We start from the raw sequence: 57671 nt of genomic DNA on the forward strand, positions 1-57671 counted from the left end.
CGCTTCTGCTGGGGTCGGTGAAGTCGAACATCGGTCATACGCAGGCTGCTGCGGGTGTGGCGGGTGTGATCAAGATGGTGCTGGCGATGCGGCACGGTGTGCTGCCCCGCACCTTGCATGTGGACGAGCCCACGTCCCGGGTGGACTGGACGGCCGGCGCCGTCCGGCTGCTCCAGGAGAACACCGACTGGCCGCAGACGGCGGACCGTCCGCGTCGGGCGGGCGTCTCCGCGTTCGGCGTCTCGGGCACCAACGCGCATGTCGTACTGGAACATGCCCCCCAGGAGCCCGCGGCGGGCCCGGACGCTCCCGTTCCCGTCCCGTCGGCCCTGGTCCTGCCGTCCGCGGCGGTGCCGTGGCTGGTCGCCGGCCGCACTCCGGCCGCCCTGCGCGAGCAGGCCCGTCGGCTCGCCGACCTCGTGCGGTCCCGCCCGGCCACCGATCCGGCGCGCACCGCCGCAGCGCTGCTGACCAGCCGGTCCGTCTTCGAAGAACGTGCCGTGGTGCTCGGCGCCGACCGCGAAGACCTGCTGCGCGGCCTGGACGCCCTGGCCGCCGGCCATGCCCGGCCCGGACTCGTCACCGGCTCCGCCGCGGGAAGCGGCCGGACCGCCTTCCTCTTCGCCGGACAGGGCTCCCAGCGGCCGGGCATGGGACGTGAACTCCACCAGACGTACGAGGTGTTCGCGGACGCCTTCGACGAGGTGTGCGCCCAGGCCGACGCCGGCCTCGAACGGCCTCTGCAGGAGGTGGTGTTCGGCGATGACGCGGACCTGCTGAACCGTACCGAGTACGCGCAGCCCGCCCTGTTCGCCCTGCAGGTCGCCCTGTTCCGGCTCGCCGAGTCCTTCGGCGTACGTCCCGACGTCGTCCTCGGCCACTCCATCGGCGAACTCGCCGCCGCTCACGTCGCCGGGGTGTGGTCCCTCGCCGACGCCTGCCGCCTGGTGGCGGCCCGCGGGCGGCTGATGCAGGCGCTCCCCGAGGGCGGCGCCATGCTCTCCCTCCGGCTTCCCGAAACCGAGGTGCTGCCCCTGCTGGAGGGACGCACCGACCGCGTCGGCATCGCCGCCGTCAACGGCCCCCGCGCCACGGTGATCGCCGGCGCCGCCGACGACGTCGGGGAGATCGCGGAGCGGGCGAGGGCGAACGGCCATCGCGCCACCGCGCTCCGCGTGAGCCACGCCTTCCACTCGCCGCTGATGGAACCGATGCTGCGCGACTTCCGGCGGGTCGCCGAGTCGGTGGAGTTCCACACGCCGCGCCTGACCGTCGTCTCCGACCTCACCGGCCGCCCCGCCGACCCCGACGACCTGACCTCCCCCGAGTACTGGGTGCGGCACGTCCGGCACACCGTCCGCTTCGCCGACGGCGTACGCACCCTGGCCGGCCTCGGTGTCACCCGCTGCCTGGAACTGGGTCCCGACGGCACCCTGTCCGCCCTGGCGGCGGAGAACCTGCCGACCGAGCACGAGGTGCTCGCCGTTCCGGCCCAGCACAAGGACCAGCCCGGACCCCGTGCCTTCGAGACCGCCCTCGCCGCCCTGCACACCCGGGGCGCCGACCTCGACTGGAGCGGCCTCATCACGGGCTCGGGCACGGGGACGGACACGGGAACCCCCGCCCCGCCGGAACCGCTGCCGACGTACGCCTTCCAGCGGCGCCGCGCCTGGCTGCCCGCCGCGCCGTCCGGCGCCGCCGGGATGCGGGCCGCGGGCCTCGGCGCCGCGCGCCACCCGCTGCTCGGCGCCACCGTCGAACTCGCCGACGCGGGCGGCGTCCTGCTCACCGGCCGGTTGTCCGTGCGCTCCCACACCTGGCTCGCCGACCGGGACGTGGCGGGCGGCACGCTGCTGCCCGGGTCCGTCCTCGTCGAACTGGCCGTGCGCGCGGGCGACGAGGCCGGCTGCACCGTCCTGGAGACGCTGACCCTGCGGGAACCGCTGCCGCTGCCCGCACAGGGCGGGGTCCGGATGCAGATCCTCGTCGGGACCGCCGACGACACGGGGCGACGCACGGTGACGGTCCACTCCCGGCCGGACGACGAGGGCGACCGGCCCTGGCGTTGCCACGCCGAGGGCGTCCTGACCACCGTCGCCCAGCCCGCCGCGAGCATGTCCGGGACGGACGTCTGGCCGCCCGATCAGGCCGAATCCGTCGACGTGGAGGAGCTGTACGAGCTGCTGTCGCTGCGCGGCCACTCCTGCGGTCCGGCCTTCCGCGCGGTGCGGGCCCTGTGGCGCCGCGGCAGCGAGCTCTTCGCCGAACTCGCCGTGCCGGACGGGGCGCGGGAGGCGGGCGCCGCCGCCTTCGGTCTCCATCCCGTGCTGCTCGACGCCGCGGCGCAGACCGCCCTGTGGGCCGCGCCCGAGGCGGGTGAGGGCCACGTCGCGCTGGCGCAGGGCTGGCAGGGCGTCACCGTGCACGCGACCGGTGCGGTCGCCGCCCGGCTGCGGGTCACGGGCGCGGGCACCGACCGCGTGTCCCTCACCCTGGCCGACGCTCACGGAACGGCGCTGGCCACCGCCGACTCCGTCACCCTGGCCTTCCCCGCCGTGTCCGCGTTGGTCGCCGATCCGCAGGTCGAGGGACTGTACGCGCTGGAGTGGGCGCCTGTGTCCGGGCAGGCCGCCCGCCCGGGGTCCGCCGCGGGCGGCGACGGCGACTGGGCCGTGCTCGCCCCGAGCGGCGCGGCGCTCGCCGCCCACCTCGCCGAGCGCGGTGTCACCGCCGGCGTCCACCACGACCTCGCCGCGCTGCGGACCGCCCTGGACGAGGGCGCCGCGGCGCCCACGACGGTGCTGCTGCCGGTCGCCTCCGCCGACCGCTCCGACGACGACGGCATGAGCCCCGCAGCCGCGGCTCAGGAGGCCACCGCGGCCGTCCTGGCCACCCTCCAGGAATGGCTGGCCGACGAACGCCTCGACGGATCCCGGCTCGCGGTGCTCACCCGGCACGCGGTGGCCGCCGCACCCGAGGACCGCGTACCCGACCTCGTCCACGCTCCCGTCTGGGGACTGGTGCGCACCGCCCAGTCGGAGCACCCCGGCCGCTTCCTGCTCGTCGACCGTGACACACCCGACTCCTTCCCGTTGTCCGCCCTGCAGGGCGAGGAGCCCCAACTCGCCGTTCGCGGCGAAGCGTTGCTGGCGCCCAGGGTCGTGCGCGCGCCCCGCTCCGCCGAAGCGGCGCCCTCCGGATTCGGACCCGAGGGCACGGTGCTGATCACCGGCGGCACCGGCGGCCTGGGCGCCCTGACCGCCAGGCATCTGGTGGCCGGGCACGGCGTACGGCGGTTGCTGCTGGTCAGCAGGTCCGGGCCCGAGGCGCAGGGAGCGGCCGCGCTGCGCGACGCGCTGACCGGGCTCGGCGCCCATGTGACGGTCGAGGCGTGCGACGTCTCGGACCGCCGCGCGCTGACCGCCCTGCTCGCCGCCGTGCCGGACGAGCACCCGGTCACCGCGGTGGTGCACACCGCCGGCGTCCTCGACGACGGTCTGCTCACGTCCCTCACGCCCGAGCGCCTGGCCACGGTCTTCGCCGCGAAGGCCACCGCCGCCGCCCACCTGCACGAGCTGACCCGGGACGCGAACCTGTCCGCCTTCGTGGTGTTCTCCTCGGCGGCGGGCCTGCTCGGCAATCCCGGCCAGGCCAACTACGCGGCCGCCAACACCTTCCTCGACGCCCTCGCCGGGCACCGCCGCGCGGCCGGACTGCCCGCGACCTCACTGGCATGGGGGCCGTGGGAGCAGTCCGCGGGCATGACGGCCGCTCTCGACGTCGCCCACACCGCGAGAACGGCCGCCCAGGGAGTCGTTCCCCTCTCCGCCGAGCGGGGACTGTCCCTGTTCGACGCAGGCACGGCCGCCGGGCGGGCGCTGCTGCTCGCCACGCGTCTCGACACGCGCGCCCTGCGGGCCCGCGCCGAGGCCGGTGAGCTTCCCCCGCTGCTGCGCGGACTGCTGCGCGTCACCGTCCGGCGTGGCGCCTCCGGCACGGCCGGCGAGGGCGGCGGATTCGCCCGGCGGCTCGCCTCACTGCCCCGGGCCCGGCGGCGCCGCGCGGTGGCCGACCTCGTCACCGGCCAGGTCGCCGCGATCCTCGGCTACGACAACACCGAACTCCTCGGCTCCGACAAGCCGTTCAAGGAACTGGGGTTCGACTCGCTCGCCGCCGTGAACCTGCGCAACCGGCTCGGTCAGGAGACCGGACTGCGCCTGCCCACCACCCTCGTCTACGACCACCCCACCTCCGGCGCCCTGATCCGGCACCTGGCCGCGGAACTGGGCCTGGACACCGAACCGGGCCCGGGCGGTGAACTCACCGACGCCGACGACGCCCCCGGCCGCGCGGACCACGCCGTAACCGACGACGACCCGGTGGTGGTCGTCGGGATGGGCTGCCGCTACCCCGGCGGAGTGGACTCGCCCGAAGCACTGTGGCGCCTGGTCGCCGCGGGCGCCGAGGGACTGGGCCCGTTCCCGACCGACCGCGGCTGGGACCTCGACGCGCTGTACGACCCGGACTCCGACCGCCCCGGCACCACCTATGTCCGCGAAGCCGGATTCCTCTACGGATCCGGCGAGTTCGACGCCGAGCTCTTCGGTGTCTCGCCGCGCGAGGCGCTCACCATGGACCCGCAGCAGAGGCTGCTGCTGGAGACTTCCTGGGAGGTCTTCGAGCGGGCCCGGATCGCACCCGCCTCCCTCAGGGGCAGCCGTACCGGCGTGTTCGCCGGCGTGACGTATCACGACTACGCCTCCGGGATGCAGATGGGCACGGCCGGCAACGTGGCCGCGGGCCGGGTGTCGTACGCCTTCGGTCTCGAGGGCCCCTCGGTGGCCGTGGACACGGCCTGCTCGTCCTCCCTGGTCGCCCTGCACCTGGCGGCTCAGGCGCTGCGCGCCGGGGAGTGCGACCTGGCGCTGGCGGGCGGAGTGGCCGTCATGTCGCAGCCGGACCCCTACGTGGCCTTCAGCCGGGAGCGCACCCTCGCCGCCGACGGCCGGTGCAAGCCGTTCTCGGCTCACGCCGACGGCACCAACTGGGCCGAAGGCGTGGGCCTGTTGCTTCTGGAACGGCTCTCCGACGCCCGGCGGCGCGGTCATCCGGTGCTCGCCCGGATCGCCGCCAGCGGCGTCAACCAGGACGGTGCCTCCAACGGTCTCACCGCTCCCAGCGGACCGGCCCAGCAGCGGCTGATCCGTCAAGTGCTGCGCTCCGCCGGACTCCGGGCCGCCGACGTGGACGCCGTCGAGGCCCACGGCACGGGCACCCCGCTCGGCGACCCGATCGAGGCCCAGGCGGTCCTGGCCACCTACGGGCAGGACCGTCAGCGTCCGCTGTGGCTGGGCTCGATGAAGGCCAACATCGGTCACACCCAGGCGGCCTCCGGTGCGGGCGGCGTCATCAAGATGATCATGGCGATGCGCCACGGCGTCCTGCCCCGCACCCTGCACACCGACCCGCCCACCCCGCACGTCGACTGGTCCGCGGGCGCTGTGGAACTGCTGCGCGAGGACGCGCCCTGGCCCCCCGGCGACCGCCCGCGCCGGGCCGGTGTGTCCTCCTTCGGCATCAGCGGCACCAACGCCCACGTCATCATCGAAGAGCCGCCCCGGGACGGGGAAGACGCGTTCGACGGCGCCGACGCCCCCGTCGACGCACAGACCGCCGACGGCGCCCGGGCCGGGGCGCCCCGGCCCCCCGGCGGAACCCCGCTGCCGCTGCCGCTGTCCGCGCGCAGCGCCGAGGCCCTGCGCGGCCAGGCGGTTCGCCTGCACGCCTTCCTGACGGAGGAACCGGCGCCGAGGCTGGCGGACGTGGCCCTGTCGCTCGCCACCACCCGCTCCGCCCTGGAACACCGAGCGGTCCTCACCGTCCCCGACCGTGACACTGCGCTGCGCGTCCTGAAGGCCCTGGCGGACGGAACCGAGCCCGGGACCTCCGTCGTCAGCGGCACCGCCCCGGCCGGCTCCGCCGAACCCGCCGTCGTCCTCGCCTTCGAGCCCGCCGACACCCGGTGGACGGCGGACGCCGCACCGCTGGCCGACACCGCCCCGGTGTTCGCCGGGACACTCGCGGCCTGCGGACGCGCCCTGGCCGGACTGGTCGACTGGACCCCCGCCGACGTCCTGGCCGGACGCACCGCCCCCGACTGGAAGGAACGGCCGGAGATCGCCGCACCGCTCGGCTGGGCGGTGGCCGTCGCCGTGACCGCGCTGCTGCGCTCGTACGGCATCGAACCCGCGGCGGTGACCGGTCGAGGACTCGGCGAGATCGCGGCGGCGTGCGCCGCCGGGCTCCTCCCGCTGGAGACCGGCGCCCGGCTCGTGGCGCACCACAGCCGGACCACGCAGGGGGACCTGCCCCCGGTGCGCTTCGGGTCCGCCGACACGCCGTTCTGCTCGTCCGCGACCGGTGGCTGGCTCGACGGCGACGAGACCGGCGCCGCCCGGTGGGCCGCACTCCTCGCACACGATCCCGGAAGGCCCGGGCAGGCGCTGCGGACGCTCCTGGACAGCGGTCACCGCACGCTGGTCGTCCTCGGGTCACCGGAGAAGGGCGCGGAACCGGCCCCGGACGGCGCCGGACCCGGCGCGCGCGCCGAACTGCCGGCGCTCACCCGCCCGGACGGGCCCGGCCTCGTGACCCTCCTCGCCCAGCTGCACGTCCGGGGCGTCGACGTCCACTGGAACGCCGTGCTCGCACCCACCGGGGCACACCGGATCCCGCTGCCGACGTACGCCTTCCACCGCCGCCACTACTGGATGGCCCCCGCCCGGACCCCCGGCGCCCCCGCCACGACCCCGGCGGACCGGCACCCGCTGCTGGACTCGGTCGTCGAACTGCCCGAGCCGGACGGGCTGGTGCTGACCGGCGCGCTGTCGCGCACGGCACAGCCGTGGCTTGCGGCCCACGCCGACCCCGGCACGGCGGCCGTGCCCGGATCGGTGCTGGTCGAACTCGCCGCCCAGGCCGGTGAGCGGGTCGGTTGCGACCAGATCGTCGAACTGACGTCGCAGGCTCCGCTGGTCCTGCCCGAGCGGGACGAGGTCGCGCTGCGGGTCGCGGTCGGCGAGCCGGATTCCGCGGGGGAACGCGTCCTGCGCGTCCACTCCCGCCGCACGGGCGCGCTGCCCGGCACACCCTGGACGTCGCACGCCCGGGCGGTGCTGCGCCCCGGCGCCGCGCCGGCCTCCTTCGACCTCGAACTCTGGCCGCCCGCCGACGCCGAGCCCGCCGACCTCACCGACCTGCCCGTGACGCCCGACGGAGGTCTGCGGGGGCTGTGGCGGCGCGGCGACGACCTGTTCGCCGAGGTCGCCCTCACCGCCGGACACCAGCCGCAGGGAGCCTCCTGCTCCCTGCACCCGGCGCTGCTCGACACCGCCCTGCGCACCCTCGTCCTCACGGGGGACGCCCCCGGCACGGACGGACCGGCGCTGCCCGACTCGTGGCGCCGGATGGCGCTGTACGCCGTCGGCGCCTCGTCGTTGCGCGTCCGCCTGACCCGTACCGGGAGCGACACCGTCGCCGTGGAGGCCGCCGACGACACCGGGCTGGCCGTCCTGTCGATCGGCGAGATACGGCTCAGGGCCGCCGACCCGGCACGGCTCACCGCCGCCCGCACCGCACAGCACGGTCCGCTGTTCCGGCTGGAATGGCCCGAGACCCCGTCCCCGGCCGCCGCGGAGAAACCCCGCTGGGCGCTCGTCGGCCCCGATCCGCTCGGGGCCCGCGCGGCCCTGATGAAGGCGGGCGTCTACACCGAGGCGTACGACGGCCTGGCCGCGCTCGCCGAGGCGCTGGACTCCGGAGTGGCCGCGCCCGAGGCGGTCCTGGCCGGCTGCGTGCCCGAGCCCGGGGACGCCACCGGCGCCGCCGCGGTGCGGCACACGGCCGCACTGGCGGCGGCGTGGCTCTCCGACGACCGCTTCGCCGACGCGCGGCTCATCCTCCTGACCAGCGGCTCGCTCACGGGCGACGGCACCCGGGCGCCGGACCCGGCGGTCGCCGCGGTGTGGGGCCTGATCCGTTCCGCCCAACTGGCCGAGCCGGGCCGGCTGGTGCTCGCCGACCTGGACGGCAAGCGCGCCTCCTGGCGCGCCCTGCCGGCGGCGCTGACCCTCCCGGAGCCGCAACTCGCCCTTGTCCAGGGAACGGCGCGCGTTCCACGGCTCGCCGCGGCGACCGCCGTCGCCGACGGAGCGGGCCTGCCGGCCGACCCGGAAGGGACCGTCCTCGTCACCGGCGCCGACCGGCCGGCCGGCGCCGAGATCGCCCGGCACCTGGCGGAGCGCCGGAACGTGCGCCGCCTGCTGCTCGCCGCCCCGGCGCCCGGCGAGGAGCAGCACCTGCTCAGGGACGAACTGGCCGACCGGGGCGCCGAGGTGACCGTCGCCGCCTGCGACCCGGCCGACGGCGAGGCACTGGCCGCCCTCCTGGCGTCGGTGCCGGCCGCGCACCCGCTGACGGCTGTCGTGCACGCGGCCGGGGTGCCGAGCACTCCGGAGCCGGACGACGCGGCGGCCCCGCAGGCGGATCCGCTGGAGGGGGAACTGCTGGCCGCCCTCCGTCTCGACGAGCTGACGGCGCCCGGCCGGCCCGGTTCCGCCGCGGTGCCCCTGGTCCTCCTCTCGTCGGCCGCCGGCACGCTGGGAGCCGCCGGACACGGCGACGAGGCCGCCCTGGGCGCCTTCCTCGACGCCCTGGCGCGGCGTCGCGGTGCCGCGGGGCTGCCCGGGCTGTCCGTGGCGTGGGGCCCCTGGGACGGCCAGGACAGCGCCGCGGGCGCCGCGCCCGCGGGAGTCGGACGGCTGCCCCGGACGGCGTGCCGCGACCTCTTCGACGCCGCCTGCGCACAAGGCGCCCCCAGCGCCGTCCTGCTGCGCCCGGACACCGGTGCGCTCCGCGCCCGCGCGGGCGACGCGAGCCTGCCGGCGCCGCTGCGGAGCCTGGCCGGACCGCCCGCCCGGCGCCGGGCGGGGCGGCCGGGATCCGCGGGTGCGCTCAGCCTGCTCCGGCGCCGCCTCGCGGGGCTGGCCGACGCCGAACGCGACGCCGTTCTCATCGACCTCGTGCGCACCGACGTGGCGGCGGTGCTCGACTATCCCTCGTCCGAAGCCGTCGAGGACACCCGCGCCTTCCGGGACATCGGCCTCAACTCGCTCACCGCCTTCGCCCTGCGCAACCGGCTGCGCGAGACCACGGGGCTGCGGCTGCCCGCCGCCCTGCTGTTCGAGGCCGACACCCCCGTACTGCTGGTGAAGCGTCTCAAGGAAGAGCTGCTGCGCCGGTGACACGGGCGTCCCCGCCCGTCAGCCGCCCGGAGCATGCGCCGGCACGTCCCGCACGACCCTCACGACCCTCAAGGAGAACACGCAGATGAAGACGAACGGCGTCTACGTCGACACCGTCGGGGTGTACATCCCGGAGCGGCGGGTGACCGTCGAGGAGGCCGTCGAGCAAGGGCTCTACGACGAGTTCTCCGTCCAGTACGCGACCGGGCTCACCGCCGCCTACATCGCGGGCGACCTGCCCGCGCTCGACATGGCCGTGAGCGCCGCCCGCCAGGCCTACCGGCGCTCGGGCAACGAGATCGACGACCTCGACTTCCACGTCCACTGCACCGCCGTGCAACACGGCCCCGAGGGCTTCTACCCGCCCGGGTACGTGCTGCGCGAGCTGGGCGCGAGCGGCGTGGCGAGCACGGACGTGCGCCAGCACTCCAACGGGCTGCTCGCCGGGATCGAGGTCGCCGTGGGCCGGCTCACGGGAGCGGCGGGCGCCGAGACGGCGCTGGTGACGGCGGCGGAGAACTTCACCAGCCCGCTCATCGACCGGTGGCGCGGCTTCGGCACCGGATTCACCGCCAGCGACGGGGGCGCCGCCGTCCTGCTCAGCGGCGAGGGCGGGTTCGCGGCGCTGCGCGCGGTGAACTCCGGCACGATGCCGGAGCTGGAGCAGTGGCATCGCGGGGAGGAGTCGCTGCTGCCGTTCCGCGGGGAGGAACGCAAGGCCTCCGGCACCATGGAACTGCTGATGTACTTCAACCAGCACGTGATGCCGCTCGACAAGTGCATGGAGATGATCCGCGACTTCGAGCTGGACCTGGTGCACCGCTCGCTGGTGGACGCGGGGCTGAACGCGTCGGACCTGCGCTGGGTGGTCGCCGCGAACAGCGACTCCCTCATGGTCGAGCAGACGAAGATGCAACCGCTGGGCCTGCCGATGTCGCGCTCGACCGCCCACTTCGGCAAGGAATACGGTCACATGGGCGCCTGTGACATGGCGGTCTCCCTGAACCACCTGCTCACCAACGGGCTGGTGGCCCCGGGCGACAACATCCTGATGACGACGTCGGCGGCCGGCTGGGTGTCCACCTCGGCCGTGCTCACCGTCCTCGAGATCCCGCACTGGGCCCGGGCCTGAGATCCCGGGCCACCCGCGCCCGCTCCGGTGGCCCGGAGAACGCGGAACCCGGCACCACATGGTCGTGGTGCCGGGTCCGCCGCGGTCGCGCTCCGGCTCACGCGTCCCGGTTGCGCAGCACGAGATACCCGCCGAGCAACGCCGCGGCCACCCAGGCCAGCATGATCAAGAGCCCGCCCCCCGCCCCGTAGGGCAGGTCCTCCTTCGGCACCACCCGCACCATCGCGGCACCGGCCTGGTCGGGAAGGTACCGGACGACCTTCTTGGCGCCCGGCACCGAGGCCAGGATCTGCGTGACGAGGAAGAAGAACGGCATCAGCACGCCCATGGACACGATCGAACTGCGCAGCATGGTCGCCACGCCCATGGAGAACACGGCCATCAGCGTCATGTAGAGCGCCGCGCCGAACGTCGCCCGCAGGACGTTGTCCGCGCCGAGAGTGGTGCTGTGCGATCCGAGTGCGGCCTGCCCCGCGAAGAACGTCACGAACGTGGTGGCCAGGCTGACGGCCAGGGCGGCGCCGGTCGCCACCGTGACCTTGCCGAGGTAGAAGACGCCGCGCCGGGGCACCGCCGCGAGCGAGCTGCGGATCGAGCCGGTGCTGTACTCGGAGCCGATCACCATGACCCCGAACGCGATCATCGCCAACTGGCCGAGGAGGCCGCCGGTGAAGCTGGTCCCGGCGGCGTCGAAGGAGAGCTTCTCCTGCTCCGAGAGCTTGTCGTAGTCGGAGTTGGACAGCGCGCTCACGAGCGTGCCGAAGGCCACGGTGACGGCGAAGGCGGCGAACAGGGTCCACCCCGTGGAGCGGACCGTGGTGAGTTTGGCCCACTCGGAGCGCAGGGTCGCAGCGGGTGCGGACATGGGTCAGGACTCCGTTTCGGTCGTCTGCGGCGCGTTCGCGACGGCGCTAGGCGCGGCGTCGGCGGAGGAGAACGCGCCGGTGCGGTACTCGGCCGCCTCACCCGTCAGGGCGATGAACGCCTCCTCCAGGGAGGCGTGCTGCGGGCTCAGTTCGTGCAGCGGGACGCGGTGCTCCAGGGCCAGCTCCCCGAGCCGCTCCGCCGGGGCCTCCGTCACCTCGAACGCACCCGAGGGGTTCTCGGTGGCGGTGATGCCGGCCGCCGCGAGCGCGTCCCGCAGCTTCTCCGGTTCCGGGGTGCGCATCCGCACGAACGAACGGGAGTTGGCGTCGATGAACTCCTGCATGCCGGTGTCGGCGAGGAGCCGGCCCCGGCCGATGACGACCAGGTGATCCGCCGTCAGCGCCATCTCGCTCATGAGATGGCTGGAGACGAACACCGTGCGGCCCTCCGCCGCCAGCCGCTTCATCAGCGTACGGATCCAGTGGATGCCTTCCGGGTCGAGACCGTTGACCGGTTCGTCCAGCATCACGATCTCCGGGTCGCCGAGCAGCGCCGCGGCGATGCCGAGCCGTTGCCCCATGCCGAGCGAGAAGCCCTTGGGCCGCTTCCTGGCGACCTCGCCCAGACCGACCTCCTGGAGCACCTCGTCGACCCGCTGCACCGGTATGCGGTTGCTGAGGGCCAGGCATCGGAGGTTGTCGTACGCGCTGCGGCCGCCGTGCATCGCCTTCGCGTCCAGCAGCGCGCCGATGCGGCGCAGCGGTTCGTCGAGCCGGGCGTAGGGTTCGCCGTCGATGAGGACGTGGCCCGCCGTGGCACGGTCCAGACCGAGCATCATCCGCATCGTGGTGGACTTGCCCGCTCCGTTGGGGCCGAGGAATCCGGTGACGCAGCCTGGTCGCACGGTGAAGGTGAGGTCGTCGACCACCACCTTCTCGCCGTACCGCTTGGTCACTCCCGCAAGCTCGATCATGCGTCCACGCTAGGCGGAGTCACCCCTTCCGCGTGTACCCGTGAGGCCATGTCTAGGGGTTCCCCCAGTTTTGCGCGGTCAGCGGGAGGACAACGCCGCCAGATCCCCCGACTGAGCGGTGTAGTACGGCAGATACGCGTCCAGCAGCGCTCCCAGATAGTCCGGATCCGGGATCGCCGCCCGGAAGTCCGGTACCAGCCGCCGCAGCCGTTCCACAGACGCACGGGTGACGGCGGTCGGACCGGACCGGTGCACCCGCCGGGCCGTGACGCCCAGCCGGTCCTCGACGGCGGTCACGATCGCCTCGACCGGTTGCGGGACTCCCGAAGCCACGTTCACCACCTCGCCGTGGACGCCGTCCTCGAGCAGTCTGCCGACCGCGTGCACCAGATCCCGCACGTCCAGGAGGTCGCGGTGCGCTCCCTGATGCACCGTCACCTCTCCCGCCGCTATGTGCCGCACGAGGGTGGGCAGCAGCTGGTGCGGCCGCTGATGGTGGCCCACGGCGTGGCTCACCCGCAGGATCAGATGCTCGACGCCCGAGGAGCGCACCACGCTCTCCAGTGCCAGCTTGTGCCTCCCGTACGACGTCGGCGGCCGCAACGGCCCCGTCTCGCCCACCGCTTCGTGCGTGAAGCCGTACATGGAGAACGAGGCGGTGGACAGGAACAGCAGCCGTCGGCCCTCCAGCCGGCACGCGTCCAGCACCTCGTAGAGGAGCAGGGCCTCACGGTCGTACTCGGACGCGGCCGTGGTGGCCGTGCTGGAGACCCCGGAGGCGATCGCGGTCACGTCGGGGAAGCGGTCCTCGAAGGCCTCGGTCAGGTTGCGGGCCAGAAAGCCGTCACCGATGATCCGCACGGCTGCCTCCCGGGCCCGAGACGGCCTCCGTCGCGCAGAGTCCCGCGCCGGGCGGGCCGGAGGCGATCCCCGTGACGCTGCGCAGGGCCGCGACCAGCGTCCGCGCCTGCACGTTGACGTAGTGGCTGTACTTCAGCAGCTCCCCGAGCTGACGCAACGTCACCCACCGGTAGTCGCCGGGGACCTCGGCGGGGACGCCCTCGTCCGCCTCGATGACCAGGTACCGGTTCTGCGCGTTCAGGAAGCGGCCGCCCTCCTCCGACAGCACCGTGTCGAACAGCACCTGCTCCGGGCGCGCCCCGGTCACCAGGTCGAGGAAGCGGGGGCGGCCCGACGCGGGCAGATGGGCGTAGTTCTCCGGGGTGCACTGCACGGTGGGGCCGAGTTCGACGACGTCCAGATACCCCGGCTCGACCCGGGCCTGCACCAGACAGTGCGGCACGCCGTCGATCCGGCGCACCAGCATCGCCGAGACCCCGATGCCGTGCGGTTCGAGCAGCGGCTGCGACCAGGACGTCACCTCACGCCTGTTGGACAGGACGTCCACCGGCACGATGCTGAAGAACAGGCCCCTCCGGTGGGAGATGCGGTCCTCGGCGCGGACCCAGTCCCGTCCCTCCACCTCGCTGAGGGGCAACAGGGAGGCGCTGACGTCACGTTCGCTCTGCTGGGCGGTGATCCAGCTGCGGACCGCCACGTCCGAGTGGATGCCGGTGGCCGGCCCGCTCCCGTGGTGCCAGTCCGGCAGACAGGAGAGCACCGTGCGTGCGTCCATGTTGACCAGATTGTCGTAGTGCAGCAGGGCGTTGACCTGCCGCAGCGTCAGCCAGCAGAAGTCCTCGCCCGCCTCCACCTCCGGACCGACCTCGACGATCATGTTGCGGTTGCGCTTGCAGAAGAACCACGAGCCCTGTTCGGACTGGAGCACATCGGCCAGCACCCGGTGCCCCCGGGCCTCCGGCTCCCGGAAGCAGTCCAGATAGGGCACCGGCGAACCGCCGTGCACGCGCGTGTAGTTGCTCTTGGTCGCCTGAACGGTAGGGGACAGCTGAACGCCGTTGACATTGCCCGGCTCGGACTTCGCCTGCATCAGACAGTGGAGGACCCCGCCGGTCTCGCGGACGGCGAGACCGAGGATGCCTATCTCCGGTTGCCTGATGATCGGCTGGGTCCACTCGGGCACGGGGCCGAAGTCGGTCTGCACCCGCATGCCGCGCACGGTGAAGAAGCGTCCGCTGTGATGCGCCAGGTCGCCGGTGTCCGGGACGAAGCCCCAGCCCGCCATCTCGCCGAAGGTCGTGCGGCGCACCACCTGACTGTGCCGGCGACGGCGCCGGTCGAACCAGTCGAAGAACTCCACGTCGGACATCGCCTCGCCGCCCGTGGCCGTCGCGGAGACGGCCAGCCGCGCGGCCAGGAGCGCGTCGCTGTCGGACTCGGGACCGGTCGTGCTGAGCTGGGGCATCGCTGCCTCTCCATCGGATCGTCATCGGTTCGACGCGCCCCACGGCAGCCGGCGCGGCCCGTGGAGCGGGGGCTACCGAGGTGGGCGGGAGACGTCGGGGAAAGCCGTCCCCCCGGGTGCGGGCGGCCGCGGTGCGCCGGACACGGCCCGTGACGCAGGCCGGCCTGTCGGCCGGCAGCCCGGTCCGTCGCCCGCGCGGCGAACGACGGGTGCCAGCGCGGTCAGCACCAGCCCCTCGTCCACCAGCCATCGGCCGGTGAGCCCGGCGCCGCCGACCGGACCGGCGAACTCGGGAGGCTCGGGCGCCAGCACCGTCACCTCGAACGTGCCGCACGCCGCGCCGGCGAGGTCCCGCCCCCGGGTGAAGCGCAGCCGGGCCTCCTCGAACCCGAGCGGCCGGCGGGCCAGCGGGAACCACACCTTGTAGACCGACTCCTTCGCGCTGAACAGCAGCCGGTCCCACGGCACGTGCGGCGCCGTCCGCCTCAGCCGGGCGAGATCGGCGCGCTCCTCGGGCAGCGACACCGCCTCCAGGACGCCGTCCGGCAGCGGAGCCGCGGTCTCTGCGTCCACGCCGAGCGCCGCCAGATCCGTGGCGCGGGCGACCGCCGCCACCCGGTAGCCGTCACAGTGGGACATCGCGCCCACCACCCCGGCGGGCCAGCGGGGTTCTCCTTGCGGGCCGGGCAGCAGCGGCCCGGCGGGAAGCCCCAGCGCGGCCAGCGACAGACGGGCGCACCGGCGGCCGGTGGCGAACTCGCGCCGGCGCTTGTCGACCGCCCGCGCCACCACCGCCTCCTCCTCCGGGAACAGCGGCGGTGCGCTCAACTCGTCGCGCACCTCGGTCACCGCGACCGCGCCCGGCAGCAGACGGCGCATCAGCGGCGTCACCGGGCGCCTCGCCGGGGCAGGATCTCGCGCAGCAGCGGATCGGGCATGCCGTGGGCCTGCCACTCACGCGGGTAGCCCAGCGACACCTCGCGGTGCGGTACCCCGTCGTGCCAGGTGGTGCGCGGGATGTGCAGATGCCCGTAGACGACGGTGGCCGCTCGGTAGCGCCGGTGCCAGTCGTGGGTGGCGGTGGTCCCGCACCACAGGGCGAACTCCGGGTACCGCAGGATCCGGGTGGGCTCGCGCACCAGCGGGAAGTGGTTCACCAGCACGGTCGGCAGGTCGGGCGGACAGGCGTCCAGCCGCTCCCGTGTGTACGCCACCCGCGCCCGGCACCAGGCCGCCCGGTCCGGGTGGGGGTCGCTGTGCAGGAGGAACTCGTCGGTGGCCACCACCCCGGCCTTCTCCGCCCGGGCCAGCGCGTCGGCGGTGCCGGCGGCGCCCGGCGGCAGGAACGAGTAGTCGTAGAGCAGGAACAGCGGCGCGATCACCACCGGCCCGTCCGGTCCCGGCCACTGGACGTAGGGGTCCTCCGGGGTCAGCACCCCCAGCGACCGGCAGAGTTCGACCAGAGCGCGATAGCGGGCCTCACCGCGCAGGGACACCGGATCGTCGGGGTGGGTCCACAGCTCGTGGTTGCCCGGCACCCACACCACGGTCGCGAACCGCTCGGCGAGCAGCCTCAGCACCCACTCGACATCCGCCGTCAGCTCCCCGACGTCACCGGCGACGATCAGCCAGTCCGAGGGATCGGACGGGCGAAGCTCCCGCACCACGGCACGGTTCTGCTCGTAGGCGACATGCAGGTCACTGACCGCGAAGAGCCTGCCGCCCGTGACTCGGCTCACCGCTTCCCCGTCCCGCCCGGGACAGGCCGTGGAACCGTGGTGGTGGGCATGGGAACTCCTCGCTGGGGGCCCGGAGCCTCGGATACGCGTCCGGCGCTCAGCTTTATGCCACCGTGCCGTCCCACCGCACAACGCGCAGCCGTGCCACAGCCCCAAGGACAGGGGAAACGCCCAGACTTCGGGCCCCGAGGGCCGTCACGGCCCCGTGATGCGGGATAGTCGGCGGCACACCGGACAGGAGCACTCCAGTGATCCGGACCGCCCGAACCCGCTGAGACAGGACGGACGAACAGCGTGAGCCCTTCCCCCGCGGACACCCTGTGGTGCCGACGGTTCGACCCGGCCCCCGAAGCCGCCCACCGCCTGGTCTGCTTCCCCCACGCCGGCGGCTCGGCCAGCTACTACCTCCCCGTGGCCACCGCGCTCAGCCCGAGCGTCGACGTCGTCGCCGTGCAGTACCCCGGACGTCAGGACCGGCGCAGCGAGCCGCTGATCGACGACATCGGTACGCTCGCGGACCAGGTGCACGAGGTGCTGCGCGGGTGGGACGACCGCCCGCTGACCTTCTTCGGGCACAGCATGGGCGCGCTCGTCGCCTTCGAGGTCGCCCGGCGGTCCGAGGCCGAGGGCAGCGGTCCGCTACGGCTGTTCGCCTCGGGCCGGCGTGCCCCCTCCCGCCACCGCGACGAGAACGTCCACCTCCGCGACGACGACGGCGTCATCGCCGAGATCAAGTCGATGAGCGGCACCGACGACCGGCTGCTGGGAGACGAGGAACTGATCCGCATGATCCTGCCGGCGCTGCGCGGCGACTACCGGGCCGTGGAGACGTACCGGTGCGCTCCGGGCGCCACGGTGGACTGCCCGGTCACCGCGCTCGTCGGCGACATCGACCCCAAGACGTCGATCGACGAGGCCCGGGACTGGGAGAAGCACACGACCGCGGACTTCGACCTCCAGGTCTTCCCCGGCGGTCACTTCTACCTCAACAGCCGGTCCGCGGACGTGCTGAAGGTGCTCGACGGGCACTTCTCCGCTCGGACCGAGCCGCACGACACCTGACGGCACTCCGCTCCGTGCGCTCGCCCACCGCCCTCGGAACCGTCCCGCCGTCAGGCCGCCCCCTGGGGGCGGATCGTTTCCGCGGGCGGAGCCGGCGCGTCCGCCGGCCCGAACAGGCCCGCGGCCTCCAGCGCGCTCGCCAGCCCGGGACGTCCGGACGTCGACATCTTGCGGTAGCAGTTCGTCAGATGTTTCTCCACGGCCCGCCGGGACACCCCGAGAGCGTCGGCGATGACCTGGTTCGTCAGCCCCTCCGCCGCCATCTGCGCCACCATCCGCTCGGCCGACGTCAGCCGTCCTCGGGTCGGGACACCCACCGCCCCCGGCCCCAGCAACTCCTGGGCGCGGGCCGCGATCCGCGCGGCTCCGCACTCCAGAGCCACCTCGTACGACGTGCGCAGCGCCGCCTCCGCCTCCGCCGCATGACGCGGCGCCACCACCTCCGCGAGCCGCAGCAGCACCGACGCCCGCGTGAGCAGATCGCCGGATGTCTCCAGCACCCCGGCCGCCTCCCGCAGCAGCCTGGGCGCCGAGGACCCGCCCGTCACGGTGGCGTGGAGCGCCAGGGCGCGGCCCAGGCCCGACGGCGCACCCCAGGCCCTGGCCTGCTCCAGGTGCCGCTCCGACAGCTGCTCGGCACGCTCGGACTCGCCCATGCGGTGCAGCGTGCGCGCCGCCCAGTACGCCGACGGCGCCATGACCGGATTGCGCCAGCCCGCCCGGTCCAGGACGTATTCCGCGTCGAGGAAGTGCTCCACGGCCATGGCCGGCTCGTGCCGCCGCTCCGCCTGCACGCCCCGCACCATCGTGAGCAGTCCCGCGAGCACACAGTTCTCGTGCACGCCTCGGACCCGCTCCGGCAGCGCCTCGACCAGGTCCACCTCGCGGGTCCGCAGCGCCACCATGGCTGAAGCGATCAGCGAGAGCGTGCTCGCCTCCTCGGGGCCGGACACCGCCAGGGCCCGCACGGCCCGTTCCCGCGCGTCCGTCAGCCTGCCCTGGGCGAGCAGGACCAGGGCCTGTTCGCTGAGCACCACCGACTGCTCCAGCCGTCCGCCCCGGCGCTCCGCGTCGGCCAGGGCCGTGTCCAGCCAGGACATCAGTCCGGTGACCGAGTCCGCGGTGACCGCGACCGGCACCACCAGCGGCAGCATGGTGTGCACATGGGCCGCGCACGCCGGCTCGTGCTCCAGGATCCGGCCCGCGAGTGCGCGGACCTCCGAGGCGGGCAACGTGGCGGAGACCGTCGCGGTGTACGTCAGTGCCGTCAGCAACTCCCGTTGCCCCGGGTGCGTCATCGCCGGTCGCCCGCCCAGCCCGGCCAGCCGCTCCGCGGCCGACGCGATCACCGACGGATCGAGTTCGCAGAGAAGGTGGACCCTGGCCTCCAGGCGCAACTCCAGCAGACGGCGTTCGTCCGGCGGCAGCTCCGCGGCCGGCAGCTCGCGTGCCGTCTGCCGCATCGCGTCCCCGAGCGACAGCAGGGTGGCCCCCGTCGCCGTCGGCGTGATGGTCAGCAGCGCCCTCGCGCGGGCCCGTGCGTCGGGCAGCAGCGAGAGGGCCTGGGTGATGTGCCTGACGGCGACCGAGGGGGCGAAACTGCGCTCCACGGCCGCCAGTTCCACCAGCAGCACCGCTCGCGCCTCGCTGTGCGGCGGGACGTCGAGCAGCGCCCGGCGCAGATAGCGGGCCGCCGTTTCCGGAGCGCCGCGCAGCACCGCGGCTTCGGCGGCATGGCGCAGCGCCACCAGCGAGTCGCCCTCCAACGCGACGGTGCTGGCGAGGAGATGACCGGCCACCCGCTCGGGTGTGCTGCCCCGGTAGCGCAGCAGCGCGGCGGCCCTCAGGTGCAGGCGGTTGCGTTCGCCGGGCGGCATGGCGTCCTCGATCACCTGGTGCACCGCCCGGTGCGCCAGCCGCAGAGCCTTGCCCTCGGGGACGGCCAGCGTCAGCCGGCGCAGCCGCCAGAGACCGGCCTCCCGGTCCACCCGGTCCAGTCCGGCCAGTTCACCGACCACCTGCGGGTCGGCTCCGTCCCCGAGGACCTGCAACGCACGTGCCACGGCCAGCACGGAGGGCGGCTGTTCCTGAAGACTCAGCATCAGCCGCCGACGCAGCGCCGGTGGCACCAGCGTGGCCACCTCCGAAGCCCGGGCCGCCACCGGGGCGATGCCGCGGGACCGGCATTCCTGGAGCAGCGACACGAGGTGCAGCGGGTTCCCGCGCGTGGCGTCGTGGCACACGGCCGTGAACTCCGCGTCGCCCGGCACACCCAGACGCTGCAGGATCAGGGCGTCGACCGACGCCGGGCCGAGCAGGGCCGGGAACAGCGTGTGCTCGGCGGCGGCGACCGGACGCACACCGGGCGGCTCCGCCGCCGGCTCCCCCTCGCAGACCGTCGCGGCGACCAGGATCCGCCGGTGGGGCACCTGCTGCACCAGCTGGTCCAGCCAGTCCAGAGTGCCCTCGTCCGCCCAGTGGAGGTCATCGACGAGGAGGACCGGAGTGCGGTCCTGGCTCATGTTCTCCACCAGGGACAGCAGGGCCCGCACCGTCGTCGCGGTGTGCTGCCGGGGCGACTCCGGGTCGCCCTGCAGGAAGGCGAGCGCGGGCCGCGCGGGCCCGGATCCCCATCTGGTCACGAACGTACCGGACTTGACCACGGGTTCCAGCAGTTGCCGGGTGACACCGAGAGCGAAGGAGCGTTCCGCGGGGGCGGCGTAGGCGCGCATCACCAGGGGCCGGGGAAGCGCCGCCGAACCCGTCGTCGGGCCGTTGGACAGGTGCCCGGCGAGTTCGCCGATCTCCGACAGGACGGCCGACTTGCCGACCCCGGGCGGCCCGCTGATGACGACCAGGGATCCGTTGCCGTGTGCGGCGCGCCGGAGGGCCTCGGCCGCCACTTTCAGTTCGTTCTGCCGCTCGAGCAGCATGCCAGCGGCCTCCTTGCGCGGTCTGATGGAGCTTGAGGGGGGTGGATGCGAGGCACGTCGAGTGCGCGTGATCACGGGCCCATCGCAGTCCCGCCGTCCTGGTTCCCCGATCCGGTCGACGCGGGCTCCGCCGGTGTCCCGCCGTGCGCTCCGGCCGCCTCACGGGCGACCACGCTCTGCACGAAACGCCGGGACGCGGGGGTGGGCCCCAGCCGGCGCAGCGCGTGTTCGGTCAGCCGCGCCGCCTGCGGAGCCGGGGAGCCGAGGCCGCGACGCAGATCGGTCCAGGCCAGGGCGGAGCCGGTGCCCCACCGTCCGGCCAGCCGCGACTCCTCGGCGAACAGCTCGGCCGCCCGGTCGTTCCCGCCGCAGCCCAGGTGGGCCAGGGCCGCCAGCGAGCGCCAGGCCACCAGCCCCGGGTTGGCCCACCCACGGGCCGACATGCGCCGACCGCACTCCTCGGCCTCTGCCAGGGCCTGCCGGGGGCGCCCCTGGCAGAGGTACAGCTGTGCGCGGGCGTAGAGCAGATGGACCCAGGCGTCGCTCTCCTCGGCCCCGGGCGCCGGCTCCTCGCGGGCCAGCCGGTCGGCCTCCGCGTACCGCTCCCGTGCCACCAACAGGCGGATCTCCAACGACCGCAGCAAGGTGAGCCGAGCGGGATCCCACACCTCCGCCGGCGCCAGGGAACGGCAGGAGGAGAGGTCGTGCAGGGCGGTGCCCGGAGCACCGGCCTGCAGGTTGAGCTGGGCGCGCAGCAGGCGCCCCCACACCACCAGCGCGGGGCTGCGGCGGCGTCCGGCCTCTGCGAGCGCCACGTCGAGCGCGTCGAGCGCGGCGTCATGGGCGTCCGCGACGGACAGCGCGCAGCAGACGGCGAACCGGGGGAGCAGCGCATCGTCGGCCGGCGCTCCCAGGGCCTGCAGACAGATCGCCCGCACCCCGGCCGCGTCGTGGCCCCGTACCGTCTGCCGCCACGCCTGCACAGCGAGCGGGGCCGAACGGGCAGGGGAACCTGGCTCGCCGTGGACGGCCGGCGGGGCGCCGGATGCCGTGGACGGCCCGGTGCACGGGGCGTCCGCCGTCCGGGTCCGGGCCTCCACGCCGAGGATCTCCGTCGGCCCCGGGCCGCACGGTTCGCCCGACACCCGCAGCACGGCACGGCAGTCGTGCCGTCCGACCAGGAGGTCCTCGGCGGCCGCGCGCACGTGCGGCCGCGCCGTCCCGGACAGCAGCTCCGTGATCCTGCGGTCCGCGGCCTCGGGCGCGGTCATGGTGTACGACTCGGCGGCCTCCAGGAGGACCTCCGCGCGCTCCACCGGGTTCAGCGGCTCGCGCAACGCCCGCTCCAGCAGTTCGGCCGCCTCGGCGTGCCGGCCGCGCGCGTGCAGGGTGCGGGCGGCGCGGCGCAGCACCGGCGGCGCCCAGGGCTCGCCCAGCGGCACGGTGTTCAGCAGCAGACCGGCCAGCGCTTCGTCGTCGGCGTCACAGCGGTGCGCCCAGCGGGCCGCCTCCGCGTACAGCCGCTTGCGCTCGTCGCTCTCCGAACCGGCCAGCAGACCCGCCGTACTGCACGTGGTCCTCAGCCGCGGTGGATCACCGGCGTCGATCAGGCCCTGCACCCGTAACGTCCTCAGGGCGCCGGACACCTCGGCTTCGTCCAGCTTCACGAGAGCGGCGACCCGTTCCACCGGTAGCAGCCCCCGGCAGACCGCCAGACCGCGGAGCAGCGCCAGCGGACGCTCGGGCAGCTGGGCGGCCGACTCGGTGGCCCGGTCCCGGTGCGCGGCGTCGATCTCCTGGGTGAGCGCCGTCCACAGCCCGACGGCGGACACCAGGGCGGGATCGCGGCGCACCTTGTCCACCGAGCGCAGCATCACCCAGGGACTGCCGCCGGTGAGGCGGCTGACGCGTTCCCACCAGACGTCGTCCGAGGTCGGGGGGACGGGCAGCTCCGACGCGGTGCACAGCGCGTGGACCTCGGGCACGCCGAGCGGTCCGAGTTCCAGCAGCATCCCCCGGTTGTCCGGGGAGGCGGCCGCCTGGTCGAGCAGTCCGGCGCAGGCGTCGGGAAACTCGCCGTGGGCGCTGGTGACGGTCAGCAGCAACCCGAGCGGCGCCGAGGCCAGCCTCCGCAGCAGTCCCGCGACGACCTGCACCGACTCCGGGTCCGCCCACTGGACGTCGTCCAGGGCGACGAGCGTCGGCCGGTGCGCGGCGGCCATCAGGGAGCGGCACCATCCCTGGACCGAGTCCTCCGCGGACAGCTCTCCGGCATGGGCCCCACCGCCCGCCGGGGACCGGACCGGCCGCAGCTGTCGTACGAAGGAGTACGGGGCGGGCGAGGGCGGGCCCGTGCCCAGCGCGGTGAGCACCTGCACACCCGCGGCCCGGGCGAGGGCCATGCCACGTCGCAGCAGGCGGCTGCGTCCCGAGCCGGGGGCGCCGTGGATCACGCTCACGCCGGGATGCCCGGCGGCGAGCCGGTTCACCATGCGGAGCAGCACCGCTTGCTCGGTCTCCCGCCCGTACAGCGGCGTGAAGCCGTCCAGGGAGGCCGACTTGAGCAGTAAGGGACTGGGGGACGCCGCCCGGCGGTCCGGTGCGGTACTCATCGGTTCCCCTCGCCGGGCCGCGACACGAGGGTTCCGGAGGCGGCCTGAAGGACCCCCACGAGATCGTCCCGGCCACTCACGCCGAGTTTCTGATAGGCGTGGGTCAGGTGCAGTTCGACCGTACGCCGGGTGATGTAGAGCGTCTCGGCTATCTCCCGGTTGGAACGGCCCGCCATCGCCAGGGCGGCGACTCTGCGCTCCCGGGCCGTCAGGGCGTCGTCCGGGCGGCAGCTGAGCTGACGGGGCCGCCCGCCCGCCTCGGCGAGCCGGACCCGGATGCCTGTCGCGGCGTTGCCGGCCCCGCACCCGATCATCAGGTCCAGCGCGGTCCGCAGCCGGGGCCGGGCGGCCAGGGGGTCGCCGGCGTCGAGCAGGGCGGCCCCCAGCGCGTACTCGGCGCGTGCCCGCAGCAACCGCGCGGGGGATTCGGCCAGTCGCGCGCAGGCGTCGTCGAGGAGCCGGTGCCCGGCCCGGCCCGGAGTGGCCAGCCCGCGGGCCAGCAACGTCAGTCCGGCGCTGCGCGGGGTGTCGGGACGGGCGACGAGTGTGCCGTTCCGGGCGGCCAGCTGCCGTGCCTCGGCGGTACGGCCCAGCTCCGTCAGCAGCCCGGCCGTCTCCAGCCACCACGGCAGCACCAGCGGGGGCTCGGCATGCTGCGGGCCCAGCGCCCTGCCGCCGGCGCGCAGGGCCGTCAGCGCGCCGCGCAGGTCGCCGTGGGCCCGTCGCACGGCCGCCGTCGCCCACCAGTAGAGGGGGTGGACGTAGGTCAGCCGACGCAGGTCGGCGCCGCCGGCCTGGGAGAGGACCGCCGCTGCGGCGGCGATGGTGCCGCGCTGGGCAAGGACGTAGGCGAAGACGACGGCGGACATGACGGCGGGGCTGTCATCGCGTCGGCGTTCGAGTTCCAGGGCCTGCCGGCTGTCCCGTTCGGCCGCGGGCAGGTCGCCTGTCGCGCTCAGTACCAGCGCCCGGACGGTGAGGGCCTGGATCCGGCTGGGGGCGAGTTCCCCGCGGAGCGGATTGCCGAGGAGGCGGTCGAGAGTGCCGAGCGCCGTGGAGTTGTCGTCGGTGAGGTTCGCGACGACGGCGGAGGCGATCAGCGACAGGTCGTCCAGCGGGGTGCAGGGGGCGCCGTCGGCTGCCGGGCCCGGGTGCTCGGGCACGGGGCGGCCGCTGAGCGCCGACAGCGCGGCGCGGGCCAGCCGCAGCCTGCGGTTGCCGGGGTTGTTGTCGCCGGGCTCGCTCGCTGTCCTCGTGCGCTCCTCGACCCAGTGCATGGTCCGTGGATCCAGAGCTCCGCTGAGCAGCAGAGCGGATTCCAGGGTGGCCCGGGACTCCTGCGGAACGATGGCCTGCGAAGAGCCGGGCCGGCGGTCCAGCACGTCGGCGAGCAGCCGGGCCGCCTCGTCCCCGCGGCCGAGGAGAACGAGCGTGTCGGCGTACCGCAGTGCGAGCTCGGCGAGTTCGTGTCCGTCGGTGCTGCTCGCCAGGAGCGCGCTCAGGTGGTGGACGGCCAGGTCCGGCGCGATGGTGCTGAGGGTGTCGGCCAGCAGGGCCCTGATCCGGCGGAGCGTGCGGGTGTTCTCCCCCGCGCCGATGTCCAGCGCGTGGGAGAGGTACCGTACGGCGGTGCCCGGGGAGTCGGTCGCCAGGGCCGCGCTGTAGAGGGTCTCCAGCATCCACGGTGCGGCCCCGTACGGGATCCGCAGGAGTACGTGCGCCACCTGGGCCGGTGGGCGGCCCGCGTCCTCCAGCAGCCGGGCGGCGCGGGCGTACAGCGGAACGAGTTCGTCGCCGGACAGACCGGCCGGCGCCGCGTCGGCGGGACCGGGGGATCCGGCCTGCGAACCGTGGAGCGGCAGGATCCGGCGTTCGGTGAGCTGGTCCAGGGCCCGCAGCACGGTCGGCAGCGGCATGCGGATCAGTTCGCTGACCAACTCCGGTTCCGCGCAGCCCAGTACGGCCACCGCGGACAGGACGGCGGAGGCGGAGGAGGGCAGCGGTCGTGCGCCCTGCGGCGTCGCGAGGTCCGCCGCTGTGCCCCCGCCCGTCGTGTCGGCCGTGCCGGTGTGCCGGGCGAGGAACGCGTGGACCGCCGCCGGTATGCCCTCGGACTGTTCCTGGCACGCGCGCACCAGGGCCGTGGAGGGGTCGTGTCCCAGCCTCTGGAGGAGCAGTTCCGTGATCTCGGCGCCGGTGAGGGGTCTCAACTCCCGTGCGGACCAGGCATGGTGGGTGAGCAGGGAGGCGAGGGCCGGTGGCTCGGCGACGGGGGGCACCGTGATCACCGGCAGCAGGGGCAGCCCGACGGATCTGCGCAGGACGTAGTCCAGCGCGCGCAGCGACCGGGGGCGGGGCAGGTGCGCGTCGTCCATGGCCAGCACCACGGGTCCGCTCCGGCAGAGCGCCACCACCCTCTCGTGGAGCTGATGACTCGACAAAGGCTCGTCGCCCAGCGGGAATCGGGCGAACGCCGCGTCGCCGCGCAAGGCCCCGACCGCCTCGCACCAGGTGCCGTCCAGGGGGCCGGCACGCAGCACGGACGCCCAGGGGCTCACGAGATCGCAGAAGGCTGCCAGCAACGCGCTGCGCCCGACTCCGGTCGGTCCGGTCAGCATCACGCCGGGGGGTGGTCCCGAGCCGGGCCCCGGGATGTGGCGGATCAGCGCCGACAGCAAGGCGGACCTGCCCACCAGAGGTTCGGCCGGGGTGTCACTCGTACGCGGTGATCGAGGGGCCGGTATGGCCGAGGTGAGGTTCACGGGGCCACCGAATGTTCTGTGGGGACGGACACTTGATGGGCTTTGTGCGTGGGGGAGGGAAAAAGGGAGCGGGGCCGCATGGTGGACGCAACGGCGTGGGGAGCGGGAAGCTCACAGCGGCCCAGGGGTGAAGGGCGTAACGCGCTCATCGCTTTGTAAGCGGTTTCCGGCGTTCTGTTCTCGGTTCGTAATGGGTGCACACAACGCTCTGGATTGTAGCCGATGCTCCTTGTCGATGTGCATGTCATGTGAAGCGTGCCTGTGGCCGGAATGCTGAGGTGAACGCCGTGACAGTGCCCGAGAAAGGCCAGAAGCGCCTGCTGTGATGTGTATTGCGTCCGCTTCGTCCAATTCGCGTTCATGCGGGGCCGGTGTGAATGGGCGGAGACTGGTGAAGCATCTAGAATTTAAGTCAATATCGCGGTTGATGGCCTGCCTGATTTTGTGTACGGCATTCCCGTGCGCGACCGGTCTCCGCCGAGGTTCTTTCTCGTTGTGCGCGACGCCTTCCCGCCCTGTGCCGGACCAGGCGGGTGTCGGCCGGCGCCGGCCGGGAGGCGGCGGTGGAGTCGTGCGGCCCGACCGGCTCAGGCGGGCAGCCGGATGCGGAACCACGCCCCCCGGTGACCGGGTTCCAGCGACACCGTCCCGCCGTGCGCCGCGACGATGGCGGCCACGACGCTCAGCCCCAGACCGTTCCCGCCGCCCGCGTCCGCGACCGGCGCGCGCGTCACCGTCCGCCTGCCGTGGACGAAGGGTTCGAACGCCGAGCCGCGCAACTCGACCGGGATGCCGGGCCCGTCGTCGATCACCTCGATGACCCGGAAGCCGTCCTCGGTGCCCAGGCCCAGAGCGGTGCGCGTGCCGCCGGGCGTGTGATGCCGCACGTTCGCCAGCAGGTTGGCGACCGCCTGGTAGAGACGGTCCCGGTCGCCGGTGACCGCGTGGGTGCCCGGCAGGATCGTCAATCGGATGGGGTGGTGCGGAGAACACGCCTGGGCGTCGGCCACCGCTTCCCGGCACAGCTGTGCGAGGTTGACCGGCTCGTTGCCCAGTGGCTGGCCGAGGTCCAGCCTGGCCAGGAGCATCAACTCGTCCAGGAGCGCGGACATCCGGCGGGTCTCGTCGGTCATACGGGCCATCACCAGGTCGAACTTCTCCAGATCGGCCAGTCCGCCCAGCCGGGCCAACTGCACATAGCCGGAGACGGCGGTGAGCGGAGTGCGTAACTCGTGGCACGCGGTCGCCACGAACGCCATCATGCGCTGCTCGGACTTGCGGCGGTGATCACGGTCCCTGCGCATCTGGGCGCTGAGCCCGATCGCCGCCAGCAGTGGCAGGAGGAGCAACGCCAGCTTGAACACCCGTGAACCGGGGACACGCAAAGACACGGTCGGTCGCCCGATCGCCATCCTCTGTGCGCCGCCGTGGATCACGGCCACCCACTCGCCTCCGCCGCCGGCGGTGGTCGCGTGGCGGGCCGTCGCGTACGTCGTGGCCGGCCTGACCGGCGGCCGGCCTTCGCCCGGCGCCGGTCCGGCGGAGACGACGAAGAGGAGGACCACGAGGGACAGGGCTCCGACCGCCGCACCTCCGTGCAGGATCCACGCCGAGTTCAGAAGGCGAGGCGCCGACACTGCGGTCTCCTCGTTGGTCTCCTCGTGGGAATCCCGAAGATACACCTCACCGCCCGATCAGGGTGCCCTGCGCCAACGCGACCAAAACAAGCCTTGCTTGGCGGCACGATACCCAAGGGCACTCTCGGATCGGCAAGTTCCCGGCTCCGAGGGCCGGACGGAATGCTGTCGATATCGACAGGTCGGTCATGCCAGGTGGGAAGGGGTGGAGTGGTACGGGCGACCGGTGCGCCGCCGGCTCCGGCCCCGCCGGCCCCGAGGCCGCGGTGGGCGGATCCGCCGGTGGCCCGGCCGGCCCCAGGTCCCGCACCGCCGGCTGACGGCGCCTCGGGCGCGAGGGGAAACGCACTGATCAACGGCTGTGGTACGGCTCCGGACGCGCCCCGGCACGCGGCTCACCCGCCCTCGGGCTCCGCCGCGCAGCCGGGCCGCTCGGAACAGGTACGGGCGTGACGAACTCTCGCCCGGCGCATGTAGGTGAATCCCTGGTTTTCGCCGAAGCGCGCGACACCGCCCGGGTGCATGTGCAGAGCGGTACGCACTCCGTGCGGCCGGCGTCGGACCGTACGCGGCCGGTGTCGCGCGGGGTGGGTCGGTGCGCAGGCCGGTGCCGTGCGGTGCGGGGTCGGCGTGCAGGCCGGTGCCGTGCGGTGCGGCATCGTCCGGCCCGAGTGCCCTGCCGTGCGGCGGCGTTCGGCCTCATGGCAGCGTCATCGGTGGCGCGGCGTCGGGGCGGTGCCCTGCGGCGGCGGGCAGGCTGACACGGAACCACGCACCCCGCTCGGAGGGTTCGAGACCGATGGACCCGCCGTGAGCGGTCACCACCGCCGCCGCCACGCTCAACCCCAGTCCGCGTCCAGGACGTGGAGGCAGGTCCGGATCCGCCGAAGGGGAGCTCGACGCGCGGAAGAACGGCTCGAAGATCCGGTCCCGAACGGTTTCGGCGACCCCCGGACCGTCGTCGATGACGTCGATGACATGGCGGTCACCGTCCAGCCCCAGCCGGACCTGGGCCGATGCCTCCGCGGGGGTGTGGGCCAGCACGTTGGACAGCAGGCTGTCGATCGCCTGCTCCAGCCTTCGCCGGTCGCCTTCCACCCAGTGCGGAAAGGACTCGACCACGCACCGCAGCGAGCGCGGAGTGCCCGGGCTCTGGGCCCGGTTCACCGCCTGGAGGCAGACCTGGGCCAGGTCCACCTGGCACAGCTCGAGCACGCCGCCGTGCTTCAGCCGGGCCAACAGCAGCATGTCCTCGACCAGGCTGTTCAGACGCCGGGTCTCCTTCTGGACCTGCCCCATGGCCTCGTCCAGGCGGCGCGGGTCGTCCAGCCCCCGGATCAGGGCCAGTTGCGTGTACCCGGCGATGGTGGTCAGGGGAGTGCGCAGTTCATGACTGGCGGCGTCGACAAGTTCGCACAGTCTGTTCTCCTCCTGCCGACGGCGCAGCCCTGCCTCCTCGATGCGCCGCAACAGGTAGTTGTACGTGTCGGCGGCGCTCCGCAGCTCCAGCAGCGGCTGTGTCGTGACCGGGACGCGCTCCGAGGGTTCCTCACTGCCCTCCGCGATGCGCCGCGCGTCGGCCGAGATCTCGCACATGGACGCGAGTGTCCGACGGCTCGACCACAGGGCCCCCAGGGCGAGCCCGAGGATCAGCGGGATCCCGGTCGCGGTCTCGATGCCTACGAGCGTCCGCACGGTCGTGTCGTCCGAGGCCGTGGACCGGGCGGTCATCAGATAGCCGCCGTCCGGCAGACGGTCCACGACGGCCCGTGCGGCTCGGCCCGGCACCGGCAGGGGCTGCTCGACCCCGTCCCGCTCGCGCAGCAGAGCCGCCGACGTCGGCAGGCTGCCCAGGAGGGATGTGTCCCCGGTCGACAGGCGCACGGCGCCGCGGCCGTCGGTCACCACGGACGCGGACTCGTCCCGTTCCGGCAACCAGCTCCGCCCGGCACGCAGTGCCTCCATCCGGAAGCGGTGACTCTGGACGATCTGCTGGTCGGTGCGCTCCCGGAGGCGGGACGACATCGCGCACGCATAGTAGACGTCGGCGGCGAGCACACCGATCGCGGTGATGATGAGGAAGCCCCAGGCGAGCCTGCGGGCGAGGTACTTGGCGGGAGCCGGAGGGAACCGGGCCCCCCGGTCTCTTCGGCTGCTCCGGGCAGGGCACGCGGCGGGGGACACCTCAGTCCTCCGTGACGTGTCCGGGAGGGGCGGAGCGCACCAGATAGCCCGCCCCGCGCACGGTGTGGATCAGCGTCTGGTCGGTGTCGCCCAGTTTCCGCCGCAGGTAGTAGATGTAGGTCTCGACGATTCCGGACTCGCCCCGGAAGTCGTAGCTCCACACGTTGTCGAGCATCTGCGCCCTGGAGATCACATGGTCGGCGTTCTCCAGGAGATAACGCAGTAACGCGAATTCCGTCGACGACAACTGCACGGGCTGGCCGTGCCGCCAGACCTCGCGCGTGTCCTGGTCCAGTTCCACCCAACCGGCGCGCAGCCTGCGGCCGTTGGCCGGCGTCAGCTCACGACCGCGGCGCATGACGGCACGGATCCGCGCCACCACCTCGTTGAGGTCGAACGGCTTGGTGACGTAGTCGTCGGCGAGTTCGAGGCCCCGCACCTTGTCCTCGACCGCGTCCCGTGCGGTCACGAACAGGACCGGCACGTTGACGCCCGCGCCCCGGAGCCCGTGACAGACCTCGAATCCGTCCATGTCGGGCAGGACGACGTCGAGCAGGACGACGTCGGGGGCACGGCTGATCGCCAGGGCGAGCGCCTCGTCTCCCCGGGCGGCGGTGACCACCTCGAATCCGAGGAACTGCAACGCCATGGTGAGCATGGAGGCGATGCTGGCCTCGTCCTCCACGACGAGCACGGTCGTTTTCGAGGACGTGTCGCTCTGGATCATCGTGTGCGCACCATGAAGTCGGTAAGAACCCATTGCTGTCGAGATCTGCCCGCGGAATCGAGGAAGACGGGATCAGCGCTGTCGTCGTCATGATGGCACAGGGATGATCCGTCGGATCGTATTCCCATCGTGCTCTGAGCGGACTTTGATGTATCTCTGAAGTTCGTGGACTTACCTGTCCTGACATGACCACACACGCGGGGGCGATACCTGACCTTCACCCACTCTTCGCGTCGGAGGGGATCGAGGATGCCGACGAATTGCTCCGCAGAGTCCGGTGGGAGATCTTCTCGGCTCTGACCGAGGTGGTGTCCGGCCAGGGCGACTGGAGCTGGCAGAGCGCGGCACGTATCCGCGCGGAGGGCCGGGCCTGGGCGCGACGCGGCCGGTCCCTCGACGAACTGCTCGCGATGGTGGGCGGCATGACCCGCCATCTCATCAACCGGTGCACGGTCGGAGCCCATGACCAGGACGCTCTGATGCACGAGGTGATGGTGCTGCGGCTGGGCGACGCCGGCCGACTGGTGGGCCGCGAACTGAACTGCGGCTTCTTCGAGGTGGGGATCGGCGGCGAGGACGATCCGGAGTCTCCCCGCCCGTTCCCCGCGCAGCGCACCAGGGAGACTCCCGCCGAGGCCTGCGCGGTGCTGGCAATACGCGCTGTGTCCTGCACGATCGCCGACATCGACCGGGTCTTCGGCGGTCTCGCCGCGGCGGTGGTCCCGACGTCCGAGGACGGAGCCCACGTCCTGCTGCGGGCTGCCGACCAGCAAGAGGCCGTCTCCCGCGCCCGAGAAGCCCACAAGGACCTTCCCGGCGACGTCTGGATAGCCGTCCACTGGCAGGACTCCGGCCTCGGCGCACCGGGCGGACGGGCGGTGCCGGAGGGGAGCGGGGTGTCGGTCGCCGACGGCATCTGTGCCACGCTCCTCGCCCTCGAGTGTCCCCCCGGGGTGTACGGACTCGACGACGTCCTGGTGGAGTACAGCGCGACGGAGACCCCGGCCGTTTCCGAGCGGCTCCTCGAAATGGTCGAGCCGCTGAACGAACACCCCGTCCTGTGGGACACCCTGACCGCTCTCATCGCCGCCGACGGGGTTCGTCACCGTGCCTGTGAACGACTGGGCATCCACCGCAATACGCTGGACCGCCGCCTGCAGCGGATCGGCCTGCTCACCGGTCAGCGCCTCGACGGGCTGCGCGGCCTGTGCACCCTGCGCGCGGCTCTCGCCGTCGTCGCGGTCACCCGCCTCCAGCGCACCGCGGGCCTGCACTGGTCCGAACCGACGTCGGCCACGGGCGCGTGGGACATCCAGGGCGCCCCTGACGCAGCCGACCACGAAGCCGTCCCGGACGCCCCGCCCTCTCACGCCCCCGACGCGATCCGCCCGCGCATCCCGGCCCCACGGCGCGTGCCCCCTCAACCCTCGTTGTACACGGCGGCCCATCCGGTCCGAGCCCGCCATGCCTCCACCCCGGTGACCACGGTCGGGTGACCCCGGCGCCTGAACCGTCGGTCCGCGGGAGCGAGCCGCGGCCTTCGCGGAGTCCGACGACACGGCAGCGGCGTAACCCGGACCTTGCCGCGCGACGCCGCTCGTGTCGTGGAGACATGGGCCGACCTGAGCAGGCCCGCGTCTGTGTGCGGCCGCACGGCCCGGACGCGCGCCGGCACCTGTATACCGCGGTGCAGCCGGTCACCGTGCAGGCACACTCGCTACGGCGGGCTGTGCTCGGAACACCTCCGAGCCCGGATGCCGGCGGATGGCGACGAGCCGGACGGCACGGGAGCAACTGACGGGCGAGGGCACGACCGCGTTCCAGAACCTGCAGTTTCTGGAGAACTGCGAGGAGTTCGGGATCGAGCCCGGGCGGAACCCGCTGATCGGCTTTCCCTGCGAGGACCCGTCGGTCCACCGCACCTACACCGAGGAACTGCGCGACCTCGTCCACCTGGCGCCGCGGCACGGCGGGAGTGGACCGCCGACGGCATGGTGCACGAGGTGCACGAGGTGCACTACGGGCAACATTGAGCGCCTCGGCTGGCTGCCGCCCACCGAGGGAGAATCCCCGCCCCCAGCCACCCGCCTTCCGGAACTACCTCGGAACTACCTCGACCACCGCGAGACACCCCGGCCGAAGCCCTGCCAACAGCACGGCCGCGCACGGGCCTTCTGGCCGGACGCATGCACGCGTGCTTTCCCACCGGCCTGCAGGCCGGTGGGAAAGCACGCGTGATCCGATCCTGCTTGAATCAGCAGGTGATGTAATTCATCGCCACCGAGGTGAAGGTCCGGCCCGAGGGGGCGCTGAGGTTCACCGGCGAGGAGTCGCCCTTGGGGCCGGCCCAGGCGCTGTCGTGGTAGCCGCCACCCGACAGGTATCCGCGCACGAACGGGCAGCGGCCGTCCGCCTTGGTGTCGTGGACGGTGCCCGTGACACGGGTGTTGCCGTCACACCACTGGCCGTTGGCGTATCCCTGAGCGGAGCTGATGGACCAGTTCTGGTTGCACGCGAGCGTGCCCGTGCTTCCAGCGCTCGCGGTGGGGGCCGTCACCACAAGGGCGGTGCCGGCGAGGCCCACGGCGGCGAGGACGGTTCCGAGGACATGGCGCTTGCGGGACGAAGGCTTCTTGATCACAGTACCTCCCAAGTACGTGGCGGAATCGCTGAGCGGCTCTGACGCCCCGCTGAATCAGCGGGCAGGGCGACCGACGCCCACGCATCACGCGGACCGGTGGATCCGGTTCGGTGCCCTCAGGGTCGACCCGTGGTGGGAGCGTGCGGAGCACATCCCGCCAAAGCTGGGAAACTCAGGGACGGCTCCCGTCGCGACCTGGCGGGATGGCGGCCACCGCGGGAAAGTTGGGGACATGACGCGGTGGAGAGCGCTTCCCGATGATCTCGAGCCGGAGGTCGCGGACCTCATCCGAGAACTGCGCGGCCTCAAGGACGTCACCGAACTGACGCTGATGGCTCTCGCCTCGAAGACGGCGTACAGCAAGTCCGCCTGGGAACGTTACTTCAACGGCAAGAAGCTGCCGCCGCGTCAGGCCGTCAAGGCCTTGGCGGAGATCGCGGGTCCCGAACACGTCGTACCTCTGCTCGCGCTGTGGCAGCGGGCTGCACAGACCGAGACGCGGGGACGGCCGCAGGAGGGCGACGGAGGCGAGGCGGCTGAGGACGAGCGCAGGACTGAGGCGGCTTCGGCGACTCTCGGGACGGCGGGCGAGGGATCTTCGTCCGTGAAGGTCGACTCCGGTGACGACGGTGACGTTGACAGCGACGAGGGGGCGCTTCCAGGGAGGAGACGGGTACGGCTCAGGGTTCTCGTCGGCGTCTGTGCGGCTACGGCCCTCCTCGTGGGTGTCGCCCTCGTCCTGGCCGTCGTCCTGCACCCGGACGGAGGACGTGGCGCCGGGAAGGACGCGAGGGCGACGGCGAGCCCGTCGCCGGTGGCGGACGATCGGTCGGCGAGCCCCGCCGGCTGCCGGAAGGAGACGTGTGAAGGGAAGGACCCGCGGCTGACGGGGTGCGGACAGGACGCACGGACCGTAGCCTCCGTCTGGCTGTCCTCCACGCTGATCGAGCTGCGGTACAGCTCGCGCTGCCAGGCCGCCTGGGGCCGTATTCTCGCGGCGGAAGTGGGCGACCAGGTGCACGTCGACACCGTCGACGGACGGGCGCAGACCGGCCATGTGAAATTCGGGGTCGACGCCTTCAGTCCGATGGCCCCGGTCGCGGATCCCTCCGGAGCGCGGGCCTGTGCCACGCTGACGAACAAGGCCGCGACTTGCACGCCGCAGGGGTCGGACGCGCTCGCCGACCCGGCATCCTCCTCAGGAGGTTGACGGGCCGTAGGCCTTCTTCGGCGATGTCGGTCTGCCGCTGAGCCGAGTCGGTCCGCACCTCGTCCGGATCGAGTGCAGGAAGCCTCGTCGGGGCAGAGTGACCGAAGGGTCCCCTGCCCCGACGGAGCTCGGTCGGCCGGGCTGCGGGTCACCGGCGCCCGGCAGAGGCCGGTGCCGTGTGCGTCGCTCCCCGGCTCAGCCGAAGTTCACGTCGCTGCACCACATGTAGGCCTGGTCGAGGTGTGATGCCTGCCAGATCACGAACAGGATGTGGTGTCCGGTGTAGCCGGAGGTCCGGACGGGGAACGTGATGTCCTGCGCCGGGGCGAAGCGGCCGGTCTGCGTGATGAAGTCGAGGTTGCCCCATCCCAGGTTCTGGGTCTTGGGGTTGAAGCCCTGCTTGCTCACGTAGACCTTCAGGTAGTCGGCACCGTGGGATGCCTGGTCGTGCAGGTGGACCGAGAAGTTGTTGCCGACGGTGGTGGTCTTCCACTGCCCGGGCTTGTTCAGGCTGTCGTTCCTCGAGAGGTTGTTGCTGCAGAGCGTCCCGTCGGGGGTCCGCGCCTGGAACTGGCCACCGAGGCCGTCGCGGAGTGCGCTCATCCAGTTCCACATGGTGTCGGAGTTGGCCTGGAAGGCCTGCCAGCACATGGGGTCTTCGGTCTGCATGGCCGGGTTGGTGTGGTTGCTGCCCCACGTCTTCCAGCACTGGTACGCGCGGGAGGCGGGGTCGACGACGGTGCCGTGAGCCTGGGCGGGGGCCGACCAGGTGAGGGCGCCGACAACCACGGCGAACAGCATGACGAGCGCCTGGAGGGGCCGCCGGAGGGACGACCGCGAACGCCTGGTTAACGGACTCTGGTTGCGCATGTGGGGGGAACTCCTTCCAGTTGCAAGGCTGTCATGGGAGCGCTCCCAATAATAGGTTCTCTGGGTTGAATGTCCATGAAACGGTCAAAGTTGATCACAGGAGGGGTGGTGAGCAGGGAATCCGGCGTGAGTGGGGGAGTGCGGGCCGGTGCGGCGGGCATCACCCGTTCCAGGACCGCCTCCCGGTCGCCTCGGCGTCCAGGGCCCTCCGCATCCGCAAGGCGGCCGGCCCGGCCTCGTCGGCGACGGCGGTCCACTCGAACGAGCGGCCCGCCCGCCGCCGGGCGACCGCGCCTTGGCATGCAGCCGGGTCGGGATGGTCATCGCCGTGGTGTAGGCGAGGCTGCCACCGAGGCGTTCTTGGACCCAGGCCGGAGGAACCGCTCCGGGGGCCGGGTGCAGCGCGGCGAGCACCTGCCCCTTCAGCTCCCCCTGGCCGCGCCGCCCGGCTGCGGGCCCCCGCGACCCCCAGGCGGGACTCGCAGGCCGCATCCGGTGCGGGGACCCTCGCCGTCGGCCCCGGCTACCCCGGACCGCGCGGCTGACCGGGGCCCGCATCACCGCGCTCCAGATCCGACTGCGCCATGGACGGCCCTGACAACCTTCAGCAACTTCTACAGTGCTGTAGAATTTGAGTCTCAGTCACTCGGCGGCCGGGCCCCTGCGCCCGGCCCTCGGACACGGGAAGGTATGCGACATGGGTGTGAGCCTCTCCAAGGGCGGCAATGTCTCGCTGAGCAAGGAGGCGCCGGGCCTGACGGCCGTCCTGGTCGGCCTCGGGTGGGACGTGCGCACGACCACGGGCACCGACTACGACCTCGACGCCTCCGCGCTGCTGGTCGACGAGTCCGGCAAGGTGCTTTCCGACCAGCACTTCGTTTTCTTCAACAACCTCAAGAGCCTGGACGGCTCGGTGGAGCACACCGGCGACAACCTCACCGGCGAAGGAGAGGGCGACGACGAGGCCATCAAGGTCAACCTGATCACTGTCCCCGCCGACGTCGCCCGGATCGTCTTCCCCGTCTCCATCCACGACGCCGCCAACCGCGGCCAGAGCTTCGGCCAGGTCCGCAACGCCTACATCCGCGTCGTCAACCAGGCGGGCGGCGCCGAGCTGGCCCGCTATGACCTGTCCGAGGACGCCGCGACCGAGACCGCGATGGTCTTCGGCGAGCTGTACCGCAACGGCGCGGAGTGGAAGTTCCGCGCGGTCGGCCAGGGCTACGCATCCGGCCTGGCGGGCATCGCCGCCGACTTCGGCGTCAACGTCTGACCCGCCAGACGTCTGCGGGCGGGCCGGACTCTACGTCCGACCCGCCCCGCCTCCCGTGCCGCGGAATGCGAGCCCTGGTTACAGCAGCCCGGACTTCACCGGCCCCTCTCTGCCTTTCCGGGGCTGACTCCGCTCCCACGAGTGCGCGCGGGCCGAACGGGTGCCGCACGCCATGCCGTACCCGCCGGGGCCGGGCGCGCCCCTGCCCGTCCCTTCTACATTGCTGTAGATTCATGTGCGCTCCCCCCACCACACCGCCGGGGCAGCGCACTTCGGCCCCCGAGCACCAGGAGGAAACCGGTGACAGTCACGCTGACCAAGGGCCAGCAGATCAGCCTGGAGAAGAGCGGCGGGCAACCGCTCAGCGTCGTGAGGATGGGACTGGGCTGGCAGGCGGCGCCCCGTAAGGGCTTCCTCGCCAAGCTCACCGGCCCACGCGAGATCGACCTGGACGCCTCCGCGGTCCTCTTCGCCGGCAACGAACCGGTCGACGTCGTCTTCTTCCAGCACCTGGTCAGCGACGACGGCTCGGTCCGCCACACCGGCGACAACCTCGTCGGCGGCGCCGGGCAAGGCGGCGACGACGAATCGATCCTCGTCGACCTGCTGCGCCTGCCCGCGCACGTCGACCAGATCGTCTTCACCGTCAACTCCTTCACCGGGCAGACCTTCGCCGAGGTGCAGAACGCCTTCTGCCGCCTCATCGACGAGAAGACCGGACAGGAACTGGCCCGCTACACCCTCTCCGGCGGCGGCTCCTACACCGCCCAGATCATGGCCAAGGTCCACCGCTCCAGCGGTGGATGGCACATGTCCGCCATCGGGGAACCGGCCAACGGCCGCACCTTCCAGGACCTGATGCCCGCCATCGCCAGCCACCTCTAGCCACCCAGCCGCCCGCCACCGGGGAGAAGACGGACACCCATGTTCGGCATCAGCGAACTCGCCATCGTCCTCATCGTCGTCATATTGATCTTCGGGGCCAAGAAGCTCCCCGAACTCGCCCGTTCCATGGGCAAGTCGGCTCGCATCCTCAAGAGCGAGGCCAAGGCGATGAAGTCCGACCAGACGCCGCCGACCACAGCGGAAGCGGCGGACGAGGCCTCAGCTCCCCGCATCATCCGAGTCGCCCCGGGTGAAACCGCCGGCCGTCCCACAGATCAGCCGGGCAACGACACAACGCGGACCTGACCAGCCCGCGACCAAAGCCCATGCCGGGCACGCCCCTCCCCTCACAGCCGGACCCCCTCGTCCGCCACGCCGAACCGGAAAGCAGCGTCACATCATGGGCATCGTCAGCTGGATCATCCTCGGACTCCTGGCCGGAGCCATCGCCAAGATCCTCCTGCCCGGACGCGACCCCGGCGGCCTCATCGGCACCACCCTCATCGGCGTCGCCGGCGCCTTCACCGGGGGCTGGCTCTCCGCCGAGTTCCTCGACCGGCCCATACAGAACGAGTTCTTCGACCTCGCCACCTGGGGCGCGGCCATCGGCGGCTCCCTGGTCCTACTGATCGCCTACCGCCTCCTCTTCGGCAACTCTCGCGACTGACACCCAGTAGGCGGTCTGGTGGTCGGCGAAGCGGACCCACTCCTGGGCGTACGCCCGGCAGAGGGTCTTGCCCAGTAAGGGTCTGCGGCATCGGCCGCGCCCTCGCCGCACATGTCCTGGCCGAGGCCGAGGCCCAGGCCCAGGGCTGTCGAGGCGTGGTGTTCAACGCTGTCGTCGAGACCGACCCGGCCCTACGGCTGTGGACATCCCTCGGCTTCACGATCCTGGCCACAGTGCCGCAAGCGTACGAACACCCCCGGCACGGGCTCATCGGGCTGCACGTCTCGCACAGGGCGCTGTAGTTTCCTCCAGGTCCTTCCAGCGGATCTCGGCAGGAGAAGGGGCGGCGTCGGATCCGTGTTCGCCCTGCCGCAGGTCGCGATGCTGCAGAGATCCATCAGGAGGGGCCGGCCCGGGGGCCCGGAGATGCCATCGGCCATATGTCCTGTCACCTGCAAGGGCGGCGAAGGGGAGGAGGCTCGTGCCTCATGCGGCCCGTGCCTGGGCCGGATGGGGCCGGCGACGGCGCACATGAGGTGTGGATCGCGGCAAGCGTCGATGCTGTCGGTGGACTTGCGGCTTTACTGCGATGACCGGGGATAATGTGCTCATATGTACCCAGGTCGCTTGAGGGAGTCGGGCCTTCTGCCAGGCAGGAGGTACCGGTGAAGGGCGAGCCGGGAGAGCGGGCCGCAGGGGCGGAGACGGAGGCGCTGGCACTGGCTCTTCGGCAGGCAACGGCATGTCTGGAGGGCCTGGGCGCCCTCGTTCATCGTTGGGATGCCGCCACTGGCCGTCTCACCCTCGTGGCGGCAGACGGCCTTGCCGCCGAGAGCGTGGCAGCGTGGGCGGACTTGCGCGAGGAGCAGGAGGAGGCGCCCTCCCTCGCCCTGAGGCACGGTGTTCTCGTCCTGACCGGCGGCGACAGCCTGGCGATCGGGGCATCCGGCACGGCGGCGGTTCCCCTGATCGGTGCCGGCGGACCGATCGGTGCGCTCTCCGTGCTCACAACGGGACCCGGCGAGCCGGACGACGTGCAGCGGTCCTTTCTGTACGCGGTGGCGGCTTGGGTTGCCACACGTCTGGACCGCTCACCTGGTATGCCACCGCGCCGAGGCCCGGCGACCCAAGTGGAGCGGATGGACTCCATGGGCAAGCTGATCACAGCGCTCGCCGAGGCCGCCACTTCCCGCGACATCGTGCAGGCCGTGGCGAAGCACATCCTGCCACCGCTCGGCGCCGACGGGCTGGTGGTCTCCGTGTTCGAAGACGGCCGACTGACAGTGATCGACGCGGTGGGGTATCCGAAGGAGTACCTGAGCCGGTTCGAAGGCCCGCTCGCCGTAGACATGCCGGTCACCGACGTCCTGGGCAGCCATGAGCCTCGGTTCCTCGAATCACCCGAACAGCTCTATCAGCGGTATCCCGCGGTGCAGAGCAAGATCCTGATGGGGACCTCGCCGAAGATGGCGTGGGCGTTCCTGCCGCTGATTGCCTCCGGGCGCTCCGTCGGCCTGTCGGTGGTGTCCTTCAACCGGCCGCGGACCTTCAACGACGAGGAGCGCGGCCTGCTGACAGCCTTGAGCGCTCAGGTCGGCCAGGCGTTGGAGCGGGCCCGCCTGTACGACCTGGAGCATGCCCGTGCGCAGGAACTGCAGCGCGGTCTGCTACCCCGGGTACTGCCTCGTCTTCCCGCCGCCTCCGCTGCCGCGCGCTACCTGCCCGCGGGACGGGGTGAGCAGGTAGGTGGGGACTGGTACGACGTGATTCCGCTGCCCGCGGATCGGGTGGCCATGGTGATCGGCGACGTGATGGGCCACGGCATCGCCGAAGCGGCCACCATGGCCCGGCTGCGCACGGCGGTGCGCACTCTCACCGACCTCGGGATGGCCCCCGACGAACTGCTGGGTCACCTCAACGACCTGGTCAGCGACCTCGGCGAGGACTTCTACGCCACCTGCCTGTACGCCGTCTTCGACCCTGTCAGCCGTAGCTGCTCCTATTCCCTGGCCGGCCACCCGCCACCGGTCGTCGTCCACCCCGACGGCACCGTTCACAGCCCCGTCCTGGCCCCCGACCCGCCGCTCGGCGCCGCCACACCGCCCTTCGCGGCACACGAACTCAGCCTGCCCGACGAAAGCCTCGTCGTCCTGTACACCGACGGGCTCGTCGAATCCGCCGCCCGGGACGCCGAGCAGGGGCTGGCGCAGCTCCGGCGCGTCCTGGCCGAGAGCACGGTCCTCGTCGCCTGCTCCGAGGTCGCCGACCAGGACGAAGATGTCCGGCGGCTGGAGGACCTGTGCGACACGGTCGTCTCAGCCCTTCTGCCCGACCGCAGCGGGACGACCGACGACGCCGCCTTGCTCATCGCCCACACCCGCGGCACGGCCGCCGCGGACGTCGCTTCCTGCGCTCTACCCGACGACCCGCGGGCCGCCGGCCAGGCCCGCGAATACGTCCGCGATCAGCTCGCCCGGTGGGGCTTGGAGGACCTGACGTTCACCACCGAGCTGCTCGTGAGTGAACTGGTCGGCAACGTGATCCGCCACGCGAAGGGGCCCATCCGTCTGCGGATGCTGCGAAGCCGCACCCTGACCTGCGAGGTCTACGACGGCAGCCTGAGCATTCCGCGCATCCGCCACGCCGCTCACACCGATGAAGACGGCCGTGGCCTCCAATTGATCGCTGCCCTCTCAAGGCGCTGGGGTGCCCGCTACCTCCATGACACCAAATGCATCTGGACCGAGCAGGACATCCCGAGCCCTGCCGCGTGACGGCAGGCCGGAGTGCGGGACTCGCCGTCAGCCGGCACTCTGCGTGGGCTCGCAGTCGCGGCACGCGGCGGTGGACCGTGAGCCGGACATCCCGCCCACGTGGACCGCCGATCCGGCAGACGCGATGAGTGTCGTCGCCCGCGCATTCTGACTTAAGCAGGCGGCGGTGAGGTGGTCCAGGCGGAGGGGTGCGTCGGTGAGGGTGGTGATGTCTTCGAGGGTGACGCCGGGGGCGGTTTCGACGAGGGCGAGGCCGTGTGGGGTGATGTCGAGGACGGCGAGGTCGGTGATGATGCGGTGGACGCAGCGCTCGCCGGTGAGGGGCAGGGTGCATTCGGTGAGGATCTTGGGGCTGCCGTCCTTGGCGGTGTGTTCCATGAGGACGATGACGCGGCGGGCCCCGTGGACGAGGTCCATGGCGCCGCCCATGCCCTTGACCATCCTGCCGGGGATCATCCAGTTGGCGAGGTCGCCGGTGGCGGAGACCTGCATGGCGCCGAGGACGGCGGTGTCGATGTGGCCGCCGCGGATCATGCCGAAGGAAAGGGCCGAGTCGAAGAAGGACGCGCCGGGCAGGACGGTGACGGTTTCCTTGCCGGCGTTGATGAGGTCGGGGTCGATCTCGTCGCCGGTGGGGTAGGGGCCGGTGCCGAGGATGCCGTTCTCGGAGTGGAGGACGACGTGGATGCCGGGTGGGAGGTGGCCGGGGATGAGGGTGGGCAGGCCGATGCCGAGGTTGACGTAGGAGCCGTGGGTGAGTTCGGCGGCGGCGCGGGCGGCCATCTGCTCGCGGGTCCAGCCCAGTGGGGTGGGGACGGGGGCGGTCATGCGCGTACGGTCCTCTTCTCGATCTGTTTGTCGGCGGCCTGTCCGCCGTTCAGTTCCAGCACTCGTTGCGTGAAGATGCCCGGCAGGTGGACTGCGTCGGGGTTCAACTCGCCCGGTTCGACGAGTTCTTCGACCTCGGCGATGGTGATGCGTCCGGCCATCGCGGCGAGGGGGTTGAAGTTGGCGGCCGATTTGCGGAAGAGGAGGTTGCCGTGGCGGTCGCCGCGCCAGGCGCGCACCAAGGCGAAGTCGGTGGTGATGCCGTGCTCCAGGACATGACGGCGGCCGTGGAAGTCGCGGGTCTCCTTCGGCGGGGAGGCGACGGCCACCGACCCGTCGGGGGCGTAGCGCCAGGGCAGGCCGCCGCGGGCGACCTGGGTGCCCACCCCGGCGGGTGTGTAGAAGGCGGGTATGCCCGCGCCGCCCGCGCGCAGGCGTTCGGCGAGTGTGCCCTGCGGGACGAGTTCCACTTCCAGTTCCCCGGAGAGATACTGGCGGGCGAACTCCTTGTTCTCGCCCACGTAACTGCCCGTCACGCGGGCGATGCGGCCGGCGGCCAGAAGGACCCCGAGGCCGCGTCCGTCCACGCCGCAGTTGTTCGACACGACCTGCAGGCCGGTGGCGCCCTGCTCGTACAGGGCCTGGATGAGCACGGCCGGGATGCCGCTGAGGCCGAAGCCGCCGACGGCCAGCGACACACCGTCGGGGATGTCGGCGACCGCCTCGACAGCGCTCGCGCAGACCTTGTCCATGGAGGGGGGACCTTTCTGCTTCTGCTTCTGCTTGTTGCGTACGGCGTCCGGGCACCGGGCGTCCGGGAGCGCCGTGTGCTGTGAGGCCGTCGTCGACCAGGATCTCGGCGTCAGCGATGACGCAGGCATCGTCGGAGAGGAGGAACGGGACGAACGAGGTGACCTCGTCCACCGTTCCGGTGCGACCGAGCCGGCGTCTCGCGACCTCGGCCTTGCGGAAGGCGCACTCACGCGGACGCAGTGTGGGTCGAATCCGAGGTCCACCGCCGGGCTGCCGACAACCCGAGTGCGACCGCCGCGGCGGCCAGCCCCAGCAGCCCGACGGCGCCGACCAGAGTGCCGACCACCGACTCCACTGCGAGCAGCACCAGCGGGCACACGAAACAGCCGCCGAAGTAGGCCGTCAGCCACAGCCCCGTGCCCCGGCCGCGGTCCTCGTACTCCAGCCGGGACGTGGCACTGGTGATGAGCGCCGGCAACAGCATCCCCGTGCCCAGGCAGTTGACCACCGCGCCGACCACCAGCAGCGGGACACTGCCGGCGAGGAACATCGCGCCGAAGCCGACCGCGCAGATCGCGAAGATCACGGGCAGCATCGGGTTCGGGGAGCGCTTCAGCCGGGCGAAGGTGATCGCTCCGGCCACCGTGGCGGCGCTGGCGACCGCGGTGGCCAGACCGATGACACCCGTGTTCTCCACCCCGAGGTCGTCGAGCAGGTACGCCATCTCCACCGGGACGGTGTAGAAGACCATCGCCCCGAAGAATGTCAGGGCGCATATGCCCGCCATCTGCCGCCAGGGGAACGGCCGATGTGCGGCCTGGCCGCGCTCCATGGCTCCTTCCGCGGCCTTGCGCGCCACCGAGCTGGGCAGGGCGAAGGCCAGCACCGGGGCGAGCAGCAGACTCACCGCGTAGACCCAGAACGGAACGCGCCAGCCCGCCGCGCCGGCTGCTCCGCCGAGCACGAAGAATGCTGTGGCGGACGCGGAGGCGCACATGGTCTGCAGGGCGAGGTACTTCACCCGCCGGTGACCGGAGTAGTAGTCCCCGATCAGGGTGGTGCAACACGTCATGATCGCGGCCTCGGCGACCCCGACCAGGGCGCGGCTGGCAATGATCGCGCCGAGCGAGTCCAGCCAGAGCGGTGCTGTGCCGAACAGGGCGTACAGGACGGTCGCCACCAGCAGCAGCCGCTTGCGGCCCAAGCGGTCGACGATCACGCCGGCGAACGGGGCCAGCAGCGCCAGAACCAGCGCCGGAACGGTCAGCGCCAGGGGAACCAGCGCCTTGGCGCCGGGGACCGACGCGAAGTGGTCCTGCATCTTCGGCAGCGCAGGAGCGATCAGTACCGCTCCCAGCACGGGCAGACAGCTGCCCGCCATCAGCGCGGTCACCCGCAGCTGATGGGCCGGACCGGACACGCTCACCGGCGGAGGGGCGGACTCGTCGACAGTGGTGGAGGGCACGGGCACGGCAGCGGGCATGGTGACTCCAGGGGGACGAAGTGTGTGAGCGGGCATGCCGCACAGGCGCTCTCGGCGCTCGGCATGCTGCGGAGGACCTCACGCCGATCGAGAACCGGGGACGCGGCGTGCGGGTGGGACGACTATGCGGCCTCGGGGGCCCGCTGCCCACCCTCCGTGCGATCGGTATCCCGGATTCGGCGCATCCATGGAACCGATGGGGGCGTCACGGTCCGAGCAGGGCGGGCTGTGATGCGGCAGCGGCACCGGAGGATGAAAGGCCCGGGCGCGCGGAGCATGCGGGTCGGGTTCAGGTACACCCGGCCCGACCGGCTGTGCCCGGATCGGATCAGGGGCGGCTCCGGGGCCGTCGGCGGCCGGTCGGCAGGGGCACCGGCTCGGTGCCGGGGATGACGGTGTTGCGGACGGAACCGAGGACGTCTGCGGTGAGGGTGACGGTGTCGCCGGGCTTCAACGGCGGCGGGACCCGCTCGCCCCGGATGCCCCACAGTTCGGCCAGGCAGCCGCCGTTGCCGCAGGTGCCCGAGCCGAGCACGTCGCCGGGGCGGACGACGGTGCCGCGTGAGGCGTAGGCGACCATCTCCTCGAAGGTCCAGCTCATGTTGGACAGCAGGTCCTTGCCGACGACCTCGTCGTTGATCTCCGATGTCAGGGAGAGGCGCAGGAAGCCGTCCGGGTCGCGGTACGGTTCCACCTCGTCCGGGGTCACGAGGCAGGGGCCGAGGGTGGTGGCGGTGTCCTTGCCCTTGCAGGGGCCGAGGCCCACCTGCATCTCGCGGATCTGGAGGTCACGGGCCGACCAGTCATTGAACAGGGTGTATCCGGCGATGTGGTCGCGTGCCTGCTCGGGCGTCAGGTCGCGGCCCTCGCGGCCGATGACCACCGCGACCTCGAGTTCGAAGTCCAGCACCTTGCTGCCGGGCGGATACGGGATGTCGTCGTGCGCGCCGACGAGGGCTTGGGGGTTGGTGAAGTAGAAGGTGGGCGCGTCGTACCACGCATCGGGTACGCCGCGGTCACCGGAGCGCCGTACGCCCTCGATGTGTTCTTCGAAGGTGTAGAAGTCCCGCACGGAAGGCGGTTCCAGGAGCGGGAGCAGCCGTACGGCATCCAGCGCGACGGGGTCCGCGGTGGGTGGGAGGTCGGTGGCCGCTCGCGGGAGTCCGGAGCGGATCAGGTCGAGCAGTGTCGTGCCGTCGGGGAAGGCACGTACGGCGGCACCGTCGATCACGCCGCAGTTGCGGCGGCCCTGATACTCGTAGGTGGCGAAGCGCATGGGGGCTCCAGGGGGCTGGGCCGGGGGCGCGGCGGGCACTCAGGGCCATGAGCGGGGCATCGCGGCGCCCCCGGAGTGGGGAGGATCAGACCGGCGGGGCGATGAAGCAGCCGCGGTCGGGGTCGTTGAAGGACTCCTTGGCGACCAGTTCGTTCACAGGGTTGGCAGTGCCCCACTGGTCGGAGACCTCGTCGGTGGAGAAGTCGTAGACGTGAGGGTGCCAGGTGTCCTCGTCCAGCTGCTCCAGCTCGGTGGTGTACTCGACGGTGTTGCCGTGCGGGTCGTGGAAGTAGGAGAAGGTGTTGTCGCCCGCGTAGTGGCGGCCGGGGCCCCATACCTTGTGCACCCCGGCGCGCAGCAGTCGGCCGGTGCCGCGCATGTACTCGTCGATGCCGCGCATCTCGAAGGAGATGTGGTGCAGGGCGGTGTGCGGTCCCTGGGCGATGGCCATCGAGTGGTGCTGGGAGCTGATCCGCATGAAGTGCATCGCCTCACCCATCTTCGGGTGCCAGAGGGTGTCGGAGAGCCGGAAGCCGAGGTGGCGCTCGTACCACTCCCTGGTGGCGTTGAGATCGGGGGAGTTGATGACGACGTGCGACAGCTTGACCGGGATCGACTCCTTCTCCTCGATCTTCCGGTGCTGCCGTACGGCGACGTCGGCGGAGACCTCGACGGTGCGCCCGTCGATGTCGAAGAAGCGGAAACCGTAGCCGCCGCCGGGGGTGTCGACCTTGCCCGGCCGGGTGATCAACTGCACGCCGCCCGCGAGGAGTTGTTCGGCGAGGGTGTCGACGTCGGCCGGGGTGGCGGCGCCGTAGGAGATGAGGTCGAGGCGCTTCTCCTCGGCCTTGCGCAGCCGCACGATGTACTGCTCGGGGCTGCCCTCGGCAGCGAGGAAGGAGATGCCGGAGTCCTCGGCGACCTTGGTCAGGCCCCAGATGCCGGCGTAGAAGTCGAGCTGTGTGTCGTAGTCGGGAACGGCGAGGTCGACATGCCTCAGATGGGTGAGCAGACGCTCGGTCATGAGTGGGGCTCCTGTTCAGGTGGCCTCAGATGAGGCGCAGCAGCGAAGCCGCGTTGGCACCGCGAATGGCGTGGAAGTCGGAATCGGGCAGGTGAGCGGCGCGCAGAGCGGCCAGCGGGTCGTCGGCCCCCATGTCGAAGGGGAAGTCGGAACCGAGCAGCACCCGGTCGGCGCCCACGATCCGCACCAGCTCGCGCAGGACGGACGGATCGTGGACGAGCGAGTCGAAGTACAGCCGCCTGAGGTAGCTGCTGGGCGGGTGGGCGCAGCCTTGGGCGTCAGGACGGACCCGCCAGGCGTGGTCGGAGCGGCCGATGTGGGTGGGAAGATAGCCGCCCCCGTGCGCGGCTATCAGCCTCAGCTCCGGGTGCCGGTCCAGGACGCCGGAGAAGATCAGATGGGAGAGCGCGACGGCGTTCTCGGTGGGCTGGCCGACGGTGTTGGACAGGTACCACTGGTCGAGGCGCTCGTCGAGGGTGCAGCCGTAGGGGTGCAGGAACAGCACCGCCCCGGTCTCCTCGGCGCGGCTCCAGAAGGGTTCGTATGCGGGGTCCGACAGTTCGCGGCCGGGCGCGTGCGAGGAGATCTCGACACCCGACAGGCCCTGTTCCAAGGCGTGTTCGAGAGCCTCGACGGCCAGGTGCGGGTGCTGGAGCGGGACCAGCCCGAGGCCGCGCAGCCGCTCCGGCGCCTGCGCGCAGTGTGCCGCGACACCGGTGTTCGCCAGCTCCCACACGGCGCGGGCCAGCTCCTGTTCCGCCCAGTAGTGGTAGTCCGGGACGGGAGACACGAGCTGTATGTCGACATCGCAGGCGTCCATCGCGGCCAGGCGGGCTTTGGTGTCGGTCAGCTTCGGGATGCGGTCACGGATCATGGGCCCACTGACGGCCTGGGCCTCCGGGCCGATGCGGCGGCCCTCCAGAGCGCGGGCGGCGGCGCGTTCCGGCCACCCGGCGACGGCCTCCTCCAGCTCGGGGAGTACGACGTGGGCGTGGACGTCGACGGTCAAAGGGCGCGCAGCGCTTCCTTGAAAGGGCGGTGGTGGGAGACGGGTGGGCGTCGTCACGGCAGTTCCGTCAGCATGGTCATCGTGCGGCCGATCAGACCGGGCACGTCGGCGTCGCGTACCCCGTCCAGTTGCCACCGGCAGATCTGGACGGCACCGTCCACGACCAGCCGGACTCGGGGGATACGCCGCTCGTAGTAGGCCGTGAGCAGTTCGTCGTTCCAGTCGTCGTGGCCGGCGAGCAGCTCCGCCAGGACCAGGGCGTCCTCCAGGGACATCGCCGCACCCTGGGCCAGAGTAGGTGGGCAGCTGTGCGCGGCGTCGCCGACGAGCACGACGCGGCCGCGGTGCCAGGAGCCCTCGACCAGGTGCCGGGTGAACACCGTGTAGTTGACCTTCTTCGGATCGGTGATGGATGCACGGATCTCGTCCCAGGCACCGCCGTACGGCTCGGCGAGACGGCGCATCTCCTCGCCGAAGGTGTCAGGGTCGAGGTTCGCACGGTCCCGCTGGGGCTCCACCAGGTACGCGTAGAGGGAGTCCGGGCCGGTGGGACAGTAACCGGCGATGTAGCAGGGCCCGCCGTAAGCGAGGTCGGTGCGCTCGACACTTGCGGGCCGAGGGGCGCAGACGCGCCAGATGCCCATGCCGACGGGTTCGGGCCGCTCGCTGATGCCGATCATGGCGCGGGTGGCGGAGTGCAGTCCGTCGGCGGCGACGACCAGGTCGTAGCGGCCCGTGGTGCCGTCGCTGAAGGTGACGTCGACTCCTGAGGCGTCCTGTTCCAGTTGCTGGACGGTGGTGCCGAGCCGGACCCGGGCACCGGATCTTCGGACCGCGTCGATGAGGATGCGCTGGAGGTCCGCCCGCTGCATGCCGACAACCGAGGGCAGGTCCGGGCCGCCGGTGCGGTGATGGGCGTCGACGTGCAGCACCGTCCCGTCGGGAGCGGTGATGCCGAGCGCGTCGAACCCGAAGCCGAGCTTCTCGACCTCCTCCCACACGCCGATCTCGCGCAGGACGCGCAGGGCGTTGCCTTGAGTGGTGATTCCGGAGCCGTGGACGTTCCAGTCGGCCTTGGCTTCGACGAGGTCGACGTCGATGCCGGCTTTGCGGAGCAGGACGGCCAGGCCGTTTCCTGCGGTGCCGCCGCCGATGACGAGGACGGTGCGGGTGTGGGTCATGGGAACTTCCTTGTTCCTCTTGTCAGGTCGTGACGGTCGGGTCGATGGGCTACTTGACGGCGATCGGATTGACGGGTGAGCCGACGGCGCCGGTGATGGGCAGGGGCGCGGCGGTGAGCCAGAACTCGTACACGCCGTCGTCCGCGCAGTCCGCGGCGAGGACGTCGAGGTCCCACATCTCGCCGACCAGCAGGCCCATGTTGGGGATGACGACCTGGTGCAGCGGCTGGAAGGCGTTGTCGAACTCGTTCGGCCGGACCTCGAAGCCCCAGGTGTCGGTGGCGATCGCGGCGATCTCGGTGCGGTGCAGCCAGCCCGCGGTGGTGAAGGACAGGCCGGGCGCGTCACCGCCCGCGTATTCGCCCCAGCCCTCGCGGCGGACGCGGGTCAGCTGGCCGGTGCGTACCAGGACGATGTCCCCGCGGCCGACGGGGACGCCGTGCGCATCGGCGGTCGCGGTCAGGTGCTCCTCGGTGACGGCGAAGCCGTCGGGCAGCTCGCCGTCGGTGCCGATGACCCGTCCCACGTCGAGGAGGACGCCGCGCCCGGCCACGTGCCGGGCCATGTGCTCGATGCCGGTGACCAGGTCGCCCTCGGCGGTGACGACCTTCTGCGCATCGCGTCCGTTCCACGCCTTGCCGTGGTCGAAGACGTGACCGAGCCCGTCCCACTGGGTGGAGCACTGCAACGGCATCGTGATGAGGTCGTCGGCGCCCCCGATCCCGTGCGGGGAGCCCTGGTTGCCGAGAGCCGCGTCCGTGCCGGTCATCAGCATGGTGTGGACGGGGTTGGTGCGCCGCCGCCAGCCCTTCTGCGGGCCGTCCATGTCGAAGCGCTGGGAGAGCGAGAAACTCACCCCGCGTCGGCCCAGGGCCATGCCCTCGCGGCGTTTGGCCTCGTCGAGGAAGTTCAGGGTGCCGAGCACGTCGTCCTCTCCCCAGCGTCCCCAGTTGGAGTACGCCTTGGCGGCCTCGGCGATCGCGGCCTCGGGATCGGTGCGGTCCGGGCTCATGACGCGGTCTCCGCCGTGCATCGCGTGCGTTGGGTGCCCAGTCCGGCGATGGAGCCCTCCATGACGTCGCCGTCGCGCAGCAGCCGCCCCCAGTGCATGCCGTTGCCGGCCGGGGATCCTGTCAACACCAGGTCGCCGGGCAGGAGCCGCGCGGTCTGGGAGATGTACGACACCAGGCGTGCGACGCCGAAGATCATGTCCTTGGTGGACTCGTCCTGCATGGTCTCGCCGTTGAGTTTGAGGGTGATCCGCAGGTCGCCCGGGTCGGCGATCGACTCCGCGGGGACGATCCACGGGCCGAGCGGGGTGAAGCCGGGGGCGTTCTTGCTGTGCAGCCAGTCGGTGCCGATTCCGGGCATGTCCTGGCGGAAGACGGTGGCGCGGTCGGTGAGGTCGTTGGCGATCGTGTAGCCGACGACGTACTCCAGCGCCTCCTCCACGGAGACTCGGTGGGCGGGCTTGGCGATCACGGCCACCAGCTCCAGTTCCCAGTCCGGCTGTGCGGCCCAGGCGGGCAGGAGGACGTCGTCGTACGGGCCGGTGATCGCGCTCGGCAGACCGATGAACACGTAGGGCAGGTCCTCGGCGGCCCGGCGGTCCATGACCTCCGCGAACTCGACCCGCGCCTCCTCGACCGTGCGGGGGTCGTCGGGGGAGCGGTGGGCGACTGCCAGGTCGATCACATGCTGCCGGTAGTTGGCGCCGGACTGGAAGACCTGCCGCGGCTCCACCGGGGCATGCACCCGCAGACCGTCCAGAGGCAGCCGGTCGCCGGCCGTGTCCGCGGCCAGAGTGCGCAGGCGGGGCAGCACGTCGTCCCAGCCCTCCAGCAGGGTGCGCACGGTGAGCTCCGGCGCGCCCAGGGCGGCACGCAGGTCCATCACGCGGTCGCCCGGCACGACCAGAGCGGGGAACGGATCCCGGCCCGGTGCGCTGACGGTGCCGAGAGCGAAGGGGCCGGAGAAGGTCGGTGAATCAACATCACGTTTCACGGATGTGTCCTCTCGGTGGCGGTGCGACTAATCTGGCCGCACCGCACCCGATTGGGGAAATCGATTCGCCGGATGAAGCTCATCGGTGGGGCCGATGAGCTTCTGGTCTCGTCTCTTGTCTCGCGCGACGGGTGATCAGCGCTCGGGAGCGTCATGCATCTGGCCAGCCTTGACCTTGAATCTCGTGGTGGCTCTGCGCGCTCTGCTGGAGGAACGCAGTGTCGCCAGGGCCGGGCAGTGCATCGGGCTCAGCCAGCCCGCGATGAGCGGCGCCCTCGCGCGTCCTGGACCGGGCCGTCAGCGGCCCGCACGATCGACAGGATCTTGCGGTGGTCAGCGGGCAGCGCGGCCTCGTCGGGGATTCTTGCTGCGGTGCGGGATCAGCAGAACCGTCCGCCCCGCCACCCGGGCGGGAGCCGGAGCGACGGTCGCGGCGGCCTCCGCCTCGGCCCGGTACTGCTCGGCCAGCCGGTTCAGCACCCACTCGGCGATCACCAGGTCCTCCCGCTCGGGGCCTGGACCTCCTGCAGTCGCTTGGCCGATCCGCGGCCGGCGTGTCCAGTTCAGGCGAGCCGTGACCCGCTCCGGCTCCTGCTTGCCCACGCCCTCCCCGCCACATCCCACCCGGTGACGGATGGTCAGAGCGGCACGGTCCTCGGCGCAGCGGAACCCGACAACGGCTCCGGCCGGCACGTCAGACGATCTTCACCGTGGATACCGCCGACGACCAGCTCGTGTATCCCGCCCGGCCCTCACACCAGACCCATGACCTGCGAACTTCCCGTTGCACGGACTTCACAGGTCCAGGACCAAGCGGCGGCAGCGTGCGCGGCCGACGCAGATCATCATCGTGTCGTTCTCGTCCCGTTCCTCTTGCGTCAGCAGGCTGTCCCGGTGATCGGGGATGCCTTCGACGACCTTCGTCTCACATGTTCCGCAGATGCCTTCCCTGCACGAGTTCGGCGGCTCGATGCCGTTCTCCTCCAGGACCTCCAGGATCGTGCTGCCGGGCTTCACGGTGAAGCTGCGTCCGGTCCGGCGCAGCACCAGTTCGAAGGCCTCTTCCTCGGCGGCAGTCGGGGTGGGGTGGGCGGCGAACCGCTCCAAGTGCAGCGTTCCCGGCGGCCAGGCGACGCAGCGCTGTTCCACGGCGGCGAGCAGCTGCTCCGGACCGCAGGAGTACACAGATGCGTTCTGCCGCGGCGGGCCCAGGAACGCGTCCAGGTCGAGCAGTCCGTACTCGTCCTGCGGGCGGACCGTCACTCGGTCGCCGTACCGGGCGAGGTCGGGCAGGAACGCCATGCTCGACCGGGACCGGCCCCCGTACAGCAGGGACCAGCGCGCCCCCGACGTGGCGACCTCCTCGATCATCGGCATGATCGGCGTGATGCCGATGCCTCCGGCGATGAACAGGTACTCCGACTCGGGGGAGTCGACGAGAGCGAAGGTGTTGCGGGGGCCGGTGACGTCGACGACGTCACCGGGCCGCAGGGACTCGTGCACCGCCCGTGACCCGCCCCGCGAGGCGCTCTCCCGGAGGACGGAGACTCGCCAGGTGGTGCGGTCGGCAGGTGAGCCGCTCAGTGAGTACTGGCGGACGGGGCCGCCGGGCAGGTGCAGGTCCAGATGGGCCCCCGGCGTCCACGGTGGCAGGTCGCCGCCGTCGGACCGGCGCAAGTGCGCCGAGAGCACTCCCTCGGCCTCCCACACCAGGGCGGTCACCCGCAGCCGCAGGCGCTGCTCCTCGCTTGTCACACGCATTTTCACAACCTTTGAGCCTCGAACCTGTTACTAGGGCACCCAGCTCAGGGCGCTGTCCGCGACGGGCGTCAGACGGACCACCGCGACCCTGGAGTCCGAACCATCCGAGCGGTGCACGCTGACGCTGAGGGGGTCGTCTCCCGCCAGCACCAGTGCGTCCGCTTCGGCCAGCAGGTGGCGGTCCTCGACCAGCACCCGCCCGCCGGAGGCGATAAGGACCATGAGTTCGCCTTCCGTGCGCACCACCGTGAGGGAAGGGCTGGGGTCGAGGACGTCGACTGCGGGCGCGGCTGTCAGAGAGTCGGCCACGATCTCGACGGTCGCCCCGCCGGGCAGGGGCGCGGCAACCCGGCGCGACGTCTCCGACGGCAGGTCGGACGGTCCCTGGCCGCCGGTGAGTAGGCGCACCTGCCACTGCCACGGCTCGCGTCGGGGTGTGTCCGGCGACGCGGCGACTTCCCAGCAGGCGCTGGCCACTTGCCGGTGGGCGTTGGCGCGGAGCAGGAGCCTCATCGGTCTGCCTCCTTGTCTTTGCTGCGGGTCGGGTTTCCAGCCGAGTGGATCAGGCGTGGAGATGGGCGTGCCGGGTTTCTCCGGCTCATCGCACGGCCGCCAGGAACGCCTTGGTACGCGCGTGCTGGGGTTCGGTGATGACCTGCCGGGCCGGACCGTCCTCACCCATGACCGCGTCGACCCGCCCGCTGACGACCGCCAGGTTGGCCTCGTCCTGGGAGGGGAACAGGTCGATCCTGACCGGGTCCTTGCCCGCTCGGGTACACTTCTTCGATATGGCCGGGAGCTGGTCGAGCCCCTGGACGGAGCCCTTCTGGGCGGAGACGGAGTGCCCGCACAACGGCATCGGCTCCCTCTTCGGTCCCAGCGGATTGCCCGCCTTGGCCGCGAGGCCGCTCCCGCCGTTCACATACGGCACGAAGCCGACGGTCTTGGATCGCTCCGGGGTGAGCCCGAACGCCGAGGCCCCGATGTCGTACGTCTTCGCGACCAGGCCCGGCAGGATGGTGTCGAAGCCCGCGTTCACGAGGCGGTGGGACCGGGAGGGCAACGGGATAAGCAGGGCATGAGCGCGGCAGGCGGTTTCAGCTTTGGACTGCGACGGGCGTGGCCTGGGACGCCGGGCCGGAGCGGTCCGCTCCCAGCGCCCGGTCGCCGGCCTGCTGCTCCGCCGCCAGGAGCCGGGAGAGGATCCGGCGGGCCTTGGCGACGCCGGCGTCCTGGCCGATGAGCACGTCGTGCTCCCCCTCGGGGCGCTCCTGCATTCCGATCTCCTGCTCCCGCAGGGCGTCGGCGTCCTCCCGCAGCACGGTGGCGAGCCCGGCCTCAAGCTCCTCGGTGGCCCACTCGGCGTCGACGGCGAAGTTCCGGCTGAACGCGTAGTAGTACCAGGTGGTCTTCTCGTCGACCGGCGTGATCCCGTTGAGCACCTTGATCAGGTAGCCCTCCTCGCGCGGCCGGCCCCGGCCGGTGATCCCGGAGTGCAGGACGTGGTAGCTCGGGACGTGGAACTCGGTGGCGTGGAACCGGTCGTACAGGCCGTCGGTGGCCATGGTCCGGGCGTAGAGCGGCGGCGCTTCCACGCCGGGCATCAGCCGGTCGGCGGTCACGACCCGGCCGTCCACCTCGACGGTGATGCCGTGCTCGTAGATGTAGTCGTCGCCGACGGTCGTCTTGTGCAGGAACGACTCGTGCGTCAGGTCCAGCAGGTTGTCGTGGATGAGGTCGTGGCGGCACTCGAAGAGCACCGTGTGGGTGACCGTCGCCCACTCCGGGTCGGCCATCCAGTGCGTGTCCGGGACCAGGCTCTCGTCCGCGAGTTCCACGTCTCCCGTCCAGACCCAGATCCAGCCGTCCTTCTCCACGATCGGGTAGCTGCGCACCCGGGCGCGGGCCGGGATGGCGGACTGGGCGGGGACGCGGGTGCAGGCGCCGTCGGGGCCGTAGGCGAAGCCGTGGTAGCCGCATTCGATCGAATCGCCGACCGTACGGCCCGCGGACAGGGGGTAGGCGCGGTGGGCGCAGCGGTCGGCGAGGGCGACCGCCGCGCCGTCCGGTGTGCGGTAGAGCACGATCGGCTGCTTGCAGATGACCCGGCGCACCGGCTTCTCGGTCACCTCCGCAGACCATGCGGCGACATACCAGGTATTCAGGACGAACATGATCGACAACCTCCCTCTGGATGCGGTGAATGCACTGTATACAGTGCATTCATGGGAGACAATGGGCCTGCCGGAATGGTTTTCTCTCCCCAGGCCGATCCGGCCTCGCGGCGACATCCGCCGACGACAAGCGTGAGGAACGGAGCGCGACGTGAAGCCTTTGCGGGGCGACCCCCGGGACACACGCCCCCTGGGCGTCCGCGTCTACGAGCGGCTCCGCGACGAGATCGTCTCCGGCGGTCTGGAGGCCGATTCCCCCTTGGTGCAGGAGCAGTTGGCCGAGCGCCTGGGCGTGTCCCGCACCCCGCTGCGCGACGCGCTGAACCGCCTCGCCCACGAGGACCTGGTCACCTGGGTGCCGGGCAGCGGCTACATCGTCAACGCCCTGAAGCCGAGCGACATCTCCGAGGTCTACCAGGTGCGCCAGTCCTTGGAGACCCTGGCTCTGCGGCTCGCCTGCGGCAGGCACGACCGGGCCCAGTTGGCGCGGCTCCTTGCGCTGATCGAGGACATGGCGGCGTCCGACCCGGTCGACGCGGTGGCGCAGTTCGAGCTGAATCGCGCTTTCCACATGTCCTTGATCGAGCCCTGCGGGAACGCGCTCCTGCTACGGATGATCGACACGCTGTGGGACCACCCGGTCAACCGCCGCATCACCCGCTCGTACGTCGACGACGCCGCCAACGTCCCGCTCATGACGAGCGAACACCGCGCGATCTTCGAGGCAGCCCGGGCCGGCGACGAGGAACGCCTGGTCCGGCTGGCGACGGAGCACATGTACGCGGGCTATCAGGAGACGCTGCCGGAAGGCAGCGAGATCGAGCTGCGGCCCCGGCCGGGCTCCGACGGGCTGCGCTGACGTCGAAGACCTGCCGATCCCGTGACGAGGCGGCGTGGATCCACCAAGCCGCCGACCAATCTCACTGCGCTCAATGACTTTGGTCGGCTTGGGATACTTCTGTGCCGCTGGAGGAGCTCTCGTCTTCCTGGGTCGCGTGCCCGAGTCCGGCGAGCTGGGCGAAGTTTCGACGCGACGGTCATGACGGCCCACCGGCGTCGTTGGCGACGTCCGGATAGCCGGTAGGCGACACCGGCAGAGTCGAGCTTGGCGAGACCTTGGCCCGGAAATGCCCCGGAACTGCAGGTCAGAGCTGGGGTGCGGGTGGGAGATATCGGGAGTAAGGGTGGGTTTCCATTCGCTGCTCAGATGCGCTCCGAGAAGGGCGCCTGCCGGGCATCAGCCCTGGTCAGGCGCCCTTTTTCTGCGCCTAGAAGAAGCCCAGCTTCTTCGGCGAGTATGACACCAGCAGATTCTTCGTCTGCTGGTAGTGCTCCAGCATCATCTTGTGCGTCTCCCGTCCGATGCCGGACTGCTTGTAGCCTCCGAAGGCCGCGTGCGCCGGGTAGGCGTGATAGCAGTTCGTCCACACCCGGCCGGCCTGTATGGCCCGGCCGGCGCGGTAGGCCGTGTTGATGTCGCGGGTCCACACACCGGCCCCCAGGCCGTACGAGGTGTCGTTGGCGATCTTGACGGCGTCGTCGAAGTCGTCGAACGAGGCCACCGACACCACCGGGCCGAAGATCTCCTCCTGGAAGATCCGCATGCGGTTGTCCCCTTCGAATATCGTCGGTCGGACGTAGTAGCCGCCCTTCAACTCGCCGTCGTATTCAGCGCGTTCGCCGCCCGTGAGGACCTTGGCGCCCTCCTGCCGGCCGATGTCGATGTACGAGAGGATCTTGGTGAGCTGGTCACTGGACGCCTGCGCGCCGATCATCGTGTCCGTGTCGAGGGGATGGCCCGGCTTGATGAGTTCGGTGCGGGCCACGGCCGCCTGGAGGAAGTCGCCGTAGTTGCCGCGCTGGATCAGGCCGCGCGACGGGCAGGTGCAGACCTCGCCCTGGTTGAGCGCGAACATGGTGAAGCCCTCCAGGGCCTTGTCGCGCAGGTCGTCGTCCTTGTCCCACACGTCGTCGAAGAAGATGTTCGGCGACTTGCCGCCCAGTTCCAGCGTGACGGGCTTCAGGTTCTCGGCGGCGTACTGCATGATCAGGCGTCCTGTGGACGTCTCACCCGTGAAGGCCACCTTCGCCACCCGCGGGCTGGACGCCAGCGGCTTGCCGGCCTCCGGGCCGAACCCGTTGACGATGTTCACCACGCCCGGCGGCAGCAGGTCCGCGATCAGACTCATCCAGTAATGCAGCGAGACGGGCGTCTGCTCGGCGGGCTTGATCACGACGGCGTTGCCCGCGGCGAGGGCCGGAGCGAGCTTCCACACGGCCATCAGGATCGGGAAGTTCCACGGGATGATCTGCGCGACGACCCCGAGGGGCTCGTGGAAGTGGTACGCCACGGTGTCGTCGTCGACCTGGCTGAGGGAGCCCTCCTGGGCACGGACCGCGCCGGCGAAGTAGCGGAAGTGGTCGATGGCCAACGGGATGTCCGCCGCCAGCGTCTCACGCACCGGCTTGCCGTTCTCCCAGCTCTCCGCGACCGCCAGCGGCTCCAGGTGCGCCTCCATGCGGTCGGCGATCTTCAGCAGGATGTCGGAACGCTCGGTCGCCGACGTGCGGCCCCAGCCCGGCGCGGCCGCGTGCGCCGCGTCCAGCGCCCGCTCCACGTCCTCCGCCGTGCCGCGCGCCACCTCCGTGAACGTCTCCCCGTTCACCGGCGAGGGGTTCTCGAAGTACCGCCCGCGAGCGGGCGGCACGTACTCGCCGCCGATCCAGTGGTCGTAGCGCGCCTGGTAGGAGACGATCGCGCCCTCGCTTCCGGGCGCCGCGTAACGGGTCATCCTGGTCTGCCTCCTTCAGCAGCGCTGCCCGCCGTCGGACAGCTCCGTGCACGACGCTAGGGAAGCGGACGTTGCGGTCACGTTGCGGTGCCGGCCGTGTTCAGGGGCGCGGTCACTCTCCCGGCGCCGTCAGTTCCGACTCCAGGGACGCGAGGCGGGCCCGGGTCGCCGCGGTCGGACGGGCTGCCGAGAGAGCCCGCCACACGTCGAGATCGTCCTCGCCCCAGGGTGCGTGCGCCCAGTCCGCCAGCAGGTCGGGGTCGCCGCAGCCGATCAGCGCGGCGCGCAGACCGTCGGCGAGACGCCGTCGGAGCCGTGCCACCGCCGGCGCCCGGGATCCCGGCAGCGGCGGCCCGGTGTACGCCGTCAGCGCCGCCGTCACCGCGCCGGCCGCCAGCCGTCGTTCGACGACGTCCAGGTCCGACTCGAACGCGGCGGTGAGCCGGTAGGGCCGCGAGGCCAGCAATCCGGGGCCCAGCACCCCGCGCAGCCGGGCCAGCTCGGCTCGCAGCGTCACCGGTGTCACCGACTCGTCCTCGTACAGCGCGCACAGCAGTTCATCGCCCGTCAGGCCTTCGGGGCGACGGGCCAGCAGCAACAGGATCTCGCTGTGCCGACGGCTCAGCCTGATGGCCCGTCCACCGGTGACCACTCGCGCCTCGTCCCGGCCCAGCACGGTCAGCCGCGGTGTCTCGGCCGCCTGCCGGACCGGGGCGAGCAACGCCAGGTGGGCCTCCGCGGCCCGGGCGACCGCCTGCACGAACCCCAGGCTGTGCGGGTGTGCCAGCCCGTTCCCGCCCGTGATGTCCA

Annotated in this window: 41 protein-coding genes and 2 pseudogenes (1 of these 43 running past the window's edge); 12 read left to right on the forward strand and 31 right to left on the reverse strand. The window is 72.0% G+C overall.

Annotated features, from left to right (window positions below; translation table 11 throughout):
* A partial coding sequence (locus IE239_RS29555) for an SDR family NAD(P)-dependent oxidoreductase (RefSeq protein WP_190152484.1) occupies positions 1–9302 on the forward strand: 9302 nt, incomplete at its 5' end.
* Between the two features lie 85 nt (positions 9303–9387).
* On the forward strand, positions 9388–10434 hold the full coding sequence (locus IE239_RS29560) for a ketoacyl-ACP synthase III family protein (RefSeq protein ID WP_190152485.1): 1047 nt from the start codon (positions 9388–9390) through the stop codon (positions 10432–10434).
* Between the two features lie 97 nt (positions 10435–10531).
* Here IE239_RS29560 and IE239_RS29565 read toward each other — a convergent pair whose 3' ends face one another.
* The 6 genes from IE239_RS29565 to IE239_RS29590 form a co-directional block, all read right to left on the reverse strand.
* Positions 10532–11299 carry an ABC transporter permease gene (locus IE239_RS29565; protein ID WP_190152486.1) on the reverse strand — a complete coding sequence of 256 codons (768 nt, stop codon included), beginning with the start codon at positions 11297–11299 and terminating at the stop codon, positions 10532–10534.
* Positions 11300–11302: 3 nt separating this feature from the next.
* Positions 11303–12274 carry an ABC transporter ATP-binding protein gene (locus IE239_RS29570; protein WP_190152487.1) on the reverse strand — a complete coding sequence of 324 codons (972 nt, stop codon included), beginning with the start codon at positions 12272–12274 and terminating at the stop codon, positions 11303–11305.
* A 78-nt stretch (positions 12275–12352) separates the two neighbouring features.
* Complete coding sequence (locus tag IE239_RS29575) at positions 12353–13135, reverse strand: NAD-dependent epimerase/dehydratase family protein (RefSeq protein WP_190152488.1); 783 nt, start codon at positions 13133–13135, stop codon at positions 12353–12355.
* On the reverse strand, positions 13119–14600 hold the full coding sequence (locus IE239_RS29580) for an NDP-hexose 2,3-dehydratase family protein (RefSeq protein ID WP_190152489.1): 1482 nt from the start codon (positions 14598–14600) through the stop codon (positions 13119–13121). Before IE239_RS29580 ends, IE239_RS29575 begins: the two co-directional genes overlap by 17 nt.
* A gap of 72 nt (positions 14601–14672) precedes the next feature.
* Positions 14673–15491 carry a 4'-phosphopantetheinyl transferase family protein gene (locus tag IE239_RS29585; RefSeq protein WP_229878386.1) on the reverse strand — a complete coding sequence of 273 codons (819 nt, stop codon included), beginning with the start codon at positions 15489–15491 and terminating at the stop codon, positions 14673–14675.
* Positions 15488–16339: a metallophosphoesterase family protein gene (locus IE239_RS29590; protein WP_190152490.1), complete on the reverse strand. Its 852-nt coding sequence runs from the start codon at positions 16337–16339 to the stop codon at positions 15488–15490. The genes IE239_RS29585 and IE239_RS29590 overlap by 4 nt, the downstream gene beginning before the upstream one ends.
* 294 nt (positions 16340–16633) lie before the next feature.
* Here IE239_RS29590 and IE239_RS29595 point away from each other — a divergent pair, with 294 nt between their 5' ends.
* Entirely contained in the window at positions 16634–17401 is a 768-nt protein-coding gene (locus tag IE239_RS29595; RefSeq protein ID WP_190152491.1) for a thioesterase II family protein, read from the forward strand.
* 50 nt (positions 17402–17451) lie between these two features.
* On the opposite strand, the gene IE239_RS29600 is transcribed toward IE239_RS29595, so the two are convergent.
* The 6 genes from IE239_RS29600 to IE239_RS29625 all read right to left on the reverse strand — a co-directional run bounded on the left by IE239_RS29600 (position 17452) and on the right by IE239_RS29625 (position 30256).
* Positions 17452–20334, reverse strand: coding sequence for a helix-turn-helix transcriptional regulator (locus tag IE239_RS29600; protein ID WP_190152492.1), 2883 nt, complete (start codon positions 20332–20334; stop codon positions 17452–17454).
* 71 nt (positions 20335–20405) lie between these two features.
* Positions 20406–22946 carry an AAA family ATPase gene (locus IE239_RS29605; protein ID WP_190152493.1) on the reverse strand — a complete coding sequence of 847 codons (2541 nt, stop codon included), beginning with the start codon at positions 22944–22946 and terminating at the stop codon, positions 20406–20408.
* Complete coding sequence (locus tag IE239_RS29610; protein ID WP_190152494.1) at positions 22943–25708, reverse strand: LuxR C-terminal-related transcriptional regulator; 2766 nt, start codon at positions 25706–25708, stop codon at positions 22943–22945. Before IE239_RS29610 ends, IE239_RS29605 begins: the two co-directional genes overlap by 4 nt.
* A 587-nt stretch (positions 25709–26295) precedes the next feature.
* Positions 26296–27345: a sensor histidine kinase gene (locus tag IE239_RS29615; protein ID WP_190152495.1), complete on the reverse strand. Its 1050-nt coding sequence runs from the start codon at positions 27343–27345 to the stop codon at positions 26296–26298.
* A 699-nt stretch (positions 27346–28044) separates the two neighbouring features.
* A complete protein-coding gene (locus tag IE239_RS29620; RefSeq protein WP_190152496.1) occupies positions 28045–29529 on the reverse strand; it encodes a sensor histidine kinase in 1485 nt (494 codons plus the stop codon).
* A gap of 1 nt (position 29530) precedes the next feature.
* Positions 29531–30256 carry a response regulator transcription factor gene (locus IE239_RS29625; RefSeq protein ID WP_190152497.1) on the reverse strand — a complete coding sequence of 242 codons (726 nt, stop codon included), beginning with the start codon at positions 30254–30256 and terminating at the stop codon, positions 29531–29533.
* A 260-nt stretch (positions 30257–30516) separates the two neighbouring features.
* On the opposite strand from IE239_RS29625, the gene IE239_RS29630 reads away from it, so the two are divergent.
* Complete coding sequence (locus IE239_RS29630) at positions 30517–31752, forward strand: helix-turn-helix domain-containing protein (protein ID WP_190152498.1); 1236 nt, start codon at positions 30517–30519, stop codon at positions 31750–31752.
* A gap of 758 nt (positions 31753–32510) precedes the next feature.
* Here the strand turns inward: IE239_RS29630 and IE239_RS29635 are convergent.
* Positions 32511–32897, reverse strand: a complete 387-nt coding sequence (locus IE239_RS29635; RefSeq protein ID WP_190152499.1) for a hypothetical protein — start codon at positions 32895–32897, stop codon at positions 32511–32513.
* 232 nt (positions 32898–33129) lie between these two features.
* On the opposite strand from IE239_RS29635, the gene IE239_RS29640 reads away from it, so the two are divergent.
* A complete protein-coding gene (locus tag IE239_RS29640) occupies positions 33130–34107 on the forward strand; it encodes a DUF2690 domain-containing protein (RefSeq protein WP_190152500.1) in 978 nt (325 codons plus the stop codon).
* A gap of 195 nt (positions 34108–34302) precedes the next feature.
* Here the strand turns inward: IE239_RS29640 and IE239_RS29645 are convergent, their stop codons facing one another.
* Both IE239_RS29645 and IE239_RS42465 read right to left on the reverse strand, forming a co-directional pair.
* Positions 34303–34977: a lytic polysaccharide monooxygenase auxiliary activity family 9 protein gene (locus IE239_RS29645; RefSeq protein ID WP_491591143.1), complete on the reverse strand. Its 675-nt coding sequence runs from the start codon at positions 34975–34977 to the stop codon at positions 34303–34305.
* Positions 34956–35469 (reverse strand): annotated as a pseudogene (locus IE239_RS42465) (BlaI/MecI/CopY family transcriptional regulator). The gene IE239_RS29645 and the pseudogene IE239_RS42465 overlap by 22 nt, the downstream one beginning before the upstream one ends.
* 205 nt (positions 35470–35674) lie before the next feature.
* Here IE239_RS42465 and IE239_RS29650 point away from each other — a divergent pair.
* The 6 genes and pseudogenes from IE239_RS29650 to IE239_RS29675 all read left to right on the forward strand — a co-directional run bounded on the left by IE239_RS29650 (position 35675) and on the right by IE239_RS29675 (position 40576).
* Entirely contained in the window at positions 35675–36250 is a 576-nt protein-coding gene (locus IE239_RS29650) for a TerD family protein (protein WP_190152501.1), read from the forward strand.
* 300 nt (positions 36251–36550) lie between these two features.
* A complete protein-coding gene (locus IE239_RS29655; protein ID WP_190152502.1) occupies positions 36551–37135 on the forward strand; it encodes a TerD family protein in 585 nt (194 codons plus the stop codon).
* A 39-nt stretch (positions 37136–37174) separates the two neighbouring features.
* Complete coding sequence (gene tatA / locus IE239_RS29660; RefSeq protein ID WP_190152503.1) at positions 37175–37441, forward strand: Sec-independent protein translocase subunit TatA; 267 nt, start codon at positions 37175–37177, stop codon at positions 37439–37441.
* Between the two features lie 94 nt (positions 37442–37535).
* Positions 37536–37802, forward strand: a complete 267-nt coding sequence (locus IE239_RS29665; protein WP_190152504.1) for a GlsB/YeaQ/YmgE family stress response membrane protein — start codon at positions 37536–37538, stop codon at positions 37800–37802.
* 86 nt (positions 37803–37888) lie between these two features.
* Positions 37889–38104 (forward strand): annotated as a pseudogene (locus IE239_RS29670) (GNAT family N-acetyltransferase); the annotation flags it as partial.
* Positions 38105–38467: 363 nt separating this feature from the next.
* Complete coding sequence (locus IE239_RS29675; protein ID WP_229878387.1) at positions 38468–40576, forward strand: SpoIIE family protein phosphatase; 2109 nt, start codon at positions 38468–38470, stop codon at positions 40574–40576.
* A 27-nt stretch (positions 40577–40603) separates the two neighbouring features.
* Here IE239_RS29675 and IE239_RS29680 read toward each other — a convergent pair whose 3' ends face one another.
* The 14 genes from IE239_RS29680 to IE239_RS29745 form a co-directional block, all read right to left on the reverse strand.
* On the reverse strand, positions 40604–41380 hold the full coding sequence (locus IE239_RS29680; protein ID WP_308435435.1) for a CoA transferase subunit B: 777 nt from the start codon (positions 41378–41380) through the stop codon (positions 40604–40606).
* A 20-nt stretch (positions 41381–41400) separates the two neighbouring features.
* A complete protein-coding gene (locus tag IE239_RS29685; protein ID WP_190152572.1) occupies positions 41401–42156 on the reverse strand; it encodes a CoA transferase subunit A in 756 nt (251 codons plus the stop codon).
* 227 nt (positions 42157–42383) lie between these two features.
* Positions 42384–43640 carry an MFS transporter gene (locus IE239_RS29690; protein WP_190152507.1) on the reverse strand — a complete coding sequence of 419 codons (1257 nt, stop codon included), beginning with the start codon at positions 43638–43640 and terminating at the stop codon, positions 42384–42386.
* A gap of 328 nt (positions 43641–43968) precedes the next feature.
* Positions 43969–44916, reverse strand: coding sequence for a fumarylacetoacetate hydrolase family protein (locus IE239_RS29695; protein WP_190152508.1), 948 nt, complete (start codon positions 44914–44916; stop codon positions 43969–43971).
* Between the two features lie 85 nt (positions 44917–45001).
* Positions 45002–45940 (reverse strand): VOC family protein, encoded by a 939-nt coding sequence (locus IE239_RS29700; RefSeq protein ID WP_190152509.1) that lies wholly within the window; start codon positions 45938–45940, stop codon positions 45002–45004.
* Between the two features lie 25 nt (positions 45941–45965).
* The gene (locus tag IE239_RS29705; protein ID WP_229878388.1) at positions 45966–46949 is read right to left on the reverse strand and encodes an amidohydrolase family protein; all 984 of its coding nucleotides are present in this window, start codon (positions 46947–46949) and stop codon (positions 45966–45968) included.
* 53 nt (positions 46950–47002) lie between these two features.
* Positions 47003–48130 (reverse strand): FAD-dependent oxidoreductase, encoded by a 1128-nt coding sequence (locus IE239_RS29710; protein ID WP_190152511.1) that lies wholly within the window; start codon positions 48128–48130, stop codon positions 47003–47005.
* Positions 48131–48179: 49 nt separating this feature from the next.
* On the reverse strand, positions 48180–49142 hold the full coding sequence (locus IE239_RS29715; protein ID WP_190152512.1) for a cyclase family protein: 963 nt from the start codon (positions 49140–49142) through the stop codon (positions 48180–48182).
* Positions 49139–50134 carry a fumarylacetoacetate hydrolase family protein gene (locus IE239_RS29720; protein WP_190152513.1) on the reverse strand — a complete coding sequence of 332 codons (996 nt, stop codon included), beginning with the start codon at positions 50132–50134 and terminating at the stop codon, positions 49139–49141. The genes IE239_RS29715 and IE239_RS29720 overlap by 4 nt, the downstream gene beginning before the upstream one ends.
* 333 nt (positions 50135–50467) lie before the next feature.
* Entirely contained in the window at positions 50468–50737 is a 270-nt protein-coding gene (locus IE239_RS29725; RefSeq protein ID WP_190152577.1) for a hypothetical protein, read from the reverse strand.
* Positions 50738–50929: 192 nt separating this feature from the next.
* Positions 50930–51895, reverse strand: a complete 966-nt coding sequence (locus IE239_RS29730) for a PDR/VanB family oxidoreductase (protein WP_190152514.1) — start codon at positions 51893–51895, stop codon at positions 50930–50932.
* Between the two features lie 30 nt (positions 51896–51925).
* Positions 51926–52408, reverse strand: a complete 483-nt coding sequence (locus tag IE239_RS29735) for a hypothetical protein (RefSeq protein ID WP_190152515.1) — start codon at positions 52406–52408, stop codon at positions 51926–51928.
* Between the two features lie 85 nt (positions 52409–52493).
* Positions 52494–52934: a transporter substrate-binding domain-containing protein gene (locus IE239_RS29740; RefSeq protein ID WP_190152516.1), complete on the reverse strand. Its 441-nt coding sequence runs from the start codon at positions 52932–52934 to the stop codon at positions 52494–52496.
* Between the two features lie 58 nt (positions 52935–52992).
* Positions 52993–54069: a Rieske 2Fe-2S domain-containing protein gene (locus IE239_RS29745; protein WP_190152517.1), complete on the reverse strand. Its 1077-nt coding sequence runs from the start codon at positions 54067–54069 to the stop codon at positions 52993–52995.
* A gap of 151 nt (positions 54070–54220) precedes the next feature.
* Between IE239_RS29745 and IE239_RS29750 the strand changes: the two genes are divergently transcribed.
* A complete protein-coding gene (locus IE239_RS29750; protein ID WP_190152518.1) occupies positions 54221–54928 on the forward strand; it encodes a GntR family transcriptional regulator in 708 nt (235 codons plus the stop codon).
* Positions 54929–55337: 409 nt separating this feature from the next.
* Here the strand turns inward: IE239_RS29750 and exaC are convergent, their stop codons facing one another.
* Together exaC and IE239_RS29760 are read right to left on the reverse strand one after the other, a co-directional pair.
* The gene (exaC, locus tag IE239_RS29755; RefSeq protein ID WP_190152519.1) at positions 55338–56861 is read right to left on the reverse strand and encodes an acetaldehyde dehydrogenase ExaC; all 1524 of its coding nucleotides are present in this window, start codon (positions 56859–56861) and stop codon (positions 55338–55340) included.
* A 112-nt stretch (positions 56862–56973) separates the two neighbouring features.
* Positions 56974–57671: the 3' portion of a GAF domain-containing protein gene (locus IE239_RS29760; RefSeq protein WP_190152520.1), read on the reverse strand. Its footprint extends 559 nt past the window's final position; the window shows 698 of its 1257 coding nt (coding positions 560–1257); the start codon falls outside the window, past its right edge; the stop codon is at positions 56974–56976.

Source organism: Streptomyces humidus, assembly GCF_014649655.1.
GTDB lineage: Bacteria > Actinomycetota > Actinomycetes > Streptomycetales > Streptomycetaceae > Streptomyces > Streptomyces humidus.

Coding starts and splice junctions, on each gene's coding strand:
- IE239_RS29700 (WP_190152509.1), bottom strand. CDS start 45,940: ATGACCGAGCGTCTGCTCACCCATCTGAGGCATGTCGACCTCGCCGTT.
- IE239_RS29580 (WP_190152489.1), bottom strand. CDS start 14,600: ATGCCCCAGCTCAGCACGACCGGTCCCGAGTCCGACAGCGACGCGCTC.
- IE239_RS29695 (WP_190152508.1), bottom strand. CDS start 44,916: ATGCGCTTCGCCACCTACGAGTATCAGGGCCGCCGCAACTGCGGCGTG.
- IE239_RS29605 (WP_190152493.1), bottom strand. CDS start 22,946: ATGAGTACCGCACCGGACCGCCGGGCGGCGTCCCCCAGTCCCTTACTG.
- IE239_RS29625 (WP_190152497.1), bottom strand. CDS start 30,256: ATGATCCAGAGCGACACGTCCTCGAAAACGACCGTGCTCGTCGTGGAG.
- IE239_RS29565 (WP_190152486.1), bottom strand. CDS start 11,299: ATGTCCGCACCCGCTGCGACCCTGCGCTCCGAGTGGGCCAAACTCACC.
- IE239_RS29690 (WP_190152507.1), bottom strand. CDS start 43,640: ATGCCCGCTGCCGTGCCCGTGCCCTCCACCACTGTCGACGAGTCCGCC.
- IE239_RS29735 (WP_190152515.1), bottom strand. CDS start 52,408: ATGAGGCTCCTGCTCCGCGCCAACGCCCACCGGCAAGTGGCCAGCGCC.
- IE239_RS29730 (WP_190152514.1), bottom strand. CDS start 51,895: ATGCGTGTGACAAGCGAGGAGCAGCGCCTGCGGCTGCGGGTGACCGCC.
- IE239_RS29560 (WP_190152485.1), top strand. CDS start 9,388: ATGAAGACGAACGGCGTCTACGTCGACACCGTCGGGGTGTACATCCCG.
- exaC (WP_190152519.1), bottom strand. CDS start 56,861: ATGACCCGTTACGCGGCGCCCGGAAGCGAGGGCGCGATCGTCTCCTAC.
- IE239_RS29645 (WP_491591143.1), bottom strand. CDS start 34,977: ATGCGCAACCAGAGTCCGTTAACCAGGCGTTCGCGGTCGTCCCTCCGG.
- IE239_RS29710 (WP_190152511.1), bottom strand. CDS start 48,130: ATGACCCACACCCGCACCGTCCTCGTCATCGGCGGCGGCACCGCAGGA.
- IE239_RS29570 (WP_190152487.1), bottom strand. CDS start 12,274: ATGATCGAGCTTGCGGGAGTGACCAAGCGGTACGGCGAGAAGGTGGTG.
- IE239_RS29650 (WP_190152501.1), top strand. CDS start 35,675: ATGGGTGTGAGCCTCTCCAAGGGCGGCAATGTCTCGCTGAGCAAGGAG.
- IE239_RS29640 (WP_190152500.1), top strand. CDS start 33,130: ATGACGCGGTGGAGAGCGCTTCCCGATGATCTCGAGCCGGAGGTCGCG.
- IE239_RS29600 (WP_190152492.1), bottom strand. CDS start 20,334: ATGCTGCTCGAGCGGCAGAACGAACTGAAAGTGGCGGCCGAGGCCCTC.
- IE239_RS29715 (WP_190152512.1), bottom strand. CDS start 49,142: ATGAGCCCGGACCGCACCGATCCCGAGGCCGCGATCGCCGAGGCCGCC.
- IE239_RS29665 (WP_190152504.1), top strand. CDS start 37,536: ATGGGCATCGTCAGCTGGATCATCCTCGGACTCCTGGCCGGAGCCATC.
- IE239_RS29685 (WP_190152572.1), bottom strand. CDS start 42,156: ATGGACAAGGTCTGCGCGAGCGCTGTCGAGGCGGTCGCCGACATCCCC.
- tatA (WP_190152503.1), top strand. CDS start 37,175: ATGTTCGGCATCAGCGAACTCGCCATCGTCCTCATCGTCGTCATATTG.
- IE239_RS29745 (WP_190152517.1), bottom strand. CDS start 54,069: ATGTTCGTCCTGAATACCTGGTATGTCGCCGCATGGTCTGCGGAGGTG.